The organism is Marinobacter antarcticus (genome assembly GCF_900142385.1).
GTDB classification, from domain to species: domain Bacteria; phylum Pseudomonadota; class Gammaproteobacteria; order Pseudomonadales; family Oleiphilaceae; genus Marinobacter; species Marinobacter antarcticus.
In genome coordinates this window covers 1-57,671 of record NZ_FRAQ01000002.1, presented here as the reverse complement: position 1 = coordinate 57,671, position 57,671 = coordinate 1, and the positions used below count along the sequence as shown (strand labels likewise).

55 protein-coding genes and 2 rRNA genes (1 of these 57 running past the window's edge) are annotated in these 57,671 nt (G+C 55.2%); 23 read left to right on the top strand and 34 right to left on the bottom strand.

What is annotated here, in order from left to right:
- The 3 genes in view from hda to BUA49_RS11640 are tightly spaced (at most 21 nt apart) and all read right to left on the bottom strand, a layout consistent with a single transcriptional unit that may run on beyond the window.
- Nucleotides 1–119, bottom strand: the start of a protein-coding gene (gene hda / locus BUA49_RS11650; RefSeq protein WP_072797944.1) for a DnaA regulatory inactivator Hda. Its footprint begins 598 nt before the window's first position; the window shows 119 of its 717 coding nt (coding positions 1–119); its start codon is at nt 117–119; its stop codon lies off the left edge, out of view.
- Nucleotides 98–658 carry a CDP-alcohol phosphatidyltransferase family protein gene (locus BUA49_RS11645; RefSeq protein ID WP_072797943.1) on the bottom strand — a complete coding sequence of 187 codons (561 nt, stop codon included), beginning with the start codon at nt 656–658 and terminating at the stop codon, nt 98–100. Before BUA49_RS11645 ends, hda begins: the two co-directional genes overlap by 22 nt.
- Before the next feature lie 21 nt (nt 659–679).
- Entirely contained in the window at nt 680–2,005 is a 1,326-nt protein-coding gene (locus BUA49_RS11640; protein WP_228704477.1) for a DUF2066 domain-containing protein, read from the bottom strand.
- Between the two features lie 212 nt (nt 2,006–2,217).
- Between BUA49_RS11640 and purM the strand changes: the two genes are divergently transcribed.
- The 3 genes from purM to BUA49_RS11625 all read left to right on the top strand — a co-directional run bounded on the left by purM (nt 2,218) and on the right by BUA49_RS11625 (nt 4,777).
- On the top strand, nt 2,218–3,282 hold the full coding sequence (purM, locus tag BUA49_RS11635; protein ID WP_072798646.1) for a phosphoribosylformylglycinamidine cyclo-ligase: 1,065 nt from the start codon (nt 2,218–2,220) through the stop codon (nt 3,280–3,282).
- Nucleotides 3,279–3,941, top strand: a complete 663-nt coding sequence (purN, locus tag BUA49_RS11630; RefSeq protein ID WP_072797942.1) for a phosphoribosylglycinamide formyltransferase — start codon at nt 3,279–3,281, stop codon at nt 3,939–3,941. The genes purM and purN overlap by 4 nt, the downstream gene beginning before the upstream one ends.
- Before the next feature lie 83 nt (nt 3,942–4,024).
- Nucleotides 4,025–4,777: a DUF3108 domain-containing protein gene (locus BUA49_RS11625; protein ID WP_072797941.1), complete on the top strand. Its 753-nt coding sequence runs from the start codon at nt 4,025–4,027 to the stop codon at nt 4,775–4,777.
- Here BUA49_RS11625 and BUA49_RS11620 read toward each other — a convergent pair.
- The 4 genes from BUA49_RS11620 to apbC form a co-directional block, all read right to left on the bottom strand.
- Nucleotides 4,774–6,051, bottom strand: coding sequence for a valine--pyruvate transaminase (locus BUA49_RS11620; protein WP_072797939.1), 1,278 nt, complete (start codon nt 6,049–6,051; stop codon nt 4,774–4,776). The genes BUA49_RS11625 and BUA49_RS11620 overlap by 4 nt on opposite strands.
- A gap of 29 nt (nt 6,052–6,080) precedes the next feature.
- Entirely contained in the window at nt 6,081–6,680 is a 600-nt protein-coding gene (locus tag BUA49_RS11615) for a YjaG family protein (protein ID WP_072797938.1), read from the bottom strand.
- On the bottom strand, nt 6,677–7,243 hold the full coding sequence (gene dcd / locus BUA49_RS11610) for a dCTP deaminase (protein ID WP_072797936.1): 567 nt from the start codon (nt 7,241–7,243) through the stop codon (nt 6,677–6,679). Before dcd ends, BUA49_RS11615 begins: the two co-directional genes overlap by 4 nt.
- A gap of 95 nt (nt 7,244–7,338) precedes the next feature.
- The gene (apbC, locus tag BUA49_RS11605) at nt 7,339–8,439 is read right to left on the bottom strand and encodes an iron-sulfur cluster carrier protein ApbC (protein ID WP_072798644.1); all 1,101 of its coding nucleotides are present in this window, start codon (nt 8,437–8,439) and stop codon (nt 7,339–7,341) included.
- A 139-nt stretch (nt 8,440–8,578) separates the two neighbouring features.
- On the opposite strand from apbC, the gene metG reads away from it, so the two are divergent.
- Genes metG through nth form a run of 8 tightly spaced genes read left to right on the top strand, consistent with a single transcriptional unit; the run spans nt 8,579 to nt 16,816 of the window.
- The gene (gene metG, locus BUA49_RS11600) at nt 8,579–10,612 is read left to right on the top strand and encodes a methionine--tRNA ligase (RefSeq protein WP_072798643.1); all 2,034 of its coding nucleotides are present in this window, start codon (nt 8,579–8,581) and stop codon (nt 10,610–10,612) included.
- 25 nt (nt 10,613–10,637) lie between these two features.
- Nucleotides 10,638–11,219 carry an electron transport complex subunit RsxA gene (rsxA, locus tag BUA49_RS11595; RefSeq protein ID WP_072797934.1) on the top strand — a complete coding sequence of 194 codons (582 nt, stop codon included), beginning with the start codon at nt 10,638–10,640 and terminating at the stop codon, nt 11,217–11,219.
- A 15-nt stretch (nt 11,220–11,234) separates the two neighbouring features.
- Nucleotides 11,235–11,813, top strand: a complete 579-nt coding sequence (gene rsxB / locus BUA49_RS11590) for an electron transport complex subunit RsxB (RefSeq protein ID WP_072797933.1) — start codon at nt 11,235–11,237, stop codon at nt 11,811–11,813.
- Nucleotides 11,813–13,654 carry an electron transport complex subunit RsxC gene (gene rsxC / locus BUA49_RS11585; RefSeq protein WP_072797931.1) on the top strand — a complete coding sequence of 614 codons (1,842 nt, stop codon included), beginning with the start codon at nt 11,813–11,815 and terminating at the stop codon, nt 13,652–13,654. The genes rsxB and rsxC overlap by 1 nt, the downstream gene beginning before the upstream one ends.
- 21 nt (nt 13,655–13,675) lie before the next feature.
- Complete coding sequence (gene rsxD / locus BUA49_RS11580; protein WP_072797930.1) at nt 13,676–14,728, top strand: electron transport complex subunit RsxD; 1,053 nt, start codon at nt 13,676–13,678, stop codon at nt 14,726–14,728.
- Nucleotides 14,729–14,731: 3 nt separating this feature from the next.
- Nucleotides 14,732–15,433, top strand: coding sequence for an electron transport complex subunit RsxG (gene rsxG / locus BUA49_RS11575; RefSeq protein WP_072797928.1), 702 nt, complete (start codon nt 14,732–14,734; stop codon nt 15,431–15,433).
- A 2-nt stretch (nt 15,434–15,435) separates the two neighbouring features.
- Complete coding sequence (locus BUA49_RS11570; protein ID WP_072797926.1) at nt 15,436–16,149, top strand: electron transport complex subunit E; 714 nt, start codon at nt 15,436–15,438, stop codon at nt 16,147–16,149.
- A 28-nt stretch (nt 16,150–16,177) separates the two neighbouring features.
- Nucleotides 16,178–16,816 carry an endonuclease III gene (gene nth, locus BUA49_RS11565; RefSeq protein ID WP_072797924.1) on the top strand — a complete coding sequence of 213 codons (639 nt, stop codon included), beginning with the start codon at nt 16,178–16,180 and terminating at the stop codon, nt 16,814–16,816.
- Nucleotides 16,817–16,883: 67 nt separating this feature from the next.
- Here the strand turns inward: nth and BUA49_RS11560 are convergent, their stop codons facing one another.
- From BUA49_RS11560 to BUA49_RS11480, 17 genes are all read right to left on the bottom strand, one after another.
- A complete protein-coding gene (locus BUA49_RS11560) occupies nt 16,884–17,459 on the bottom strand; it encodes a chalcone isomerase family protein (RefSeq protein WP_072798641.1) in 576 nt (191 codons plus the stop codon).
- Between the two features lie 192 nt (nt 17,460–17,651).
- Entirely contained in the window at nt 17,652–18,662 is a 1,011-nt protein-coding gene (gene rpoS / locus BUA49_RS11555) for an RNA polymerase sigma factor RpoS (RefSeq protein WP_072797923.1), read from the bottom strand.
- Nucleotides 18,663–18,819: 157 nt separating this feature from the next.
- A complete protein-coding gene (locus BUA49_RS11550; RefSeq protein ID WP_323807524.1) occupies nt 18,820–19,614 on the bottom strand; it encodes a peptidoglycan DD-metalloendopeptidase family protein in 795 nt (264 codons plus the stop codon).
- Between the two features lie 323 nt (nt 19,615–19,937).
- Entirely contained in the window at nt 19,938–20,858 is a 921-nt protein-coding gene (locus BUA49_RS11545) for a DUF368 domain-containing protein (protein ID WP_323807523.1), read from the bottom strand.
- Between the two features lie 74 nt (nt 20,859–20,932).
- Nucleotides 20,933–21,562 carry a protein-L-isoaspartate(D-aspartate) O-methyltransferase gene (locus BUA49_RS11540; protein WP_407656704.1) on the bottom strand — a complete coding sequence of 210 codons (630 nt, stop codon included), beginning with the start codon at nt 21,560–21,562 and terminating at the stop codon, nt 20,933–20,935.
- A gap of 23 nt (nt 21,563–21,585) precedes the next feature.
- The gene (gene surE / locus BUA49_RS11535) at nt 21,586–22,356 is read right to left on the bottom strand and encodes a 5'/3'-nucleotidase SurE (protein ID WP_072797916.1); all 771 of its coding nucleotides are present in this window, start codon (nt 22,354–22,356) and stop codon (nt 21,586–21,588) included.
- A gap of 57 nt (nt 22,357–22,413) precedes the next feature.
- Complete coding sequence (gene truD / locus BUA49_RS11530; RefSeq protein ID WP_072797915.1) at nt 22,414–23,499, bottom strand: tRNA pseudouridine(13) synthase TruD; 1,086 nt, start codon at nt 23,497–23,499, stop codon at nt 22,414–22,416.
- Nucleotides 23,496–23,975, bottom strand: coding sequence for a 2-C-methyl-D-erythritol 2,4-cyclodiphosphate synthase (ispF, locus tag BUA49_RS11525; RefSeq protein ID WP_072797913.1), 480 nt, complete (start codon nt 23,973–23,975; stop codon nt 23,496–23,498). The genes truD and ispF overlap by 4 nt, the downstream gene beginning before the upstream one ends.
- Before the next feature lie 27 nt (nt 23,976–24,002).
- Complete coding sequence (gene ispD / locus BUA49_RS11520; RefSeq protein ID WP_072797911.1) at nt 24,003–24,704, bottom strand: 2-C-methyl-D-erythritol 4-phosphate cytidylyltransferase; 702 nt, start codon at nt 24,702–24,704, stop codon at nt 24,003–24,005.
- 44 nt (nt 24,705–24,748) lie between these two features.
- Nucleotides 24,749–25,021: a septum formation initiator family protein gene (locus tag BUA49_RS11515; RefSeq protein ID WP_072797909.1), complete on the bottom strand. Its 273-nt coding sequence runs from the start codon at nt 25,019–25,021 to the stop codon at nt 24,749–24,751.
- A 206-nt stretch (nt 25,022–25,227) separates the two neighbouring features.
- Nucleotides 25,228–26,523: a phosphopyruvate hydratase gene (gene eno, locus BUA49_RS11510; RefSeq protein WP_072797907.1), complete on the bottom strand. Its 1,296-nt coding sequence runs from the start codon at nt 26,521–26,523 to the stop codon at nt 25,228–25,230.
- 84 nt (nt 26,524–26,607) lie between these two features.
- On the bottom strand, nt 26,608–27,453 hold the full coding sequence (kdsA, locus tag BUA49_RS11505; RefSeq protein WP_072798639.1) for a 3-deoxy-8-phosphooctulonate synthase: 846 nt from the start codon (nt 27,451–27,453) through the stop codon (nt 26,608–26,610).
- A 2-nt stretch (nt 27,454–27,455) separates the two neighbouring features.
- Complete coding sequence (locus BUA49_RS11500; RefSeq protein ID WP_072797905.1) at nt 27,456–29,084, bottom strand: CTP synthase; 1,629 nt, start codon at nt 29,082–29,084, stop codon at nt 27,456–27,458.
- 87 nt (nt 29,085–29,171) lie between these two features.
- Nucleotides 29,172–30,512: a tRNA lysidine(34) synthetase TilS gene (gene tilS / locus BUA49_RS11495; RefSeq protein WP_072797904.1), complete on the bottom strand. Its 1,341-nt coding sequence runs from the start codon at nt 30,510–30,512 to the stop codon at nt 29,172–29,174.
- Nucleotides 30,496–31,449 carry an acetyl-CoA carboxylase carboxyl transferase subunit alpha gene (gene accA, locus BUA49_RS11490; protein ID WP_072797903.1) on the bottom strand — a complete coding sequence of 318 codons (954 nt, stop codon included), beginning with the start codon at nt 31,447–31,449 and terminating at the stop codon, nt 30,496–30,498. Before accA ends, tilS begins: the two co-directional genes overlap by 17 nt.
- 157 nt (nt 31,450–31,606) lie before the next feature.
- Entirely contained in the window at nt 31,607–35,089 is a 3,483-nt protein-coding gene (dnaE, locus tag BUA49_RS11485) for a DNA polymerase III subunit alpha (RefSeq protein ID WP_072797901.1), read from the bottom strand.
- A 71-nt stretch (nt 35,090–35,160) separates the two neighbouring features.
- A complete protein-coding gene (locus BUA49_RS11480; RefSeq protein ID WP_175547593.1) occupies nt 35,161–35,565 on the bottom strand; it encodes a TlpA family protein disulfide reductase in 405 nt (134 codons plus the stop codon).
- A gap of 137 nt (nt 35,566–35,702) precedes the next feature.
- On the opposite strand from BUA49_RS11480, the gene arsC reads away from it, so the two are divergent.
- From arsC to BUA49_RS11460, 4 genes are read left to right on the top strand one after another with little or no spacing between them, the layout of a single operon-like run.
- Nucleotides 35,703–36,056 (top strand): arsenate reductase (glutaredoxin), encoded by a 354-nt coding sequence (gene arsC / locus BUA49_RS11475; protein WP_072797897.1) that lies wholly within the window; start codon nt 35,703–35,705, stop codon nt 36,054–36,056.
- A gap of 30 nt (nt 36,057–36,086) precedes the next feature.
- Nucleotides 36,087–36,692 (top strand): NAD(P)H:quinone oxidoreductase, encoded by a 606-nt coding sequence (gene wrbA, locus BUA49_RS11470; protein ID WP_072797895.1) that lies wholly within the window; start codon nt 36,087–36,089, stop codon nt 36,690–36,692.
- A gap of 53 nt (nt 36,693–36,745) precedes the next feature.
- Nucleotides 36,746–37,105 carry a DUF2069 domain-containing protein gene (locus tag BUA49_RS11465; RefSeq protein ID WP_072797894.1) on the top strand — a complete coding sequence of 120 codons (360 nt, stop codon included), beginning with the start codon at nt 36,746–36,748 and terminating at the stop codon, nt 37,103–37,105.
- 29 nt (nt 37,106–37,134) lie between these two features.
- Nucleotides 37,135–38,949, top strand: a complete 1,815-nt coding sequence (locus BUA49_RS11460; RefSeq protein WP_072797893.1) for a GspE/PulE family protein — start codon at nt 37,135–37,137, stop codon at nt 38,947–38,949.
- Nucleotides 38,950–38,976: 27 nt separating this feature from the next.
- On the opposite strand, the gene BUA49_RS11455 is transcribed toward BUA49_RS11460, so the two are convergent.
- From BUA49_RS11455 to smrA, 8 genes are all read right to left on the bottom strand, one after another.
- Entirely contained in the window at nt 38,977–40,032 is a 1,056-nt protein-coding gene (locus BUA49_RS11455; RefSeq protein ID WP_072797892.1) for a DUF3080 domain-containing protein, read from the bottom strand.
- 34 nt (nt 40,033–40,066) lie between these two features.
- A complete protein-coding gene (gene mtnC / locus BUA49_RS11450) occupies nt 40,067–40,756 on the bottom strand; it encodes an acireductone synthase (protein ID WP_072797891.1) in 690 nt (229 codons plus the stop codon).
- Nucleotides 40,753–41,313, bottom strand: a complete 561-nt coding sequence (locus BUA49_RS11445) for a 1,2-dihydroxy-3-keto-5-methylthiopentene dioxygenase (RefSeq protein WP_072797890.1) — start codon at nt 41,311–41,313, stop codon at nt 40,753–40,755. The genes mtnC and BUA49_RS11445 overlap by 4 nt, the downstream gene beginning before the upstream one ends.
- Nucleotides 41,310–41,936 carry a methylthioribulose 1-phosphate dehydratase gene (locus BUA49_RS11440; RefSeq protein WP_072797889.1) on the bottom strand — a complete coding sequence of 209 codons (627 nt, stop codon included), beginning with the start codon at nt 41,934–41,936 and terminating at the stop codon, nt 41,310–41,312. The genes BUA49_RS11445 and BUA49_RS11440 overlap by 4 nt, the downstream gene beginning before the upstream one ends.
- Before the next feature lie 75 nt (nt 41,937–42,011).
- Nucleotides 42,012–44,231: a xanthine dehydrogenase family protein molybdopterin-binding subunit gene (locus BUA49_RS11435; protein WP_072797888.1), complete on the bottom strand. Its 2,220-nt coding sequence runs from the start codon at nt 44,229–44,231 to the stop codon at nt 42,012–42,014.
- Nucleotide 44,232: 1 nt separating this feature from the next.
- A complete protein-coding gene (locus BUA49_RS11430; protein WP_072797887.1) occupies nt 44,233–44,727 on the bottom strand; it encodes a (2Fe-2S)-binding protein in 495 nt (164 codons plus the stop codon).
- A gap of 94 nt (nt 44,728–44,821) precedes the next feature.
- On the bottom strand, nt 44,822–45,013 hold the full coding sequence (locus BUA49_RS11425) for a hypothetical protein (protein ID WP_072797886.1): 192 nt from the start codon (nt 45,011–45,013) through the stop codon (nt 44,822–44,824).
- 62 nt (nt 45,014–45,075) lie between these two features.
- A complete protein-coding gene (smrA, locus tag BUA49_RS11420) occupies nt 45,076–45,657 on the bottom strand; it encodes a DNA endonuclease SmrA (protein WP_072797885.1) in 582 nt (193 codons plus the stop codon).
- Nucleotides 45,658–45,857: 200 nt separating this feature from the next.
- Between smrA and BUA49_RS11415 the strand changes: the two genes are divergently transcribed.
- The 8 genes from BUA49_RS11415 (at nt 45,858) to BUA49_RS11380 (ending at nt 57,249) form a co-directional block, all read left to right on the top strand.
- Nucleotides 45,858–47,774, top strand: a complete 1,917-nt coding sequence (locus BUA49_RS11415; protein WP_072797884.1) for a putative nucleotidyltransferase substrate binding domain-containing protein — start codon at nt 45,858–45,860, stop codon at nt 47,772–47,774.
- Between the two features lie 17 nt (nt 47,775–47,791).
- Nucleotides 47,792–48,499: a 3'-5' exonuclease gene (locus BUA49_RS11410; RefSeq protein ID WP_072797882.1), complete on the top strand. Its 708-nt coding sequence runs from the start codon at nt 47,792–47,794 to the stop codon at nt 48,497–48,499.
- Nucleotides 48,500–48,710: 211 nt separating this feature from the next.
- Nucleotides 48,711–48,974, top strand: a complete 264-nt coding sequence (locus BUA49_RS11405) for a DUF4212 domain-containing protein (RefSeq protein ID WP_072797881.1) — start codon at nt 48,711–48,713, stop codon at nt 48,972–48,974.
- A gap of 4 nt (nt 48,975–48,978) precedes the next feature.
- Entirely contained in the window at nt 48,979–50,745 is a 1,767-nt protein-coding gene (locus BUA49_RS11400) for a sodium:solute symporter family protein (RefSeq protein ID WP_072797879.1), read from the top strand.
- Between the two features lie 98 nt (nt 50,746–50,843).
- Nucleotides 50,844–51,350, top strand: a complete 507-nt coding sequence (locus tag BUA49_RS11395) for a hypothetical protein (protein WP_072797877.1) — start codon at nt 50,844–50,846, stop codon at nt 51,348–51,350.
- Nucleotides 51,351–51,401: 51 nt separating this feature from the next.
- Nucleotides 51,402–54,926, top strand: coding sequence for a hybrid sensor histidine kinase/response regulator (locus BUA49_RS11390; RefSeq protein ID WP_072797875.1), 3,525 nt, complete (start codon nt 51,402–51,404; stop codon nt 54,924–54,926).
- Nucleotides 54,923–56,572 (top strand): tetratricopeptide repeat-containing response regulator, encoded by a 1,650-nt coding sequence (locus tag BUA49_RS11385; protein WP_072797874.1) that lies wholly within the window; start codon nt 54,923–54,925, stop codon nt 56,570–56,572. The genes BUA49_RS11390 and BUA49_RS11385 overlap by 4 nt, the downstream gene beginning before the upstream one ends.
- Nucleotides 56,569–57,249 carry a sensor histidine kinase gene (locus BUA49_RS11380; protein WP_072797872.1) on the top strand — a complete coding sequence of 227 codons (681 nt, stop codon included), beginning with the start codon at nt 56,569–56,571 and terminating at the stop codon, nt 57,247–57,249. Before BUA49_RS11385 ends, BUA49_RS11380 begins: the two co-directional genes overlap by 4 nt.
- 101 nt (nt 57,250–57,350) lie before the next feature.
- Here BUA49_RS11380 and rrf read toward each other — a convergent pair.
- Together rrf and BUA49_RS11370 are read right to left on the bottom strand one after the other, a co-directional pair.
- Nucleotides 57,351–57,465 (bottom strand): 5S ribosomal RNA (rrf, locus tag BUA49_RS11375).
- Between the two features lie 100 nt (nt 57,466–57,565).
- Nucleotides 57,566–57,671: ribosomal RNA gene (locus BUA49_RS11370) — 23S ribosomal RNA — on the bottom strand; the annotation flags it as partial.

The following is a 57,671-nucleotide window of genomic DNA, read 5'->3' as shown; positions in this document are numbered from 1 at the left end:
AACAGTCGCAGCGACGCCTCCCTGTTGCGATCACCATGAAAATTGTCAAAGCGTGCATCGTCCCGAAGCCTTACACCAAGGACCAGTTGAGAAGGGCTCACGTCTGTTTGCCCCCCCATGCCCGAGCACCCCAGACCACAAAATAGTGACCCCCACTGAACACAGCTGACACTGCAACCAGCCAGATTCCAGCGTCCAGCCAGGCCGGCGACACTGGCAGTCCGGCTAAAATGATAATAATGCCCAGAACCGCGAAAACCTGAATCAGAGTATTCAACTTGCCGGGAATGCTGGGTTCCATATCAAAACGGCCGATACAGTAATGGTAGACGAGAGCACCACCGACAATCAGAAGATCCCTCCCGAGCACCAGGGCAAAAAGCCATAGCGGCAGAACGGACGTGTACGTAAGTACCAGATATGCCGTGATTAGCAGAGCTTTATCGGCCAGAGGGTCTGCCACAGCACCAAACCGTGAGCGCCAGTTGAAGCGTCTTGCGAGAAAACCATCAAGCCCGTCGGTAACCGACGCGATAGCAAAAATGACCAGTGCAAAGCGATATTCCTGCAGCAGCAATGCCCTGGCGAAAGGAGCAATCAATAAAATGCGCACAAATGTCAGAGCATTAGGAATCCAGCGCCAGGCGTGTGACTTCACCGGAATGCCTCCGATGGTGGCTTACTCCCCGCCATCATTCACGATAACCGGCATAGGCTGCCAGCGATAATAGAGGAGCTGGTAAAGCGATTCAAACGCCTGCTCTGCCTCTTCTTCATCCACCGGAGATGGCTGATAGGTAAACATAGACTGATCGGACGGACCAGTGCCTGTCTCGCCTTCCGGAGCGGGCTCTTCTGGCTGGCTTCCTGTCGCCTGCACCTGAGTTGGCTTTGGCGAGGCAGCGAATTCTCCCGAACGAGCTGGCCGCGCATTCTGCGGCTCACCCTCAACGGGCACAAAACGGGAATCCAGCGCAATGTACTCTCTGAGTTGGTCCAGCTCGCCGGAAAACGCCACCCTTAGGGTTAACTGCTCGCCCTTAACCCGGGACGCACCAACTTCTACAACAGGAGTCAGACCCTCAAGTATCTGGTTGGCTTTTCCATAGTCAGCAACAGACGTTACACCGCGCAAAACAATATCAACCTGGGGTAAATCTCCAACTTCACCGGCAGCAACCGCATAACGATTTGCATACAACTCTGCCCAGCGGTTAACAAGCGCTTCCGCCAGAGCTTCCCGGGTATCGGCACTGACCGATTCCTCACTGCTGTTGAGCTTTGCGCCCTCAAACACCCAGCCTGCGCGCCACTGGCCACCAGAACGGCTCACCCGCACCAGAGCAAGAACATCGTGTTCCACACCTTCAGAAGCCTTGCGTACACGCCCCGTGAATTGTCCCCAGATATCCGAGAGTAACTCCCGGTTTCCACTGAGTTCCGCTGGTGGCAGGGTGACCGGCAGGCCCCTTTCCCGGGCAGAACGGGCAAATGCTGAAGACCAGACACCACTTTCACCGGCATCAGCCTGACCTTCGCCATTGCCTGTAACCAGCCTGCGAACACCGCGATCCTCTACAGCCACCCACGCCAGGGTCAGAGGGCGGTTAGCACCCCAGACTGGAGCCTCAATCGATGCCAGAGCCCGATTCACGCCCACAGCACCGAATGCCATGCTCAGACGATTGTCACCGCCTTCTCCACGAAGCACCTGATAGGACAGCAGCAACGATTCTGCATTCGCCAGCAGGGGCTGCAGGCCTTCCAACTTAAGCACTTCCCGGGTGCCGGAAATCCGTACAAAGACCCGGGCCAGACCGTCTGCATAACCCTGAGCCAGATCGTTCGGCCCGGAGCCGGACACCGGGACTTCAACAGAATAAAGCCCGGATACCGTCACAGCAGCCGCCGGAGCGGGCACCATGGCCAGCATGAGTGCAAAAAAAGCGACAAGCCATAAAGCTGGCACTGGCTTAAAAACCGAGGTCTGGTCTGGTACTGGCATGAAACACCCTGCAGTTCGCATGAATGGCGCATAGGATACACCATGCCCCGGAGCCTGAGTAGCCAACCCGGGTTTCCGAAAAGCAATCTTGACCGACGAAAGACGTCCGACCACAGGAATCCGGGAGGCACTCGCGGCAATTGCACTTGGAGCCCCACACTGCACCTGCTAAAATCCGCCGCCTGACCCACTGGCCAACGGTTAAGAACACCATGAGCGAACAGAAACCTTCCCTGACCTACCGCGATGCCGGCGTTGACATTGACGCCGGCAATGAACTTGTCAGCCGTATCAAGGAAACCGCCGCACGCACCCGGCGCCCCGAGGTTCTGGGAGGACTTGGCGGGTTCGGCGCCATGGTAGCGATTCCAGCCGGGTACAACGAACCGGTTCTGATATCAGGTACCGATGGCGTAGGTACCAAACTTAGGCTGGCGATGCAGCTTGGCAAGCATGACAGCATTGGTATCGATCTCGTGGCCATGTGCGTTAACGACCTTATCGTGGGCGGCGCCGAACCTTTGTTTTTCCTCGATTACTACGCTACCGGCAAGCTCAATGTGGATATAGCTGCAAACGTGATTGCAGGCATCGGCCAGGGCTGCGAACAGGCTGGCTGCGCACTGGTGGGAGGCGAAACCGCAGAGATGCCTGGCATGTACGAGGGCGACGATTATGATCTGGCGGGTTTTTGCGTAGGTGTGGCGGAACGCAGTGAGATCATTGATGGCAGCAAGGTGCAAGCGGGAGATGTACTGCTGGCACTTGGGTCCTCAGGACCTCACTCCAACGGTTACTCGCTGATCCGAAAAATTCTTGAGGTCAGCAAAGTCGATCTCGACCAACCTGTCGGTGATACCACGCTGGCAAACGCCCTGATGGCGCCTACCCGGATCTACGTCAAAAACTTGCTGCAATTGATCCGCGAAGTGGATGTACGCGCTCTATCCCACATAACCGGCGGCGGCTTACCGGAAAATATTCCCAGGGTTCTGCCAAAAGGGATGGTTGCAGCCATCGACACCACGAGCTGGGAACTACCCCCGGTGTTTCAATGGCTCAAGGACGCCGGCGGTGTGGTCAGCGAAGAAATGTATCGCACCTTCAACTGTGGAATTGGCATGATTGTCTGCGTGCCGGCAAACCAGAAAGATCTGGCGCTGGATACTCTTAAAGCCCTGGGCGAGAAAGCGTGGCAAGTCGGGCTGATTGAGCGGGGTGACGACACAGAGAAAGACGCGGTGGTGCGTTACGCACCGGGGCTTCTCTCAGAATGAAGGCAGACAAAGCGACTCTCCCCAGAATTCTGGTTCTGGCTTCCGGAAGCGGAACCAATCTTCAGGCACTGATAGACGCCAGCCGTGAGCGAGACTTTCCCGGGCAGATTATTGCTCTGGGCTGCAACCAGCCCAAAGCTTTTGCACTTGAACGGGCGGCCCAGGCTCACGTTGAGACCTTTGTGGTTAACCACAAAGATTTCGGTTCCAGGGAAGAGTTCGATGCGGCGCTCATGGCCCACATTCTTCGCCACAACCCGGACCTCATCGTACTTGCCGGGTTCATGCGAATCCTGACAACCGATTTCGTTCGGGCATTTCGCGGCAAACTGGTGAACATTCACCCATCGCTGCTGCCGCTGTATACCGGCTTGAACACCCACCAGAGGGCGCTCGATGCAGGCGACCGAACCCACGGGGCCTCGATTCACTTTGTGACCGAAGAGCTCGACGGAGGGCCCGTGATAGCGCAAGCAGAGGTGGCAGTGGCACCGGAGGACACTGCCGAAACCCTCGCGGAAAAGGTTCAGGAAAAAGAGCATCTGCTGTACCCAATCGTGGTGCGCTGGTTCTGTGAAGGGCGGATTCAACTGGGCCGTGAGCACGTGCTGTTCGATGGTGAGGCTGTGGAAAGCCCCATGCGCCTGCCAGTTAATTGAGGCACCTTACCAGACTGTCACCCCATGATGCCCACTGACCCGCTAAACTTTCCAGTACTCATGAAAGATTGGAGGTCGACCAGATGCATTCAGCCCGACTGATCAAGTCAGTCCCCGAAAAGGGTCGGATTATCCTGTTGCCGCTCCTGGCGCTGGCCGCAATGCTCCTGGGCACGACAGCAAAAGCCGAAATCGGCCCCGGCCTGTTTCCCTTTGAAGTGAGCTACGACGCGTCCATAGAAAAGGGCATGTCACTTAATGGCAGTGCGAAACGTATCCTCACGTCACAGGGTAACGGTGTCTGGCTGTATCGCACCGACGTGAATTCTTTCATCGCCGATCTCGATGAATCCCTGATTCTCAAATGGGAAGATGGCCGGGTCATCCCACTCAGATATCGCTACCGTCTGTCGGGATTTCTGATCAAGGACAGAATCCAATCAATTGATTTCGACTGGAAGGCTGGAGTAGCAACCGGAGAGTACCGCGGAAAATCCTTCAGGATAGATCTGGAAGAAGGCATCCTCGACCCTCTGGGCTTCCAGATTCAGCTGCACCAGGATATCCGGAGCGGCAAGCGGGAAATGGAATATCAGGTTCTGGATCGCGCCAAGATAGACAGCGAGCGCTTTGCTGTCGTGAGCGACGATGCTGGCGACTCCGATAGCAATCAGTCGCCCTATCTTAAAGCCGAAAAAATCCGCGAAAACTCCAAACGCGAAACCCTGATGTGGTTTGATCCGGACAACGAATATCTGCTGGTGCGTCTGATTCAGGTTGAGCCTGACGGCAGCCGCTACCAGCTTTCCCTCAAGGCGATGGACCTGGGAGATTAAACTTCCCGGTCCGCCTCGGCCCAAACGGCCTTCACCTCGTCCGCAATAATCCGAAGCCCTTGCGCCACACGCTCGTCGTCCTGTGAATAGGTTACACGCAGGCATTCGTGGCGATGCTTCCAGTCATCCTCCGGCAGCCCCGGAAAGAAGTAATGGCCAGACACCACCAGCACGCCACGGGCTTTTAACCGCTGGTAGAGCTCCAGGCTGGTAATGGGCAAATCCGGGAACCACAACCACAGGAACATCGCGCCTTCGGGTTTGTGAACGTACCAGCGGCAGCTGTCCTCACCCATTGCCTCACGGAAGGCAGTCACTGCGCGCTGCATTTTCCGCTTGTAAAACGGGCAGACCACATCGCGGCTCAGAGACAGAATCTCCCCGGAACGCACCAGCGGCTCGGCGAGCATGGCCCCAAAACTCCCTGTCGCCAGATTCATGATGGCATTAATTCCAGACAACGCTTTGATTACCGGCTCGGCGGCAATCACAATTCCGGTGCGCGCTGCCGGCAAGCCAAGCTTGGACAGGCTCAGACACAGAATGATCTGTTCGTTCCAGGTCGGCTTGGCATCCACGAACAGCAGGCTTGGAAAAGGTGTGCCGTATGCTCCGTCGACGATTAGCGGTACGTCATGCTGGCGCGCCATCTCCTCCAGTCGAGCCAGCTCTTCATCAGTAATTACGTTGCCGGTGGGGTTGGTTGGCCGGGATACGCAGATGGCACCGGTTTCCCCGGTCACTTCTACCGCATCAAAATCCACGCGGTATTTGAACTCATGGGCATCCGTGAATGAGATATCCGGCTGAACGGCACGAAACAAGCCAGGCTCAATGCCGGCGTCCGCGTAGCCGATATACTCCGGTGCCAGTGGCAGCAATATGTGCTTGCGATGACCTTCACCGTAATCACCACCAAACATGTTAAACAGCATGAAGAAGGCGGCCTGACTACCATTGGTGAGCGCGATGTTACCGGGTTTCAGGTTCCAGCCATATTCCCGGCTGAGCAGTTCCGCCAGCGAGGCAATGAACTGCTTTTCACCCTGAGGCGGATCGTAAACACCTACTAGACGGCGAACGTCGCTTTCGTTCCTGCTCATGTCGCCGAGAATTTCCTGGACCCGCTTCTGTATCTCAGGGATATGGCCCGGGTTGCCGCCGCCCATCATGATCATATCGTCGCCGGATGCCATGGCGTTACCCAGGTCATCCATTAACGAGGTTATACCGGCGTCAGCGGTAAACTTGCGACCAAAAGCAGAAAGTTTCATGGGGTTACATCCATCCGATCAATGAGGCCTCAGTCTCCCAGCGAGATACCAAGATTGCTGACACCGTCATTTGCGGCGCCTTCCCGGATCTCGATAATGAACTGCTCTAGTGGCGTTCGCTGGCGTTTAAGTGCCAGTACCAGGTCACGCTGGAAGGTTTTGTCTTCTTTCATCAGGGGATGAGAATCCAGCAAGCGAACCAGCTCGTCTTCTTCCAGCCCCTCACCTTCGGACAGCTCAATAAAGCTCATAACTGTGCCGGTTGCCAATTGCGAGGCTTCTGTGGCCCGGTGCTTCGATGGATTCAGGCGGTTGAGCAGTGCCTGCTCCAGGAGCTGACAAAAGTCGAAAGCCGGGTAGACACCATAGGCGTCATAAGCTTCCACGTCTGGCGACAGGGCTTCCAGTTTCAGCAACAGTTTCGGGATGGCCGTTTCTGTCACGCCCTCCTGGAGCGTGCCCCAGGCAAGATCCAGAATCTGGTGCATTTTGCCACCGGTTTTCAGATCAACCGCGTCGGCAAACAGCGCGTAATTGGGAAATGAGCGCTCGGCAAGAGCCAGCACGAAGGCGCATTCACGCCATCCCTGCAGCTGGGACACAGCTTTAAGAAACTGGTTGGCGTTCATGCTCTTGGGAGGGTCACGCCGGTCTGGCCGAAATATTTTCCGCCCCGGTCTTTGTAGCTGGTTTCGCAGATTTCGTCAGACTCGAAGAAGAGCATCTGGGCAACGCCTTCGTTGGCGTAGATTTTGGCCGGGAGGTTGGTGGTGTTGGAAAACTCCAGGGTAACCTGCCCTTCCCATTCCGGTTCCAGCGGTGTCACGTTAACGATGATGCCGCAGCGCGCGTAGGTAGATTTGCCCAGGCATATGGTTAGTACGCTGCGGGGTATGCGAAAGTACTCTATGGTGCGCGCAAGGGCAAAGGAGTTCGGCGGGATGACGCAGACGTCGCCGGTGTAGTTCACGAAGCTGTTTTCGTCGAAGTTTTTGGGGTCGACGGTGGCCGAGTGTACGTTGGTGAAGATTTTGAATTCGTTGCTGCAACGTACGTCGTAGCCGTAACTGGAAGTGCCGTAGGAGATAACCCGGCCTTTTTCAGTTTCACGGACCTGACCGCTTTCGAAGGGTTCGATCATGCGGTGCTGTTCAGACATCCGGCGAATCCACTTATCGGCTTTGATGCTCATGGGTGAAGTCTCGTATCCACTGGGAAAAATTGAGGCGTAGTTTACCTGTTCGCCTGGGTTCTGTCGAAGCTTCGCTATGTGATCTCAAGCCTCGCCTAGTGCGACTTTACGGACACACTTGAGATAGAGCCGCTGAGGTTGCGCTCCCGTGTCGAAAGCTCTGCACCAACCCGGCGGGCGATGTCGCGGTAGCGGCGGGCCACTTCGGAATCCGGCTCTGCCACCACGGTGGGTTGGCCGCTGTCGGTCTGCTCGCGGATGGTTATGTGCAATGGCAGCTGGCCAAGCAGGGTTGTTTCGTATTCATCGGCAATGCGCTCACCGCCGCCGTGGCCGAACAGGTGTTCTTCGTGGCCGCAGTTACTGCAAATGTGCACGCTCATGTTTTCCACAATGCCGAGAACCGGGATTTCAACTTTGCGGAACATCTCTATGCCTCGCTTGCCGTCAAGCAGGGCAATGTCCTGAGGGGTGGTGACGATAATGGCGCCGGTGACCGGGACTTTCTGGGCCAGGGTCAGCTGGATGTCGCCGGTGCCTGGCGGCATGTCGACAATGAGGTAGTCGAGCTCACCCCACAGGGTTTGTTGCAGGAGCTGCATGACTGCGCCGCTGACCATGGGGCCGCGCCAAATCATGGGGGTTTTGTCGGTGGTCACGAAGGCCATGGACATGGCCTGGATGCCGTGGGCTTCCATGGGCAGGAAGTATTTCTCTTCGTGCACATCCGGGCGCTTATCTTCAGGAACGCCCAGCATCATGCCGATACTGGGGCCATAGATGTCGGCGTCGAGGATGCCTACGCGGGCGCCTTCTGCCTGCAGCGCCAGGGCGAGGTTGACGGCGGTGGTGGATTTGCCTACACCGCCTTTGCCGGAGGCAACAGCTATGATGTTTTTGACGCCGGGAACGGACGGCAGGTCTTTCTGGACTTTGTAGGAGTGGACTTTCTGGCCTACGTGAACATCGGCGGTTGCAACGCCGTCAACGTTTTCCAGCGCGTTGGTGACCAACTGCTTCAGGGCGCCGGCGATACCTTTTGACGGGTATGGCAGCTCTACCATCAGCGTTACTTTTCCTGCTTCGTCCGCCACCAGCGACTTTACGGCACCCAGATCGTAAAGATCCTTTGCCAGGTACGGGTCTCGGTATTCACGAACCGCCGCCTGCAGGGCTTGCTCTGAAATCTTCGTCATCTGGCTCTCCGGAATAAGCTCATGCTGGTTTTTCAGCATGAAAACAGGTGTTTCGGGTGAAAATTATCTGCTTGAAAGGTATCATCTGAGCCCGTTTCTGACCATACAACCCTTACCTGATGAAAGGCTCGGACACACCATGACGCAAGCGAGTTCAAAGCAACAGCGCGATATTCTGGTTACCAGCGCCCTACCCTACGCCAATGGCCCCATTCACCTGGGCCATCTGCTGGAATATATTCAGACGGATATCTGGGTGCGTTATCAGAAAATGCGAGGCCAAAATTGCTACTACGTTTGCGCCGATGATGCCCATGGCACCGCCATAATGCTTCGTGCAGAGCGTGAAGGTATTACGCCTGAGCAACTGATCGACCGGATTCGTGAAGAGCATCAGCAGGATTTCAGCGGTTTCCACATCCGCTTTGATAACTACTACACCACTCATTCGGAAGAGAACCGCTATTTTTCCGAGTATATCTACCGTCAGTTGCAGAACAACGGGCACATTGCCACACGTAAGATTACCCAGTCCTTTGATCCTGAGAAAAACATGTTTCTCGCGGACCGTTTTATCAAGGGCACCTGTCCGAAGTGCAAAACCGAGGATCAGTACGGCGACAACTGTGAAGCCTGCGGCGCAACTTACACGCCTGCAGAACTGATCAACCCGCGCTCTGCGGTATCCGGCGCCACGCCGATCGAGAAGGAGTCGGAGCACTACTTCTTCAAGTTACCTGAGTTTGCGGACTTTCTGACCAAGTGGACTCGCAGCGGTGCGCTGCAGCCACAGGTTGCCAACAAACTGGCCGAGTGGCTCGATGCAGGTCTTCAGGAATGGGATATCAGCCGCGACGCGCCCTACTTCGGTTTTGAAATTCCGGATGCGCCCGGCAAATACTTCTATGTCTGGCTCGATGCCCCTATCGGTTACCTCGCGAGCTTCAAGAACCTGTGTAAACGGGAAGATATCGATTTTGAGCACTTCTGGAAGGCGGATTCCACCGCTGAGGTTTATCACTTTATCGGTAAGGACATCATCAACTTCCACGCCCTGTTCTGGCCGTCGATGCTTTACGATGCCGGCTTCCGCACGCCAACGGCGGTCTGGGCGCACGGTTTCGTTACGGTCAATGGCAAGAAGATGTCCAAGTCCCGGGGCACCTTCATCATGGCCCGCACGTATCTGGATCACCTGAACCCCGAATACCTGCGTTATTACTTTGCCGGCAAGCTAACGGGCGGCGTGGATGACATGGACCTGAATCTGGAAGATTTTGCCGCCAGGGTGAACTCGGATCTGGTTGGCAAGGTGGTCAACATCGCCAGCCGCAGTGCGGGCTTCATTACCAAGCGTTTCGATGGAGAGCTTGGCGAGGTGACCGAACAGGCTAAACTGAAAGAGTTCATTGAAGCCGGTAAAGAGCTAGAAGCTTTCTACGAGGCCCGGGAGTTTGGCCGTGCCATGCGCCGCATCATGGAGCTGGCCGACATCGCCAACCAGTACGTAAACGATGAGCAGCCCTGGGTGATCGCGAAGCAGGAAGGCCAGGACGAAAAACTGCAGGCCATCTGCACCAACGCTCTTAACATGTTCCACCTGTTGATGACGTACCTTGCCCCGGTATTGCCAGAGACTGCAAAAGCGTCAGAAGACTTTCTGAACGCGAAGCTGGACTGGAACAACCGCAGCGAGCGGCTGGAAAACCACAGCATCAAGAAGTTCACGCCATTGATGAGCCGGGTGGACATGGCGCAGATCGAAAAAATGCTGGATGCCTCGAAAGAGGAAATGCCCGCAGCGACCGGCAAACCGTCTCAGCCCGCCAATCCGGAAGCGATTGCAGATGAAATAGAATTTGATGATTTCGCGAAAGTGGATCTCCGAGTCGTTAAGATAGTGAAAGCAGAACATGTTGAAGGGGCAGACAAGCTTCTTCGCCTGACGCTTGATCTGGGGCATGGCGAACGCAACGTGTTTGCTGGTATCAAGTCTGCCTACAATCCTGAAGATCTTGAGGGACGCCTTACCGTAATGGTCGCCAACCTCAAGTCCCGGAAAATGAAATTTGGCATTTCGGAAGGCATGGTTCTGGCAGCCGGCCCGGGGGGCAAGGATATCTTTATTCTGTCTCCGGATTCGGGTGCGACGCCCGGCATGCGGGTGATGTAAACAGACACCGAGGCAGAGCGCTCCAATGACAGAATATTTACTGATATTGGTCAGCACCATTCTGGTGAACAACTTCGTGCTTGTTCAGTTTCTCGGCCTGTGCCCCTTTATGGGGGTTTCAGGCAAGCTGGAAACGGCCATGGGCATGTCCCTGGCCACCACCTTTGTGCTGACCCTGTCATCGGTGTGCAGTTATCTTGCCTACACCTACCTGTTGGCCCCTCTGGACCTGGAGTTTCTGAAAACCATCACCTTCATTCTGGTGATTGCGGTGGTGGTTCAGTTTACAGAGATGGTGGTGCGTAAAACCAGCCCTCTGCTCTACCGCGTGCTGGGCATTTTCCTGCCACTGATTACTACCAACTGCGCCGTACTCGGCGTAGCGCTCCTTAACCTGAACAAAAACAACAACTTCGTTGAATCAGTACTCTACGGCTTTGGCGCCGCTGCCGGCTTTTCGCTGGTGCTGGTGCTGTTTGCCGCGATGCGCGAACGCATTGCCGTGGCCGATGTCCCTGTTTCCTTCCGGGGCGCGGCCATTGGGATGGTCACCGCAGGGTTGATGTCACTGGCGTTTCTGGGCTTTACCGGCCTGGTCAGCGTTTAACGGAGACGCGTTTTTATGTGGACAGGCATTATTATCGCCGTTCTGGTTCTGCTCGGTCTCGCCTTGGTATTTGGCGGTTTGCTGGGCTTCGCCTCAGAACGGTTCCGGGTTGAAGGTAATCCACTGGTGGAACAGATTGACGCGGTGCTGCCACAAACCCAGTGTGGCCAGTGCGGGTTTCCCGGCTGCCGTCCCTATGCCGAATCCATTGCCAACGGCGATGCAATAAACAAGTGTCCTCCCGGCGGCGAGTCCACTATTAAAGCATTGGCAGATCTGCTTGATGTAGAGCCTCAGCCACTGGATGCCGAACACGGCGTGGAACAGGCCCGGCGCGTTGCCGTTATACGGGAAGATGAGTGCATAGGCTGCACCAAGTGCATTCAAGCCTGCCCGGTGGACGCCATTCTGGGCGCCGCAAAACATATGCATACTGTTATCGAAAGTGAATGCACAGGCTGTGATCTGTGCGTGGAGCCCTGCCCTGTTGACTGTATCGACATGATCACCATTGAACCCGATATCCGGGGCTGGACCTGGGCTCAGCCTGCGCCAGGGATTATCGCAACAGACCAGCAGGAGGCCCATTCCTGATGACTCAGCTTTGGAACTTTAGCGGCGGCGTTCATCCGGCAGAGCACAAGCAGCTTTCGACCGCCCGGGCCATTCAAGTTGCGGGCATTCCCGGGCAGCTGGTAATCCCTCTGCAGCAGCACATTGGCGAGCCAGCAGAACCCGTTGTGGCGGTTGGTGACTATGTACTGAAAGGCCAGAAAATCGCCGATGTAATCCACGGCATGGGCGTTCCGGTGCATGCTCCGACATCCGGCGTGATTGAAAGCGTCGGCGACCACCCTGTGCCACATCCTTCGGGCATGACAGACAAATGCATCGTTTTGAAACCGGACGGCAAGGATGAATGGTGCGAGCGTTACCCGATCAGTGATTATCGCAAGCTCGACCGGGATCAGGTTCTGGGTATCATTCACTCTGCCGGTATCTCCGGTATGGGTGGAGCTGGTTTTCCGACGTACATAAAACTGAAACCACGCCGGGATCGCAAGGTCGACACACTGATTCTCAACGGTGCCGAATGTGAGCCCTACATTACCGCCGACGACATGACCATGCGTGAGAGGGCCGATGAGGTCGTTTCGGGGCTCAAGATCATGGCCTGGATTCTGCGTCCTGAGCGTTGTGTTATTGGCATTGAAGACAACAAGCCTGAAGCTGCGGCCGCCCTGCGGGAAGCTACACAGGGCACCAAAATTGAAATCGCCATTGTCCCGACTAAATATCCGTCAGGCGGTGAAAAGCAGTTAATTCAGATTCTGACCGGGATGGAAGTTCCCAGCGGCGGTATTCCTGCCGATATCGGCGTTATGTGCCAGAACATTGGAACAGCCGTCGCGGTTTCCCGGGCCATCTTTGAGGGCACACCACTCATAGCGCGTATTGTTACCCTGACCGGTGAAGCGCTGGAAAAGCCGGGCAATTTTGATGTTTTGCTGGGTACGTCCGTGGATTATCTTCTCGAGCAGGCCGGTCTGCAGCCGGACCGCGCCAGCCGCCTGGTTCTCGGCGGGCCCATGATGGGCTATACGCTGACCACTACGGCGGTACCCATTACCAAAACCAGTAACTGCATCATTGCGGCGACCGCCAGTGAACTGCCTGCACCGCCCCCCGAGCAGGCCTGCATCCGTTGCGGGCAGTGCGCCGAGGTCTGCCCTATGGAACTTCTGCCGCAACAACTGTTCTGGCACGCAAAGGCAACGGAGTTTGAAAAAGCAGAGCATCTGAACCTGTTCGACTGCATCGAATGCGGAGCCTGCTCATACGTGTGCCCAAGCGCTATCCCGCTCGTGCAGTATTACCGCTATGCCAAGGGTGAGATTCGCGTACAGCGCGCAGAACAACTCAAGGCGGATCGTGCCAGGGAGCGCTTTGAGGCGCGCCAGGAAAGACTGGAACGAGAACAGCAGGAGAAGGATCTGCGCCGGAAGGAACGAGCAAAAGCCGCCTCGGAAGCCCAGGCCAAAAAGAAAGCAGAAGCTGAAAAGGCCGCGGCCAACGGAGAGGCCGTGGACGAGCGGGGGGCAAAATCTGCCTTGGTGGAACAGGCTCTGGCGCGGAAAAAGGCCAGTACCGAAGCAGCGCAGCCGGCCCAACAGGCTCAGGTGGACGCACCGGCAGAGCCTGTGCAGGAAATACCCGATATTGAAGCGCTGGAAAAGCAGTTTTCCCAGGCACAGTCCAAGCTGGAAACCATGCAGGCCATGCTCGAAGACGCGAAAACCCAGCAGGCAGACAACGTGGGGAAACTGGAACGTGCGGTCGCCAAGAACCATGATCGAGTAAAACGGGCAGAAGACGCCTTGGCAGACGCTCGCAAAACGCTGGCGGCTCAGTCCGAAACCCAGTCCATCGAATAACCCGAATCAGGCCCAACTTTCATGGCGTTTGTTCAACAGTCCTCACCCCATGCTCATAACGCGCGCCCGACATCGAAGGTGATGCTTTGGGTCATACTTGCGGCTTTGCCAGGCCTGCTGGCACAGACCCTGTTCTTTGGCTGGGGCAACCTGATAAACGTTGTCTGGTGCATTGTCATTGCTCTGGCCTCGGAAGCTGCCATCCTCAAACTGCGCAGCAAGCCGGTCGCGTTTTTTCTCAGGGACAATACTGCTGCTGTAACCGGGCTGTTGCTCGGGCTGTCGTTACCACAGTTTGCCCCCTGGTGGGTATCGGCAGTAGCGGTCATTTCCGCGATTGTGATTGCCAAACAGCTCTATGGCGGACTGGGCTCCAACCCTTTCAACCCGGCCATGGTGGGCTACGCGCTGGTGTTGATTTCGTTCCCGGTAGCTATGACCACCAACTGGGCGGAACCGGCGCTGCTCTGGAACAATGCCCCTGGTTTCGGAGATACTCTGGCGGCAATCGCCTCGGGGCAGCAAACAGCCATCGATGGCTGGACCATGGCCACACCGCTGGACGAATACAAACACAAAATTGCCACCCATACCGCGGCCGAAGTTCTTTCACACCCGACGTTCGGCGAGGGTTTTGCCAAAGGATGGGAGTGGATCAATGCGGCCTTCCTCGCCGGCGGGATTGTGCTGATTGGCCTGCGGATTATCACCTGGCACATTCCGGCCGCCGTTCTGGGGGCGCTGGTTGCGATGAGCCTGGCATTTGGCAGCAACGCGGATCAGTATACTCCGTTATCACTGCACCTCCTGGCCGGAGGCACTATGCTAGGCGCATTTTTTATCGCAACCGATCCGGTATCTGCTGCCACCAGCCATCAGGGAAAACTGATTTACGGGGCTGGTATCGGCGTGTTGATCTATCTGATCCGGAGCTGGGGTAACTATCCGGACGCCGTGGCGTTCAGCGTTTTGCTCATGAACTTTGCCGTGCCCTTTATTGATCACTACACGCCGCCAAGAACCTATGGCCATCACAAAGCCCGTCGTGGGCTGCCTAGCCGGGGCAGGAGCTGAACCATGACACCTATGACTCAATCCATTCGCCGCAGTGCCATCGGGCTTGGACTGTTTGCGGTTATTACTGGCGGCACAATTGCTGTGACCCAAGCACTGACCGAAGAACGAATCACCGAACAGGCTGCCAGAGCAGAAGCCAAGGCACTGTTTGAAATCATCCCTGAAAACGCCCACAACAATGACATGCTCAGGGACACGGTAGTTCTACCTGCAAGCGACCGACTGGCAACAGGCGGGCCGGTGACTGCATGGATAGCACGCCAGGACGGACAACCTGTTGGCATAATCATGCCCGCCATTGCACCAGATGGCTATTCAGGCGCTATAAAGTTGCTTGTAGGTATAGACCTTGAAGGCACGGTTCTCGGTGTAAGGGTTACCAGCCACAGGGAAACTCCCGGGCTGGGCGACCGGATTGAAACCAGGAAGTCCGACTGGGTCAAAGATTTTGAAGGGCGTTCACTCGGTAACCCGGCACCACGGGACTGGAATGTCAAAAAGAACGGCGGCGTTTTCGACCAGTTTACCGGCGCCACCATCACTCCCCGAGCTGTGGTGAAAGCCGTACAGAAATCACTGATTTATTTCCGGCAGAACCAACAGGTTATCCGGGCTCAACTCAATAAACCCCCGTCAGGGCAAGGCCCTGCAGTCACACCCGGGGATCTGACAGACGAATCCCTGAACGTGGAGCAATCCTGATCATGGCGACTAAAACTTCCGGCGAAATCATCCGTGACGGGCTCTGGGACAATAACCCGGCACTGGTTCAGGTGTTGGGGTTATGCCCTCTTCTCGCGGTTACCAGTACTCTGGTCAATGCAATCGGTCTGGGGCTGGCAACCCTGATGGTATTGATGGGCTCTAACCTGGCGGTTTCGCTGATCCGGAACTTTGTCGGCGAATCCGTGCGCCTACCTACCTTCGTGATGATTATTGCCTCCTTTGTAACCTGTGCTGAGTTGCTGATGCAGGCGTATACCTACGAGCTTTATCAGATACTCGGTATTTTCATACCTCTGATCGTTACCAACTGCGCAATTCTGGGTCGTGCCGATGCGTTTGCCTCACGCAACGCACCTGGTCCCGCGCTACTGGATGGTGCAATGATGGGCACCGGTTTCCTGATAGTGCTCATTATTCTCGGTGGCATGCGCGAGTTGATCGGCCAGGGCACCCTGTTTGCGGATATGCACCTGCTGCTAGGCCCCATGGCTGCTAACTGGGTCATAGAGCCCTTTGCCAACTACCCGGACATGCTGTTCATGGTGTTACCGCCCGGCGCCTTCGTTGGCCTCGGCTTGCTGATTGCCCTGAAGAACGGCATCGACAACCACCTTGAGGAACGCCGGAAGGCGTTTCAGACAGCCGCAACGCCTGGTAGCAAGCGCGTGCGAGTCACCGGGAACGTCTCATGATCTGCGCCCAGAGTCGCGATGAAGCACAATGAATAAAGCCAAACGTATTGAAATCTTCTCCCGTTTGCGGGAAGCCAACCCCAATCCGACAACGGAACTGAACTACAGCAGTCCGTTTGAGCTACTCATTGCGGTTATTCTCTCCGCTCAGGCAACGGATGTAGGCGTCAACAAGGCTACTGACAAACTCTATCCGGTCGCCAACACGCCAGAGGCCATACTTGCGCTCGGTGTGGACGGCCTGAAGAGCTACATAAAGACAATCGGGTTATTCAACAGCAAGGCAGAGAACGTCATCAAGACCTGCCGCATACTGATTGAAAAGCACGACAGTATTGTTCCCGATAAACGGGAAGACCTTGAAGCGCTGCCCGGGGTCGGCCGCAAAACCGCTAACGTGGTACTGAACACGGCGTTCGGACACCTGGCCATGGCGGTGGACACTCATATTTTCCGGGTATCCAATCGCACCGGCATCGCTCCGGGCAAAAACGTACTGGAAGTGGAAGACCGCCTGATGCGATTAGTGCCCAAAGAGTTTCTGCAAGACGCCCATCACTGGCTTATCCTGCACGGGCGTTACACCTGCGTAGCACGCAAGCCCAGATGCGGTGCCTGTATTGTTGAGGATCTTTGCGAGTTCAAACAGAAAAGCGATTATCTGTAAGGTACTGACTCAAAGTACAAAAAAGCCGGCAATAGCCGGCTTCTCTGAAACGGGCAGAAGCTCTCTGTCAGCCTTGACCCAGCATTTTCTTCTTCAGACTCTTCTGAGCCGGTTCGTCAGAAAGCCAGATACCAAACAAGGCTTTCTTGAATTCAAGATCACCAACAGTGTCTTTTTGCTCACCGTTTTTTAGCACCTTGACGCCCTCACCCGGCACGTAGACCAGCTCAAATACGTCACCTTCCTTGATTTCCTCTTTGAACACCGACCTGAACTGATCAATGTCTGCCTGAACGGGAGCCATGTCACCACCCGTAGAAGCCTCGAAGCCTTCCATGGTTGCTTCTGTCATACGGCCGCTGGTAATCATGCCGGAAATAATGTGCAGCGTAATTGCCTGAGGCTCATCTGCCTCAATCACGGCATTTCCATCCTGCTGACTCTGAGGCACATAGAGGCTGCCAATGTAGAGATCCATGAAAAACTTGGAGCGAGTGCCTGCACCGTTCAAGGCAAGCTCTGTGCTGTCTGCCTTATAGGTCTCTGGGCCATTAACACCCTCAACAGTCAACGCCAAAGCAGGAGTTGAGAGTGTGGCGGCCAGCATCAGGGATGCAAAGCACGTCAAAAACGCCTTTTTTATAGTCCTTTCCTTTTTAGTCATTATTATGAGAGTTCATTCGTCACCAGGTACGGATCCTTAGCCCCCGGTGACGCTATTCTAACAATGGCCGAAAGGGGCGAAGCGCCACCTGGTTCTCATTTGCAGGGATACTAAAACAGAAAACGCCAGCCATGAGACATGGCCGGCGTTCCGGATGTTACGTCAGAAAGGCTATTTGAACAGAAGGTTTCCAGACAGGCCTTCTTTTTCGAGAATTTCACGTAAACGCCGCAACGCCTCTACCTGAATCTGTCGAACCCGCTCCCGGGTCAGGCAAATTTCCTGCCCGACTTCTTCCAGCGTGCTGACCGGGTAACCTCTGAGGCCGAACCTCCGGGACAGGACTTCTTGCTGCTTCTCGCTGAGCTGGTCTATCCATTTCCCAAGACAGGAACACATGTTGCTTTCCTGCAGTACGTCTGCGGGATCAGAGGCGCCCTCATCGGCCACTGTATCCAGTAGGGACTTTTCGCCACCGGCACCGATTGGCATATCCATGGAGGCAACGCGCTCATTAAGCCCCAGCATACGCTTTACATCATTGACCGGCTTGTCCACCTTCTTTGCAATTTCTTCCGCAGAGGGCTCATGATCAAGCGTCTGCGTCAGTTCGCGAGCAGCTCGCAGATAAAGGTTCAGCTCCTTAACTACGTGAATAGGCAAGCGGATGGTGCGGGTCTGGTTCATGATGGCCCGCTCTATCGTCTGGCGAATCCACCATGTTGCGTAGGTGGAGAAACGGAAGCCCCGCTCCGGGTCAAACTTTTCAACCGCACGGATCAGCCCGAGGTTACCCTCTTCGATCAGATCCAACAGAGTGAGCCCTCGATTCACATAGCGGCGAGCAATCTTAACAACCAGCCTCAGGTTGCTCTCAATCATTCGTTTACGGCCAGAATCCTCACCTTTGCGCGCCAGGCGTGCAAAATAGACTTCCTCTTCCGGTGTCAGAAGTGGTGAGAAACCAATTTCGTTGAGATAAAGCTGAGTGGCATCCAGCTGCTTTGCACTGGCGTAATAACGCCCCTGGGTGGGGAATCCTTCATTGGCTTCGGCAGCCTCCGGGGCGCTCTTATCGGTTTTTTCCTCTGCGAGTAACTGATCCTCAGAGTCATCAACGTTTGAAGAGCCATCAACGCCTGTTATGCGATCAACAATCATACCTTCTTGCTCTGCTGACATATCTCTTGCCCCGCCTTTCAACAATCCTGGATTTCTGCCCGATACTTTTTTTTGTTGCGGGCAATGGTTATTTCTTTTCTCTTCAGGACTTCTTCAATGGCAAGCTTATGTGGGCTGTTGCCATCACTTCTTCTTATTTTAAGCACTGCATCTGTCATTAGCGTGGTGGCAGATAATGAGTTGGATCGACCGGGTTACCATTTTTTCGGATCTCAAAATGCAACATGGGGCGATCTGAACCACTGCCGCCGAGTTCTGCTATAACTTGTCCAGCTTTTACTCCCTCCCCTTCACTAACCAGAATCTTCCGGTTATGAGCGTACGCACTCAGATATTGCTCGTTATGATTCACAATAATCAGATTGCCATAACCCAACAAACCATTGCCAGCGTAGACCACACTTCCATCTGCGGCAGCTCTTACAGCATCCCCGGCTTTTCCGGCAATATCAACGCCTTTGTTGACTTTTCCGGATGATGAATAGCCTGCAATTACGGTGCCAGAGTGAGGCCAGCGCCACGGGATACTGGCTACTGTCTGGGTTCGGGAAGCCAGTGGGGCAGAGTTGTCCGACTGTCGGGTGACAGCGGGTTTCCGGGTAGACGCTGGCGTCGGTACAGGGGATCTGGCTCCGGATGCCCGGGCGGATGTGTTTGCGGATGGCCTGGATGCCTTTGCGGTGGCACGACCACCACTGCCGGATGTAGCAGTGCCGCGACGGTCCAACCGAAGCACCTGCCCGGCCCGGATAGTCCAGGGTGGACTGAGGCCATTGGCATTGCCCAGCTCCCGGTAATCGCGGCCGTAGATCCAGGCGATACCGTACAAAGTCTCACCCTCGCGGACGACATGGCGCCCCCAGTAAACTGGCGGATTATAAATATCATCCCGGTAAAGCGCCTGCGTGTTGCAGCCGCTCAGTGATCCCGAAAGAAAAAGAAATGCAATCAGAAAAAACCAGAACTTACCGGTTTCAGAAGTGCAGGCAGAAGAGTGGGCACCAAAGAGGAACCGCGGGGAGGCCGACAATCCGGCTTGAGCTGACCCACGTAACAATCTCACTGGAATAACACCGGCCCGGTTATGAGGAATCTGTATTGGCTCTGAATCTGTTCAAAGAAGATCCTGAAGTTTCAAAAGCAACTCGCTAATTTATTGCACATTTTGAATTCAAATCCAAGTTACTCAGTACCCATCCCTGTTACCCCTCACCGTCTTTGTTACGGGCGGGAACAATAGTGTGCCTGTAAAGGTAACACGGGGCCCCTCAGGAATTACCCGGCACTATCGGACACCGCCTGCTCCGCTTTCTGGTAGCGCCCACCAAACCACTCGATCAGCAGCACAAGAACAATACCGACGATGACCATTGCCGCGACTGTCGCAATCTGCGGATCCAGACCAGTGAGATCCGCAAATGCCCCAGGGCTGATGCTGACCTCACTCAAAGGTACCTGTTCGCCGGAACTGTTGGTTCGCCAGCTGAGAGTCTCCTTCCACGGCCATACCTTATTCAGTGCACCAATCATGAAGCCGGTAAGCAGCGCCAGCACATGGTCATGATACTTGTGAAAAGCCCAGGTAATCAGCCTTGCTACCGACAGCAGGCCCACCAGACAGCCTGCCATAAACAGCAGCAACACGGCGATATCAAAGGATTTTATGGCCGCCAGAACCGGAGCGTACATACCAACAATAACCAGAATAAAGCTGCCGGAAATACCGGGCAGGATCATCGCGCATATTGCTACAGCTCCGGCGGCGAAAAAGGTCAGAGCGGAGGGGTTAAGCTGGCCTACAGACAGGGTTGTGATCCACCACGCAACGACAATACCAATAACAAGAGGAAAGAGCAGAGATACGCGGTAGTGTCGTGCCTGACGGCCGACGTGCCAGACAGACGCGAGAATCAACCCGAAAAAAAAGCTCCAGATCAGAATCGGGTATTCGGCAAGCAGGAAGCTGATCCCGGATGCCATAGTAACAATGCTGGTAAGAATGCCTGCCAGCAGCGTGCTGAGAAAGGTGCCATCACAGGCCTGCCAGAAAGCACTCAGTTTCCCCCGGAACAGATCCCTGAACACAGCCCTCGGAATGGCGCTAATAGCCTCCAGAAGCCGGAAGTAAATGCCGGTTATAAACGCGATGGTGCCACCGGATACGCCAGGAACAACATCCGCAGCCCCCATCGCCATGCCCCTCAAAAACACTGAGGCGGGATGTTGTCCGCGGACAGCGCTTTGCGTGTTGATTTTCTGCGGCTGATTGGTCAACGGACAACTCCTCCCAACAGGGGTACAAAGCGAACCGGCTCCAGTTCACGGCGTTCAAAACGGTCGCCATTGCGGATCACTTCCACAAGCACCTGGTGCTCTTCACCAACCGGCGCCACCAGAACGCCACCATCTGCTAGCTGGTCCAGCAGCTCCGATGGCACCTCCATCGGAGCTGCTGTAACAATAATGCCGTCAAATGGCCCTCTTTCCGGCCATCCCATGCCACCGTCTGCATGCTTGAGCATGACATTCCGGATATTGAGCTGCCGCAGCCTCTCCCGGGCACGGTCTTGAAGCGGCTTGATCCGTTCAACACTGTAAATCTGATCAAACAGCTGTGACAACACAGCTGTCTGGTAACCTGACCCCGTACCCAGCTCCAGAACTCTGGCGGGTTCATGCCTGAGTAACAGTTCGGTCATTCGGGCGACGATGTAGGGCTGAGACAGCGTCTGACCATAGCCGATAGGCAGTGACGTGTCCTCATAAGCCCGATGCGACAGAGCCTCATCCAGAAAAATGTGGCGCGGCACCTGCCCCATGACTTCCAGAACGCGATCCGACTCGATACCCGATTCTTTGAGGCGTTGAACCAGGCGCATACGCGTGCGCCGGGAAGTCATCCCGATACCCTGAAGCTCACCACTCACGCACCGTCCCCCATGGATGCCTGAAGAGAGTCCACCCAGCTTCTGAGGGAAACAAGCGCTTCGTGGCGGGTCATATCAATATGAACCGGCGTAAGCGAAACATATCCTTGCGAGACAGCGTGGAAGTCCGTTCCCGGCCCGGCATCGCCGCCTTTCCCCGCAGCACCGATCCAATAGCGCTCCTTGCCTCGCGGGCAGGTCATAGGAACAGCGCCCTCGGCGCGCTCCCGGTCACCCAGCCGGGTCACGCGGAACCCGGCGAGTTCTTCCCAGGGCACATCCGGCACATTCACATTCAGTATGGAGCGAGGCCCTAAAACAAAAGGACGCGGACTTTCCAGAAGCATGCGCACAACTCTGGCGGCCGTGTCGTAATGATTACGCCCGTCACTCACCAGAGAGACCGCAATGGCCGGCAACCCGAGATGGCGACCTTCCGTTGCGGCCGCTACAGTGCCGGAATAAATAATGTCATCACCCAGATTGGCGTGGGTATTGATTCCGGAGACCACACGATCGAAGGGCTCACGGAAAAGGCCGTTAACCGCAAGATGCACGCAGTCTGTAGGCGTACCGTCGACAGACCGGAACCCACTGAGATGCTGCTCAACCGTCAAGGGACGGTTGAGCGTCAGAGCGTTACTTGCTCCGCTGTGATCCCTGTCTGGCGCTACTACTTCAAGGTCACCAAGGCCTTTGAGGCCTTCGTAAAGTGCGATAAGCCCCGGTGAATGAACACCGTCATCGTTTGATAACAGAATACGCACAGTGCTCTCCAAAAAAGTGCTTTCCAATAAATTGCTAGCCGAAATTCGCTGGCCGTATTATTTGTTATGGTGGCTGAGGCTCATGTCCTCCAGCTCAAAAATATCACTCAAAATCGTGGTGGCGTACTGTCCTGGCTGCAGGAAAAAGTCCAGTTCCAAACCACCATCATCCAGCCAGGACCAGCTAAGGCCTTCTGGCATGGCAACCAAGGGGCGACGCTCGGGCTTCATTCGAGTCGTCATGAACAGTGATGCCAGTTCCGGGGTCTGTGCCACGGTGTCACGCTCACGCTGCCCGGCCTCGCTACTGGCACTTGTACCGCCATCACCCCATAAGGGGCCGGTTGCAGTCTCAGTTGGCTCGCCCGGCAGCGGTGTCCGCCAACTACCCTCGGCCACCCGTGACGCCAGGACTTCATTGAATAACCAGGAGCGGGCGGCCGAAAAGTACAATACGTTTTTCCGGCCATCTCTGCCACCGCCTGGCTTACCCCGCCCCCTGCGCTTGCCCTGACCTCCACGGCGATTCAGGGCCGAAGGGTCGATATGAATCGCACGATCCAGATTCCCACCCCCAAAACCGAAGCGCTGAGGACCGAAGTAATTCGGAGCACCCTGTATTTTCAGGCGTTCAAGCGCACTTTCGACGACATCACGGTCCGCGCTGATCTGCCGGAGCCTGATGGTAAAATGGTTCCCCTGATGGTCACCACGGCGAAGTTTTCTCACACTGCGACAGGCTGATTTCACCGGCCAACGCTCCGAGATCTGCGCGATCAATGCGGTGTCTTCTTCCATCATGCCGGGCCGATAAAGACTGAACCATTGGCTGGTAACCGCGTGGCGATCCTTTAGCCCGCAAAACCCCACATCAAAAGACCGACAGCCAGCAAGAGTAGCGAGTTCTCCCGCCACAAACTCCGTATTATCACCGGTTTTCTCCAGACGCAAACACAAATGCTCCCCTTCACCGGCAACGCCGGGAACACTGGATGGCTCCGCCTGCTCGGGGAACTCCTCCAGCACCTCACCGACCCGGAAGTCTTCCGGCGCGGTTTTCAGATGAGCGCTGGCTACCCGAGCGCCTGCGGATACAGGCCAGTCCAAACGCCAGTTTCCTGCACTGGCTTCCGCCTCACTCACGATGCCACCTGCTCAAGCAGACACACTGCCTGACAGGCAATGCCCTCACCACGGCCGGTAAAACCCAGTTTTTCGCTGGTGGTCGCCTTTACGCTCACACGGCTGGCCGGGATGCCCAGATCCTCAGCGATATTCAGGCGCATGACCTCGATGTGAGGCGCCATTTTTGGTGCCTGAGCGATGATCGTCGTGTCGACATTGAGAACGCCGAAGCCTTCCTCTGCCACCCGGGCCATGACCCGACGCAACAGATCACGGCTATCCGCACCAGCCCACTCGGCGCTGGTATCCGGGAACAAGTGGCCGATATCACCCAGGGCAACCGCTCCCAAAAGGGCATCCGCCAGAGCATGCAGCAATACATCGCCATCAGAGTGGGCTTTCAGACCCTGGCTATAAGGTATGGAGACACCGCCGAGAATAACGGCATCGCCCTCGCCGAAGGCATGAACATCAAAGCCCTGACCAATTCGCATAATCTACTCCGGGAAAATCCAGAAAACTCAAAACCGGCTGAGAATAAAGCCGGCAAGATCCAGGTCAGCGGGTACGGTAATCTTGATGTTATCCGGTCGACCTTCAACCAGAACGGGCATATTACCGGAAAACTCCATGGCAGAGGACTCATCTGTAACCGGCTGCGCCTCCTTCAGAGCCGTCTCCAGTGCCTCAATCAGCATGGAATAGCGGAACATCTGCGGCGTCAGCGCCCGCCATAACTGGCTTCGATCCACTGTTCCAACAACCTCTGGCAACTGACCCCGGTCTGCTTTTTTAAGCGTATCGGCAACCGGAGTCGCAAGAAGGCCACCCACAGGGTGATCAGACAGGGTCGAAACAAGATTCGCGAGATCGGATGGATGAACACAAGGACGGGCGGCATCATGAACCAATACCCAGTCGTCAGCCGCAACTTGTCCTGTCAGGGCATTTAGCGCTGCCAGAACAGAATCCGCCCTCTCGGCACCACCACTGCAGGTCTGGATACGATCGTCATTACTGGCGTCAGTACCCTGCCACCGATGATCAGCAGCATTCAGTGGAACCATGCAGCCAGTAAAGAGGCCGGAATCCAGCAGTCGTGAAAGCGTGATATCCAGAATAAAGCGGTTTTCGATACGGAGGTACTGCTTCGGACATTCAGCCTGCATGCGATGACCGACGCCGGCGGCGGGGACAATCAACCAGAAGTTAGAATGACTCATGAACGATTCGCACTTAGCTTGGAGAGTGGCGGGGAAGTGTCCGCTCAGTGCTCAACAACAAGAAAAAAGGTCTCATCATCGCGAATCAACCCAAGGTTCATCCGAGCCCGCTCTTCCACCGCGCCCTGCTCGTTACGAAGATTCCGCACCTCCGCGTAAAGGCGCTCATTGCGAGTGGACAGTTCGGAGTTCTCCTCACGCTGCTCAGCAATCGACTTCTCCAGCGTCCAGACCTGCGCAAAGCTGCCTTCCCCGGCCCACAGACGCACCTGCAGCAGGAGAATGAGAACAACCATGAAAGTCCAGAGCAACTTCATTAATACCGATTCCGTTCAGGAGGCAAGCGATCAAAAATCAAACACCGGGTTTTAAGTATAGACCTTAGAGTAGATTAGCAACAAATTCTTCTAACTGATTGGCCAAAAAGGCCATCATGACTGAATTTTCATTCAAAACACGACGGCCTTAACATTCTGTCACCTGAAACCCAGAGGGTTAAAGGCCAAAACGGAAGCTGTTTGTCTCAGCCTTGCCCCTTAATCTCGCTCAGGCCCCGATAAGGAGCCTTGCTGCCCAGCACCTCTTCAATACGCAGCAACTGGTTGTACTTGGCAACGCGGTCGGAGCGGCAAAGAGAGCCTGTCTTGATCTGGCCCGCACAGGTAGCAACGGCAAGATCTGCAATGGTTGTATCTTCAGTTTCACCAGAGCGGTGTGAAATCACCGCCGTAAACCCGGCATCCTGCGCCATCTTGATGGCATCCAGAGTCTCACTAAGGCTGCCAATCTGGTTGAACTTGATCAGAATGGAGTTAGCCACACCCGTGTCGATACCACGCTTGAGGATCTTGGTGTTAGTGACAAAAAGATCATCACCCACCAGCTGTACCTTACTGCCAATCTTGTCGGTCAACACCTTCCAGCCGTCCCAGTCGCTCTCGTCCATGCCGTCTTCAATGGACACAATGGGGTAACGCTCGGCCAGGCCCGCCAGGTAATCGGCAAAACCGGCAGAATCGAAGCTCTTCCCTTCGCCAGCCAATACGTACTGGCCATCTTTGTAGAATTCGGAGGCGGCGCAGTCCAAGGCCAGGGTAATGTCGGTGCCCAACTTGTAACCGGCTTTTTCAACGGCTTCCTTGATAATCGCCAGAGCCGCTTCGTTAGACGGCAGGTTGGGAGCAAAACCGCCCTCATCACCCACTGCAGTGTTCAGACCCTGCGCCTTCAGCACTTTTTTCAGGCTATGGAAGATCTCGGCACCGATGCGCAAAGCTTCCGCAAAACTCTTGGCAGCAACGGGCTGCACCATGAACTCCTGGATATCTACGTTGTTATCCGCGTGCTCACCACCGTTCAGAATGTTCATCATCGGCACAGGCATACTGAACTTACCGGAGGTGCCGTTAATATCGGCAATGTGCTCGTAAAGCGGCTTACCCAAAGATTTCGCTGCGGCTTTCGCGGCGGCCAATGACACGGCCAGAATGGCATTCGCGCCCAGATTGGCTTTGTTCTCGGTACCATCCAGCTCCAGCATGATGTTGTCCAGCCCACGCTGGTCAGCCGCATCTTTGCCTTTCAGTGCATCACAAATCCTGGTGTCAATGGCCTCAACTGCCTTGAGCACGCCCTTACCGAGGTAACGGGAGGCATCACCATCGCGCAGCTCCAGCGCTTCCCGAGAACCTGTAGAGGCGCCGGACGGAGCACAAGCACGGCCAAGAGTTCCATCTTCCAGGATCACGTCCGCTTCTACCGTGGGGTTACCACGAGAATCCAGAACCTCACGGGCTTTAATATTGGCAATCTTGGTCATTCTAAGGAGTCTCCAAGTTTTCAATTACAAAGGTCATTAACAAAAGTCTGATCAAGCGCAGGACTAAAACACGAACACCGCCAATCAGGCGGTGTCGATAGGTTTAAAACTCTTCACAAGGTCGTCAACGGCTTTCACTCGCTGCAGAAAAGGCTCCAACTGGCTTAATCGCAGCGCACAGGGGCCATCGCACTTGGCCTCATCCGGGTTCGGGTGGGCCTCCAGAAACAGCCCCGCCAACCCCTGAGACATGCCGGCCAGTGCCAGATCAGTCACCTGGGCACGGCGGCCACCGGCAGAATCTGAGCGGCCGCCCGGCATCTGCAGCGAATGGGTTACATCAAACATCACCGGCACATTCATGGACTTCATGATGCCAAAGCCGAGCATGTCGACCACAAGGTTGTTGTACCCGAAGCTGTTACCCCGCTCACACAATATCACCCTGTCGTTTCCGGCCTCTGCAAACTTGGTGATGATGTGCTTCATCTCCTGCGGCGCCAGAAACTGGGCTTTCTTGATATTGATCGCCGCGCCGGTTTCCGCCATGGCAACCACCAGATCAGTCTGGCGGCTCAGAAAAGCTGGCAACTGGATGATGTCACAAACCACTGCAGCAGGCGCCGCCTGACCCGGTTCATGAACATCAGCAATAATCGGAACGCCGTACTTGCTTTTGATATCGGCCAGTATCTGCAGGCCTTTATCCAGCCCCGGCCCCCGGAACGAGTGCACCGAAGACCGGTTAGCCTTGTCAAAAGACGCCTTGAACACGTAAGGAATGCCCAGTTTGCGGCAAACTTCAACGTAGCTTTCCGCAACCTCGAACGCCAGCTCCCGGGATTCCAGAACGTTCATACCACCAAACAGCACAAACGGGTTGTGGTTGGCAATATCGATATCAGCAACAGTAACGGTACTCTGAGCCATCATCAGGATTCCTTACGTTTTGCCAATGCCGCTTCCACAAAACCCTTGAACAGCGGGTGACCGTCGCGGGGCGTGGAGGTAAATTCCGGGTGGAATTGGCAAGCCACAAACCAAGGATGGTCGGCAACCTCTACCACTTCTACCAGCTTGCCATCGGTGGAACGACCGGTAACCTGCAGGCCTGCCGCTTCCATTTGCGGCAGGAAGTGGTTGTTCACCTCGTAGCGATGACGATGGCGCTCACGTATGGTTTTTCTGCCGTAGCAGTTAGCGATATTGGAACCCTCTGTCAGCACGCAATCCTGAGCACCCAGGCGCATGGTTCCGCCAAGATCCGATTCGTCTGTGCGCTCTTCGCGCTCTCCGGTCGCATCCAGCCACTCGGTAATCAGGCCAATCACAGGCTCCGGTGTGTGCTCGCGAAATTCGGTGCTGTGAGCATTGACCAGGCCGGCTTTGTTGCGGGCGTATTCAATAACCGCCACTTGCATACCCAGGCAAATACCCAGGTAAGGAACTTTATTTTCACGGGCGTACTGTACGGTGCGGATCTTGCCCTCTACGCCGCGTTCGCCAAAGCCGCCAGGAACCAGGATCGCATCCGCACTCTCAAGCACTTGAGTACCGTCGCGCTCAATGTCTTCTGAATCAATGTAATTCATCTTGACCTTGGTACGGGTCTTGATGCCCGCATGGAGCAGAGATTCGATCAGCGACTTATAGGCCTCGAGGAGTTCCATGTACTTGCCGACCATGGCAATCGTCACTTCGTGCTCCGGGTTCATCAGTGATTCGACGACATTATCCCATTCACTCAGATCCGCCTCGCGTGCATCAAGATTGAAGCGCTCAATAACCAACTGATCCAGACCATGCTCGTGTAGCATGCGAGGAATAGCGTATATGGATTTGGCATCACGCATCGGAATGACAGCACGCTCTTCCACGTTCGTGAACAGCGCGATCTTCCGTCGGGAGCTGACATCCACTTCATGGTCGGAGCGACACAGCAGAATGTCAGGCTGCAAACCGATAGAGCGCATTTCCTTCACGGAATGCTGGGTCGGTTTGGTCTTGATTTCGCCGGCAGTAGCGATGTAGGGCACCAGTGTCAGGTGCATGAACAGCGCGCGGGAGGAACCCACTTCAACCTTCAGCTGGCGACAGGCCTCCAGGAAAGGCAAGGATTCAATATCACCAACGGTACCACCCACTTCAACCAGAGCCACATCCGCACCGGCTGCGCCTTCAACGACACGGCGTTTGATCTCGTCGGTGATGTGGGGAATAACCTGTACGGTCCCACCAAGATAATCACCGCGGCGTTCTTTGCGGATAACCTCTTCGTATACACGACCGGCCGTGAAATTATTACGGCGGCTCATCGGCGTACGGATGAAGCGCTCGTAGTGGCCAAGGTCGAGGTCGGTTTCAGCGCCGTCTTCGGTGACAAAGACTTCACCGTGCTGGAACGGGCTCATGGTACCCGGGTCAACGTTGATGTAAGGGTCCAGCTTGAGGATAGTGACCTTCAGGCCGCGTGCCTCAAGAATCGCTGCCAGTGAAGCCGATGCGATTCCTTTCCCCAGTGAGGACACAACACCGCCGGTGACGAAAATATAACGCGTCATGCAGATTCCATGATTATCAGGTTCTGTGAAGGAGGGAGATTGTCATCTCAAGATGGGACGCCAGACTACCAGAAAGCCCTAAACGACTCAATCACAATCCCGCTCTACAATCAGCCGCCAGCCTGCCGCAGGGGCGCTTCCGCAGTATCGTTCAGAACACCATAAATCGCCAATGGCGATCAGATCTTTCTCACCCTCTACATCCCCGAAAATCAGGGGCAGACGGCCCCTTTGCCAAGGCGGAACAGCCTTTTCCTGAAGCCATTTTTTAAGCAATTTTGAGGGTCCGCTCGCGTAAAAACGGATGCGTTCCCCACCCTGCCTCGTACATATTCGTATTGGCGGCACATCAGTTTTCGCGGTGGATCCTGGTATCAGCCGGATCGTCCACTCGCCCCAGTCTACTGTCTCGCCAGGTTCGAGGGTTACAGGCTCTTCCGGCAAAGCATCCATTTCGGAGACCAGGTGAAGCTCGCCCTGAAAACGCCGCAAGCTAAAGCCGTCTGCCCGCAACTCAGGAGACCGATCCTCTGCAGCCTGCAATAAATCATGCAGTATCTGTGACCAGTTGCTGATTGAAGGGGGCTGATATCCCGAGCGCCGGATCCACCAGCGCAGAAGGTTTTTCTGTTCTGCAAGAGAAAGCGCACTCAGCCCTGCGACCGGCAGACGACGTCTATGTGCCCCCAAGACCTGCCACTGCAATTCCGCCAGCTGCTGGTTCAGAAAATCGCTTTCCGAACAGGCGCCCGCACTGTATCGCAAGCGCTGATTCAGGCCAGGCCAGCGCCCTTTGAGCGCCGGCAGAATACTGAGACGGAGGAAGTTGCGATCAAACCGCTGATCTGAATTGCTGGGATCATCAACCCATGAAAGCCCTGCTCGATGAGCATAGTGCTCAAGCTCCGATCGCTCAAAGCATAGTAATGGCCGGGCAAGGCGGCCAGCACCCAGCGGGCGGCTTTCGGGCATACCGGCAAGGCCGGCAACACCGCTACCACGGAACATGCGGAAAAGAACGGTTTCGGCCTGATCATCACTGTGATGGGCCATCAGCAGAATATCGCCAGACTCAAGAAGCGCTTCAAAGGCCTTATAACGAGCCTTGCGGGCACCTTCCTCAAGGCCTTCACCTGGGCCAGCACCCCGTTTGACCGACACCGGCTGAACCACAAGAGGCACCGCCAACCCGGCACACAATTCGCGGCAGAAGTCTTCCGTCTCGCCGGCATTGGCCTGAAGCTGATGATTGATATGCACCGCCCGCACTCCCGGATGGCAGAGCGCGGCAAGGTGCAGAAGAAGGGTAGAATCCAGACCGCCGCTGAGTGCAACCCAAAGCCGCCGGTAGCCAGAAATGGCCTTCACCGGCGCACTCAAAGCCTCCGGAAAGGCATACCCTGGTGCGGGCTTAGCGCCCGGTATCATAGCGGGTTAACCGCTCATACCGCCGGGATACCAGCTCATCCAGAGGCAGGCGACTGAGCTCTGCCAGACCGTTTGCAAGAGTTTCACGCAAGGCTTCAGACGTTTTTTCGGGGTTGCGGTGGGCACCACCAAGAGACTCGGAAATGACGTTGTCAGCCAGCCCGAGATCCTTCAGACGGTCCGCAGTCACACCCATGGCCTCAGCCGCCAGAGAAGCGTACTCGGCACTTTTCCAGAGAATGGACGCGCAACCTTCCGGCGATATGACCGCATAGGTCGAATACTGCAGCATATTTAACTGGTCGCATACGCCTATGGCCAGTGCACCGCCCGAACCACCTTCACCGATTACGGTAGAAATGATCGGCGTCTTGAGCCGTGACATGACCGCCAGATTGAAGGCAATAGCCTCACTCTGACCGCGTTCTTCTGCACCGATGCCGGGATAGGCGCCCGGGGTGTCTATAAACGTGAGAATGGGCATTCTGAAGCGCTCTGCCATTTCCATCAGACGCAGGGCCTTACGATAACCTTCCGGGCGCGGCATGCCAAAATTGCGCTTGACCTTATCCCGCACTTCGCGGCCTTTCTGGTGGCCGATAATCATCACGGGCCTGTCGTTCAACCGCGCGGTGCCGCCCACAATGGCCTGGTCGTCTGCATATCGACGATCACCGTGAAGCTCATCGAAATCTTCAAAAATCATTTCGATGTAATCCAGCGTATAGGGGCGCCGAGGGTGCCGCGCAAGCCGGGCAACGTCCCAGGGATGCAGATCCGAGAATATACTTTCGGTCAGGCTGACACTTTTCTTTTTCAGCCGGGTAATTTCATCAGAAATGTTGATGTCGGTGTCGTTGCCCACCATACGAAGCTCTTCAATCTTGGCTTCAAGGTCGGCAATCGGCTGTTCGAAATCCAGATAATTAGGGTTCATGATGTTCCATCATTTGTTGCCAGGCGGGACAACACTCCGCCAACACAGAATTTGGGACAAAGATAGCAGCGCCCGGTTCATGGCTAAAGCGGACATTGGTATGAGTCCGTAATCTGACAAATATTTAATCTACCATGCAACACTTTGCCTTCGTCAATTAATCATAGACCAGTTCCACGCACTGGTCGCCCATCAGGTATCTCAACTCCAGCAGCAGATTGTCGTCCGGCTGCACCCGCCAGGCTTCTCCGAGTTCAATCCGGGTGCTGGCTTCCTGGCTGCTGTATTCGATCCATACGGGACTGCCCTCGCAGCGAAACGGCCTTAGCGTGCTGTCGATCTTATCCAGCAGGCCATTCTGCAGCTGGTCAGCGTGCAGGTTCAGTTTCAGGCCTTTGCTGAACTGTTTTCGGGCTCCAGGCACATCCATTACCGAGCTAACACGCATTTTCATTTGCCCGGAGTAATCATCGTGGCTCACTTGGCCTTCAACCACAATTACCTGATCTGATTGCAGTAGCTCCCGGTTCTCGAAGAAAGCTTCGGAAAACAGTGTGGCTTCAATTCGCGCGCTCCGGTCATCCAGTGTAATGAAGCACATGGTGGAACCCGTGCGCGTTTTCATGGTTCGCTGTGCAACCACCAATCCGGCAACCCGTTGCGGTGATTTGCCGGGCTTGAGATCGGAAATGGGTGAGCGTACAAAACGCCGGACTTCCCGCTCGTATTCATCAAACGGGTGCCCTGTCAGATACAACCCCAGGGTGTCTTTTTCACCTTTCAGGCGTTGTTTCTCAGGCCATTCCCGCACATCGGCTACGTCTGCGTAGGGGTCTCCACCGTCACTGGCTTCCAGCATTTCGCCAAACATATCAGTCATGCCCACGGATTCATTACGCGACTGCTGACCTGCCTGCTGAACTGCTTTTGCAATACTTCCCATAAGCTGGGCGCGGCTGGCACCGAGCTTGTCCATGGCGCCGGAACGGATAAGGGCTTCCATGGCCCGCTTGTTGATTTTTTTGAGATCAACTTTGCGGCAGAAGTCGAAAATATCTCGGTAGGGCTCACCGCTGACACGGCCTTCCACGATGGCCTGAATCGGGCCTTCACCCAACCCCTTAATCGCGCCAAGGCCGTACACAACCTGGCCTTCATCGTTAACGGTAAAGGTATATTCCGACCGGCTTACATCTGGCAACACCAGGTCCAGCTTAAGGTTGCGGCACTCCTCCACCAGCGTGACTACTTTGTCCGTGTTCTGCATATCCGCGGTCAGTACCGCAGCCATGAACTCGGCGGTGTAGTGCGCCTTCAGCCACAGAGTCTGATAGGACACCAGTGCGTAAGCGGCAGAGTGGGATTTGTTGAAGCCGTAACCCGCGAACTTCTCCACCAGGTCGAAGATATTTTCCGCAAGCGTTTTGTTGATCCCGTTATTCTCACAGCCATCCAGGAAAAACTGCTTCTGTTTGGCCATTTCTTCAGGTTTTTTCTTACCCATGGCCCGCCGGAGCATGTCCGCATTGCCCAGGGTATAGCCAGCCATCACCTGAGCAATCTTCATAACCTGCTCTTGGTAGAGGATAACCCCATAGGTGGGCCCCAGAACCGGTTTCAGGCCATCGTACTGGTAATCCGGATGCGGGTAGGATATCGGCTGTTTGCCATGCTTCCGATCGATAAAGTCATCAACCATGCCCGACTGCAGGGGCCCGGGGCGAAACAGGGCCACCAGGGCGATCATGTCTTCCAGGGAGTCCGGCTGCAGACGGCGGATCAGGTCTTTCATGCCGCGGGATTCGAGCTGGAATACGGCGGTGGTTTCAGCCTTTTTGAGCATCACGAATGAGGCCGGGTCAGCCAGCGGAATTTCGCTGATGTCCAGCGGCGCCAAGCCGCGACTTTCCCGCCGCGGGTTAATCATTTTCAGCGCCCAGTCGATGATGGTCAGCGTTCGTAGGCCAAGAAAGTCGAACTTCACCAGCCCCGCATCTTCCACATCATTTTTGTCGAACTGGGTAACAAGGCTACCGCCTTCATCATCGCAGTACAGCGGCGAGAAATCGGTTATTTTGGTAGGCGCAATGACCACACCACCAGCGTGTTTACCGGCGTTCCGGCAAACACCCTCAAGCTTTAGAGCCATTTCCCAGATTTCCTGGGCTTCTTCATCCTGCGCCAGGAACTCCTTGAGCGCTGGTTCCTGCTCAATGGCGTTGCTCAGCGTTATCCCCACTTCGAAGGGAATCATTTTGGACAGTTTGTCTGCAAGACCGTAGGACTTGCCCTGGACCCGGGCAACGTCCCGCACCACAGCTTTGGCGGCCATGGTTCCGAAGGTAATGATCTGGGAAACCGCTTCCCGGCCGTACTTTTCGGCGACATATGCAATAACGCGATCCCGCCCTTCCATGCAGAAGTCGACGTCAAAGTCGGGCATGGATACCCGCTCAGGGTTCAGGAAGCGCTCGAACAGAAGATCGTACTCCAGCGGATCCAGATCCGTAATGAGCTGGGAATAGGCTACCAGCGAGCCGGCACCGGAACCACGACCCGGCCCCACCGGCACGCCGTTGTTCTTGGCCCACTTGATGAAGTCCATTACGATCAGGAAGTAGCCGGGGAATCCCATCTGAATGATGATGTCCAGCTCAAAATTCAGCCGCTTATAATAGGCTTCGCGCTTGCTGTCGTAATCGGGATCGTCCTTGGGAAGAGTTTTTGCCAGGCGACCTTCTAACCCTTCCTCCGATACCTGGCGGAAGTAGTCGTCCATGGTCATGCCTTCGGGCACAGGGTAATTGGGCAGGAAGTACTCACCCATACGCACGGTCACCGAGCAGCGCCGCGCTATCTCTACGGTGTTCTGAACAGCTTCAGGAATATCACTGAATAATTCGATCATCTCCTCCGCGCTGCGGAGGTATTGCTGATCGCTGAAACGACGATCACGGCGTGGATCGTCCAGCGCCCGGCTTTCCCCGATGCAGACCCGGGCCTCATGGGCTTCGAAGTCGTCGGCCTCAAGAAAGTGGACGTCATTGGTGGCAACCACGGGGAGCCCGAGACTCTCCGCAAGCTCAACGCTCATGTGCAGGCAGTCCTCATCTCCCGGGCGGCCGGTTCGCTGTAGCTCAAGGTAGTAAGAATCCGGATACAGGTTCATCCAGTACTCGGCCCGGGCTTTTGCCAGCTCAGGCTTGCCCGCCAGCAATGCCTTGCACACGTCGCCCATTTTGGCGCCAGACATGGCAATCAGGCCGCCAGGCCTGCTTTCCAGCCACCGGCGCTGCACAATCGGCTTGCCGTAGCGTTGTCCTTCGGTATACCCAAGGGAAACTATCTCTGTGAGGTTGAGGTAACCGTCATTATCCCGGGCCAGCAGCGTCAGCCGGAACGGGTTTTCCGGTTCGTCCGGGTTCTCCAACCAGAGATCCGCGCCAATGACAGGCTTTACACCTGCGCCGGTTGTCGCCTTATAAAACCGAACCAGCGAGAACATGTTGGACTGCTCTGTAAGGCCCACGGCCGGCATTCCCAGTTCCACAACGCGTTTGACCAGCGGTTTAACACGAACAAGGCCGTCCACCATGGAATATTCGGAGTGCACGCGAAGGTGTACAAAAGTCTGCGACATAACGTCAGGTCGTTCCTGCATGTATATTCGTTAGGGGGCTGAAAGAGAGTGCTTGAAAGAGCCCGCGGCATTCAGCCGCCAATCAATGCCCGTATATCTTCTTCCGTCTGCGGACCAAAGCGAGCCTCCATAAGGTCCCCGTCAGGGTTCACGATGAAGGTAGCTGGCAACGCAACCGGGAGTTGCCAGTCAAATTCCGGCCCCGGGTCCTGAGCAAGCATGGTGTAATCAATGCCCATGCGCTTACCGAGATCCACCAAAGCGTCGCCCCTCACATCGTCAAAATTTACCCCGAGTACAGTAATATCCGGCGCCTTGTCGAGCTCGTTAAGCTCCGGAATTTCCTCGAGGCAGGGTTTGCACCATTCCGCCCAGTAGTTAACCAGCACCCACTGACCGCGCAGGTCATCCCATGCGAGTTTCGGGCCTTCAGCCCGTTCCAGTTCAACCTTCTGACAACCCACCAGTAAAGCCATCAAAACCAACGCACCTGCAATGGCTGCCCTCCGGGGTAACCGAGGGATGACAGGGTTCTGCACGAGAAAACCTCCTGTTAGACTGCGGACCACAACACCAATAGTTGCAGCATCCATTTCAACAAACAGGCACGAAGATGACAGAACCCATCCAGATTTTCCACAACCCCCGTTGTTCAAAATCCCGCCAGACTCTTGAGTTGCTGACAGAGCGGGGTATAGAGCCAGAAATTATACGCTACTTGGAAACGCCGCCAACAGAGCAGGAACTTTCAGACATTCTTGAAACGCTCGGCCGCCAGCCCCGAGAACTGATGCGGATCGGCGAAAATGAATACAAGGAACTTGGCCTGGACAACCCGGACCTGAGTCGCGCGCAGCTGATTGCTGCTATGGTAGCAACCCCGAAACTGATTGAGCGGCCGATTGTGCTCGCCAACGGCAAAGCCGCCCTTGGCCGGCCACCGGAAAACGTTCTGACGATTCTCTGATTTTACGACCGCTGACTGAGAGAAACCGACATGCCCGAGCAACAGCCCTACATTCTGATTCTCTACTACAGCCGCAACGGGCAGACTGCAGAAATGGCCAGCCAGATAGGCCGGGGTGTTGCAAGAGTTACCGGCATTGAAGCAAAATTGCGCTCCGTTCCTGTTGTATCGCCAGATACAGAAGTCTCTCTGCCACAGGTTCCGGATGCGGGCGCTCCCTATGCCAGCAAGTCTGACCTGGCCAACTGTGCCGGCCTGGCCATCGGCAGCCCGACCCGGTTCGGCAATATGGCGGCACCTCTCAAGCACTTTCTGGACACCACCGGTGATCTCTGGCTCAGTGGAGCTCTGGTTGGCAAACCGGCGGGGGCATTTACCTCAACCGGAAGCCTGCATGGAGGCCAGGAAACTACGCTGCTGACCATGATGATGCCACTGTTTCACCACGGCATGGTGTTGTGTGGCCTGCCCTACACAGATCAAAACCTGAGTAAAACCGCAACCGGGGGCACACCTTATGGCCCCTCGCACTGGGCCGGAACCGCTGAACAGCAGCCCCTGAGTAAACATGAAAAGGCGCTCTGTCAGCTCTTTGGCGAACGCCTGGCAAAGCTGGCACTAAGATTGGCAGACTGACACGAACACAGCCGCGCAACGTAAAGCTCTTTATACATTTTTGGAATCCGACCATGCTACATAACCCCAAAGCCCGGCACACCGCACGCGCAACCCAGTTTCTTTACCTGGCCGTTCTGGCTGCCCTACTGATTACAACCTTTTACCCTGCACCGGTCGAAGGGGTTTCGATAGTGCTGATACTTTCAGTCAAACTGATTCCGCTGCTGGCGTTAGCAATACCGGTCTTCCGGGGCAACAATCGTGGCTATATCTGGCTGGCCTTCGTGGTGATCTTTTACTTCACTCAGGGGGTGGTTTCTGCCTGGCTTAGCGAGGGAGCGCCAGGCCCGGTTGTTGTGACGTTACTCACCTTCCTGTTGTTTACCATGGCGATGGTTCACCTTAAGGTGAATCGGCCAGTTACAGGCTGAAATGCTCCAGCACCGGAAAGTGACACCTTATGCCCGAGTCCGATAAAACAGCGCAGCCATCGCGACCACCCGCACCGCCACGGAGCACCCTGACTCTGCGGGACATCTGCACGGCACTGATCAGCGATGGCGAAATCAGCCAGGACAACGCAGAGCGGGTGCTCTCTGCCAACCTCGGGGTTGCCAGCAATCGGGCGGCAAAGCGTCACCCGCTGGAACTGGTGGCGATCGCTGCACTAACCAGTGAAAAAAGCGGAAAAACTCTGGATCTCGACCGGCTGACACAATGGCTGGCAGACTGGGCGGATCAGCCCTATTACCACATTGATCCGTTGAAAATAGATACACCTGCGATTGCCCGGGTCATGTCTTACGCATTCGCCCAGCGTCACGGTATTCTGGCTGTAGAGATCGGGCAGGAAGAAATCCTGGTAGCCAGCGCCGAACCCTTCAAAAAAGACTGGGAGGGCAACCTGCGCCAGGCAGTGCGCAAAGATATCCGCCGGGTAGTAGCGAACCCGGAAGATATCCGCCGCTACTCCGTCGAGTTTTACCAACTCGCAAACTCCGTCAATAAAGCCAGTGGGGGCCAGACATCGGGCAATAGCGCCGGCCACCAGAATCTGGAGCAACTACTGGATTTGGGCGCCAGTGACAGCGCAGATGCCAACGACCAGCATGTTGTGCGCATTGTCGACTGGCTATTGCAGTACGCGTTTGATCAGCGCGCATCCGACATTCATATTGAGCCAAGGCGCACGCTGACACATATCCGTTTCCGGATTGATGGCGTGTTGCACAGTGTTTATGAGTTTCCGGAACACGTGGGCATGGCCATTACCAGCCGACTTAAGATTCTGGGACGGCTGAACGTCGCTGAAAAGCGACGGCCGCAGGATGGTCGCCTGAAAACCCGCAAACCCGACAACCGCGAAGTGGAACTGCGCCTGGCCACCATGCCGACGGCGTTCGGGGAAAAAATGGTGATGCGGATATTTGATCCGGATGTACTGTTGAAATCCTATGAACAGCTGGGGTTCAGCCGCGAAGACCGGGAGCGCTGGCAAGAGGCAACCTCAAAGCCGCACGGAATTGTGCTGGTAACCGGCCCCACTGGCTCCGGCAAGACGACAACCCTGTATTCCACACTGAAACAGATCGCTTCTACCGAGCTGAATGTCTGCACCATCGAAGATCCCATCGAGATGGTTGAGCCAGCGTTCAACCAGATGCAGGTCCAGACAAATATCGACCTGACCTTTGCTACCGGTGTCCGGGCTCTGCTGAGACAGGATCCGGACATCATCATGATTGGCGAAATCCGCGATCGGGAAACCGCCGAAATGGCGGTGCAGGCAGCACTGACCGGGCACCTTGTGCTCTCCACACTGCACACAAACGATGCACCAAGCGCTCTGACCCGGATGATGGAACTGGGCATCCCACCCTACCTGATTCGCGCAACCATACTGGGAGTTATGGCCCAGCGCCTGGTTCGCACTCTGTGCCCACACTGCAAAGCCCCGGCCCCCGTTGACATCCAGGCCTGGCAGACTCTGACCAAGCCCTGGAAAGCTCCGCCGCCAAAACAGTTCCACCAACCTGTAGGCTGCCTGGAATGTCGTAATACCGGTTACCTTGGCCGTGCGGGTGTGTATGAAATCATGACACTTTCAGGCGCGCTAACGAGCCAGATCACCGATCACTGTGAACTGGAACAGCTGCGGTTGGACGCCTACCGGGAGGGCATGAAGTCACTGCGGTTAAGCGGCGCACAGAAAGTAGCCAGCGGCCTGACCACCGTTGAAGAAATCCTCAGGGTAACGCCGGAAAGCCAGCGTTGACGGCGGGGGGAGGGGGCAAATTGAAGCCTATGCGCCGGGCCGCAACCCACACTGCTCAAGCAGCGCCTGCCAGCCTTTGGTATGGGTCTCAATGGCCTTATCCAGGCTCGCCCACACGCTTTTGTTCCCTTCCAGAGCCAGCACTGACTGATACCACCCCTCGAATTGCTCAGGCATTGAGCCAGCCTGCATAACCGCCAACTCGGATAATGGTTCTATCAGATCGGTACGGGCACGCCGCAGGTCAGCCAGATAGGGCTGAATTTTTCCGATGTAGATACTGAAGAACATACCCTGAACAATATCAGACTGGCTATTGGGTTTGCCGTTGAGGCACAGTGGACGACCCTCCAGCCGCTGGCGGATGAGGCGGGCGGCATCACCGAGACGGGTAGTCACAAGCCGGGCACTGTTGATCAGCTGGCCTGCCAGGTATTCCGCCTGCCAGCGCTGATGTACCTTGCCCCAGAAAACCAGGTCCACATCAAGGCTTTGCTCAAGAAGCGCGCCCACTGCTTTGTTTAACTGGCGCACATCCCGGGCAAGATCCGAGAGCGGATCTTTAGCCTCTACCGGATACTCACCCTTAGCCTGCGTGAACAGTGTTTCCACCTCCTCCACGCCCCAGGTTGCGTTCCAGATAGCAATTGGCAGTGATTCACGCTTGCTGGCGATGGCCTCCCGCAGTAAAGCTTTAAGCTTCTCTTCGTCTACCGTTTCCAGGCACTCGCCGGCGGTGCGAATAAAGCGAACTTCATAGCGCAGGCGATTAAGGGGCTGCATCACCTTGCCCATGACGGAGTTTTTCTCGCCAACCACGTATTGCAGCTCACAACCATAGAGCGACAGGAAGTCCAGCATGCCCAGCTCCAGATCAGGCATCTGCAGCACCCGGTTACGACGCCTCGGCATCAGCTCTGCAGCAGGAATCTCCGAAAGCTCTGGCTCTAAGTCCAGCACCCGGCCAACCCGCTCCACGTATTCGTCCATCATTGGGCGGGCATCTGAAAACGGGTTGCAACCCGCCAGCAGAAACACAATCGCGCCGGAGATAAGCAGTCTGGCTAATGAAGTTCCTGACATGATTACCTCCTGGCGCCAGCCGACTGGCGAACGGCTACCGCTTTTGCAGCAGAGCGTCCACTTCTGCAAAATTCCGGGCCACAAAACGCTCGGTTTCCGGCAGTTCCCCGTCCCGGATAAGCCAGGCAGTTTTGATGCCGGCGGCCTCAGCGGCCTCCAACTCGGCTTCAACATCTGACAGGAACAGAAGCGTTCCTGCGTCTACACCAAGCTCACTTAGAATATTGCGATAGGCTTCCGGTTCTTTCTTGCCGCCAATCCGGGTATCAAAATAACCGGAGAAAAACGGCGTGAAATCGCCCTCCGTGGTAAAACCAAAAATCAGCTTCTGAGCTTTAACCGAGCCTGATGAGTAAACATACAAACGCAGGCCACGATCGTGCCAGTACTGCAGATACTGTGCGGCATCTTCGTATATATGACCTTTAAGCTCGCCCTGCTGATAACCCTGCTCCCAGACCATTCCCTGAAGCGCTTTGAGCGGCGTCGCCTTGCGGTCTTCACGAATCCAGGCCTGGAGCGTTTTAATCAGCGCTTCGACATCCCCGCGGTCTGTCCCGGACTCTTCTGCCACCAGGTCAAGCTGCTCTGAAACCTCAGGGGTTTCCTGCTGTTCGCGGACAAACGCCGGCAGGTGCTCAGCTGCGTAGGGAAACAATACATCGTGCACAAAGGATATGGAGCTGGTTGTGCCCTCAATATCTGTAAGAATCACGCGGATCATACGGCCGCACCTTCCAGCTCCTCAAAACGCGGCAAGCGCCCGGCAATATCCTCTCCGGTAAAATCCGCTACCCAGCCTTCGGGATTGGTAAACAGGCGAATGCAGGTAAACTCCGGTTCGGGGCCCATATCAAACCAGTGCCGGGTGCCTTCGGGCACGCTGATCAGGTCGTTTTTCTGACACTGAACCGCAAAGACCTGGTCGCCAAGATGCAGATAGAATATGCCCTGCCCGCGCACGAAAAAGCGCACCTCGTCTTCGCTGTGGGTGTGCTCATCCAGAAACTTCTGGCGGAAAACGTCTTTCTGGGGGTTATCCGGATTGAGACTCACCACATCGGCAGTCTGAAAACCGTTCTCGGCCTTCAGCTTCGCAATCTCGCTGCTGTAGGCTTCCAGAATCTGTTCCGGAGCCGCATCCGCCGGCAGCTCCTGCGTTGACCAACGCTCAAAGCGGATACCTTTGCTTTCCAGCAACCGGCCGATTTCTGCGGCGTCATCCGTTACCGTCCTGGCTGCGTCCGGATTATGTGCGTCAAAAATACTCAGAGTCGTCATGGGCGAACCCTCATGGTTGCAAGTTCACATTCAAACAAAAATTCAAAGGCTTCCACATGCCGCAGGCAATCAGCCATGGTTTTGCCCCAGGTATACAGCCCGTGCCCGCGGATCAGGTAGCCAGGCTGCGCCGGGTGCTCGAGGAACCATTCCCGGGTTTCCCGGGCGAGCGCTTCAATGTCCTGGGTGTTTTCGAAAACCGGAACCGTCGTAGTTGAATCGTGGGTCTCAGTGCCGTCGAACGCTTTTTGCAGTTCATAGCCTTCAAACTCCAAGCGTTCACCCGCCGGCAAAAGCCGGCTTAACACCGTCGCGTTAACTGAATGTGTATGAAGAATGGCACCAACATCAGGAAAAACCTGATACAACGCCGTGTGTAACAAGGTTTCCGCAGAGGCGCGGCAGTCACTTTGCACCGGCTTACCCTGAAGATCGACCACCATGACATCACCCACACCCAGCTGTCCCTTATGGCGGCCGGATACCGTAATAGCAACGTGTTCATTGTCTATACGGGCAGAATAGTTGCTGCTTGTGGCCGGAGACCAGCCGCGTCCGTAAAGAAAACGCCCTGCATCCACAATATCTTCGGCAACAACAGCATATCGGCTTACATCAAACACGGTTTATCTTCCAACAGGTGAGGAGCATGGCTCAAGGGCTGTTCGTAAATGATGCCAATCGGAGCAGGTGCTGCGTCAGGCATCGGCTTTCAGGGGCAAGCTACGCTGACGCTTGCCCGTCAAGGCAAACAGCGCGTTGCCCAGGGCCGGGATAACCGGGGGCACACCTGGCTCTCCGACACCTGTTGGAGCTTCAGTGCTCTCCACGATTTCCACCGTCACCTCAGGCAGCTCATACTGCCGCATCAGCTGGTAATCGTGGAAGTTACTCTGATTCACCTGGCCATTATCAAAGGTAATCTCACCGTAAAGCGCTGCAGTCAGACCAAAGATGATCCCGCCTTCAATTTGGTCTTCCACAATGCGCGGGTTGACCACCTGGCCGCAATCCACGGCACACGCCACCTTGTACACCCGGATGACCCCGTTCTCCAAGCCGGCTTCCACTACTTGCGCCACAAAGGTTCCGAAGCTCTTGCACAGCGCTATGCCTCGACCACGCCCTTCCACAACAGGCTTGTCCCAGCCGGCTAGCTGCACGACTCTGTCGAGAACCTCGAGATGGCGGGGCTGGCCCGTCAGCAGCTTACGGCGGAAATAATAGGGATCTTCTCCGGCTTCGTAAGCCAGCTCGTCCATAAAGGTTTCGACAGCAAAGCCATTATGCGAGTAACCCACTGATCGCCAGAAGGTAACCGGGACACCAGGATCAGCATGTGTGTGGCGGATATCAATATTATCTACATTGTAGGGGTACTCAATCGCCCCTTCGATGGCCGACATATCCTTGGGCGTTGCAATACCTTCAGCAAGCAAACCGACTTTACCCAGGGTGTCGTACATGAACTTCGGCGCCCAGGGGAACTGAGCTGGAGCCGCATTGCGCACATACCAGTCCAGCAGCTTAGGGCCGACGATCTGGTGATGCCAACCAGTCAGCTGATCACCATCAAGACCGGCCTGCATCCGGTGCAGCATGGCCGGACGATACAAGTCGTGCTGCGTATCTTCTTCACGGGACCAGATCACCTTAACCGGTTTTTTCACCCGGTAAGCGACCGCCGCAGCTTCTTCGATGTAGTCCTGAGTCAGTCGGCGTCCAAACCCGCCGCCGAGAAAGGTGGTATTGATCGTAATATCACCCGGGGAAAGATCGGTTACCCGAGCCGCGGCAATGCGGCCCAGATCCGGAGCCTGGGTCGGCGCCCAGACTTCGATGCTGTTGTTCCGGTACCACGCCGTGGCGTTCATGGGCTCCAGGGTTGAATGGGCCAGATAGGGCTGACTGTATTCCGCCTCAACTATCTTCCCGACCCCACTTTTCACTGTTTCGCGGGCCGCAGCCTCATAATCACCTTCGTTACGTTCAGACTCTCCGGGATCTTCATCGGCCGCGCGCCTGTAAAAAGCAAAAACCTCATCGGTGGAAATCGACAGGGCATCCGCGTTGTCCCACTCTGCTTTCAGTGCTTCCTGAGCCTTGCGGGCACGCCAGTATTTGTCGGCTACAATCGCGACACCGCGCTCAATTTCAAACACGTCAAAAACACCCGGCATGGCAAGGACTTCACCCTCATTGAAGGCCCTGACTCGCGCACCGTATCGAGGCGGTCGGCTCACCACGCCGTAAACCATACCGGGGAGCTCAACATCTATTCCGTAAACAGCCGTGCCTGTGGATTTGGCCCGAGCATCAAGTCTGCCCCGGCGCTTGCCGATGTAATTCCATTCACTGGCCGGCTTCAGTGCAACCTCACCACGTATGACTTCTTTGGACGCCAACTCCACCAGCTGACCGTAGCGCATGGAGTCCAGCCTGTTGGGGTGAACCACCCGGCCCTGCTGCGCCGAGCACTCTGCTGCGCCAACCTGCCAGACTCTCGCAGCCGCCATAATGAGCATCTGCCGTGCCGAGGCACCCGCCGTCCGCAGTGGCTCCCAGCTGGTTGCTATACTGGTACTGCCGCCGGTGAGCTGCAGCTTGTACAAGGGGTTACGGTATTCCGGCGCCACAGGCGCAAACCTGGGGGTGATCGTTTCCGGATCGACTTCCAACTCTTCCGCAATCAGGGTGGTAAGCCCGGTATAAGTACCCTGCCCCATCTCGACACGGGCCAGCGTAAAATGAATCTCGTCGTTATCCGTTATCTCAAGCCAGGCATCGGGCTTCCACTCGCCTGTTTCCTGCGTGTAGCCAGTTGGCATTCCCGAGCAGCCGGGAAGCGAGAGAGACAGCATCAGAGAGCCGGAGGTGCCGGCACTTACTTTGAGAAAGTCGCGTCGGTTCATCACCATGTCAGCTCCCCTCCCCGGCCACGGCCGCATTGTAAGCCAATGAGCTTCCGGCCACTGACTCCACTGCTGCAATGATTCGCGAGTAGGTACCACACCGGCAAAGATTACCGGTCATGGCTGCCACAATATCGTCCCGGGCGGGTGCAGGGTTATTTGCCAGAAGATGGGCAGCACTCATTATCTGGCCCGATTGGCAATAGCCGCACTGCGGCACACCCTGTGCAATCCACGCTTCCTGCAGGGCGTGCAACTGCTCGCCCTCAGCCAGACCTTCTATCGTGGTAACCTCGCCGCCAGACGCAGACACTACAGGTGTTGAGCAGGAACGCACCGGCTGCCCGTTCAGATGCACCGTGCAGGCACCGCAAAGGCCTACACCACAACCAAATTTGGTGCCCTTCAGCCCCAGTTCGTCACGCAACACCCACAACAGGGGGGTATCACCCTCAATATCCAGCGAGCGCTGCTCGCCGTTAACTGTAAGGCTCAGTGCCATTAATGCTCTCTCCCGTTCTGTTGTCCTGGCTCTGTGTGCCGGGCTTGTTGTTCTATCTGTCTGGAGACTTTTCTGTCAGCCTTCTGACCAGGCTTTACTTCACGACGTCCTCTCCGTCCTTGTTAACCCAGATCTTGCGCTCTCCGGTTTCCATTTGCCCGTTGGAATTCCAGACTTCCCGGTTCTCCGTCGCATTTTCTACTTTGCCTTTATCATCCCAGATTACCCGGTCCTGACAACCGGCCAGAACCAGAACCGTGAACACCATCAGTGCAGTTTTCTTCATGAAAAACTCCTCATTTCACAATAAATTATTGCTTAAGTTATGGTTCCCGGCATCCTGAAACCCTAGCGCGCCCCATGGATCTCCCGGTTGTGCTGCTTTTCCCGCTCGCTTTTTCGCACCATGACATAGACAGCTCCGGTTCCACCATGGTGTTTTTGGGCCGAATGGAACGCCAGCACATCGGAGAGCTCCGGCAGCCATTTCGCGAGGTAGCTCTTGAGCTGAGCCACGCCGTCAGGATTACGCTCTCCCTTACCGTGAAGGATAATAACGGACCGCAGCCCGTACCGGACACAATCACCGATAAACCGGAATACATCCATGCGCGCCTGCTCAACGGTCAAGCGATGCAGATCCAGTCTGGCTTCAATGGGGTATTGCCCAAGCCTGAACCTGCGGAAAACCCCGTGCTGAATTCCGGGGCGTTGCCAGCAAAGTATGTCGTGCGCTGTCAGGGGGTCGACAATGTCGGAGGTCAGCGGATTAGCGTCTCTGAACGGCGTTTCTACGGCAGCACGCTGACGCTCCAGGTGGCCGGGAGTCAGTTCACGGGGCGTGGTTATCTCGGCGCGATTCGGTTTTCGAATACGCCGGACGTCTTTCATTTCCTCAAGAAAACTGAGGCGATCATTTTTGGTAGTCATGGCCGTGCTTTCAATAACCTGTTGAATGGAAGAACTTTACCACCCGGCACGCTCCCCATAAAGAAAGCGGGAGGATTGTACAAACTTGTAATCAAAAGCTCTGCGACCGAATAAAGTTGCGACCAAAATCTTAGAGTGAAAACCCACTAGGGTGTTCTACACTGTTAACTTACAACAATAACGAGCGACTGGAACCGGCTATGGCAGCAACAAATCAGGACAGCACACGCCCCCAGAACACCCGCTCCATTATGGGCTTCCTGCAGGCACATGCCCCCTTCTCTAGCATGGACGATGACCACCTCGCCCACTTTGCTGAACACGCCACGCTGAGATTTTATGCCGACGGTGACGTTGTCCTGTCGCCAGACGACGGTATCGTTCGGAAGTTCTACGTTGTTAAACAGGGACGGATCCGTGGCGAGCGTCATAACGAGAAAGCTGACAAAACTGAAACCACGTTTGAGATAAGCCAGGGCGAGTGTTTTCCGTTAGCCGCCATTATAGGAGAACGCCCCACCCGGACACTGCACCGTGCCGCCGGCGACACCTTCTGCCTGAGCATCGAACAGGATGCCTTTATTACCCTGTTTTCAGATAGCGAGCCCTTCCGTGACTTCTGCTTGCGCGGAGTCAGCAGCCTGCTGGATCGGGTTAACCAGCGCATACAGTCCGGAGCCATGGCGTCCATGGGCTCAAGTATATCCCTGAGCACACCGCTTGAACGCTACGCCCTCCGCAACCCCATTGTCTGCTCTCCGGACCTGCCAGTACGTAAAGCAGTAGCCCGCATGCACGAAAACAATGTTGGCAGCATTGTGATAACCGATGACAGCCGGCACCCGACCGGTATTTTCACCCTTCGCGACCTCCGCACGATGATTGCAGAAGATACCTGCACCCTGGATGCACCGGTCCGCCAGATAATGACGAAAGACCCCTGTTGCCTGTCAGCACAAGCCGACGCCTTTGAAGCCGCAATGCTGATGGCAGAACACCATTTTGCACACCTTTGCGTAGTTGATGAGGATAAACAACTGATCGGAATGGTGTCGGAACGGGATCTGTTCTCGCTGCAGCGCGTTGATCTGGTCAACCTCGCCCGCACCATCGGTACCGCTACACATTTGCGGACGCTGGTCAGTCTGCGCTCAGACGTATCCCGCCTGGTGGATGCAATGCTGGCCCATGGCGCAGATTCAGGACAGGTCGTGAAGATCATCACAACGCTTAACGATGTTACCGTCAGGCGCGTTCTGGAACTCAACATCAAGAAAAATGACCCGGGCATTCCGTTTACCTGGCTCACTTTTGGCAGCGAAGGACGGCAGGAACAGACTCTGTTGACTGATCAGGATAACGGCATACTGTTCCAGACACCGGAAGGCATGACGGATGATCAGGTACGGGAAAAACTGCTGCCATTCGCCCGAACAGTCAACGATGAACTTGCCGAGTGCGGCTTTACCTTGTGTAAAGGCAACATCATGGCCAGCAATCCGAAGCTGTGCCTGAGCGATCGCGAGTGGGATGACTGGTTTATTCGCTTCATTGACGCATCCACCCCGCAAAATCTTGTTTACTCATCCATCTTTCTGGATATGAGAGCGGTGTTCGGCCCGACAGAATCTTTACACGAACTCCTTGAAAAAGTGCTTACAAGAATCCGAAAGAACGCGCTATTCCAGAAGATGCTTGCGGGCAACGCACTTCAAAGAAAACCACCGCTCACCATGTTCCGCAACTTCCGCTATGTCTCTGATGGCAAAAAACGAAGCCTGGACCTTAAGCGCCAGGGCCTCGCACCTTTTGTGGAAGCCGTGCGCGTGTTTGCGCTTGCCAACGGAGTTGAAAATGCAAATACGCTTGAGAGGATGGACGAGCTTGTCAAAAAAGATGTTTTTGATGCCAAAGATGCCAACGCCTGGAAAGATGCTTACAGCCTGATTCAGGCCATTCGTATGCGGTCACACCAGGAAATGCTTGATCGGGACGAAGAGCTCACCAATTACATAGATCCGGACGACCTGAACCCATTGGACAGGCGCATTCTCCGTGAGTCGTTCCGGCAGGCTCAACGCCTGCAACAAAAACTTGAACTTACCTACCAACTCTGAATCCAGGCCGTCGCCCCATGTTGGAACAGATCAGACAATGGATTGAACGCCGCCGCGCGGGCCTGACTGGCAACATAGCGCCAGAAAACATGCCCACCCCAAAAACCCCGGGGGATCAACTGCTCTCCGAATGTCGCTTGATTGTTCTGGATCTCGAGACCACCGGGCTGCATTCAAACAAGGATGAAGTCATCGCTGTTGGTGCAGTTGCTATCAACAGAGGGGCAATTGACCTCAGCGATCAGTTCGACCTGATTCTGAGACGTCCTGAACTGGATATCACCAAGACCGTACTGATTCACGGTATAGGACCGGAAGCGCTTACCCAGGGATATGAGACCGAAGACGCTTTGCTCTTTCTTCTGGAGTGGATGAATGGCGACCCGGTGCTCGCCTACCACTCTGCATTCGATCAAAAGTTTCTTGAAAAAACTCTGAAGGCTGAACTCAACTATACCCAAAACCATACCTGGATGGACGTAGCGGATCTGCTACCTGCTTTCTTTCCAGACACCCTTCCCAGAGGTAAAGGCCTGGATCACTGGGCAGACCATTTCGGCCTGGAAGTAAGTGCAAGACACCATGCAGCTTCTGACGCTCTGGCGACCGCCGAACTGACCCTTATTGCGCTGAACAAAGCCAACAAAAATGGCTTGAAAACACTCAGGGAATTACACGAAAAATTGCGATATCACCGCCGACTGAAAAGCATACACGGCACCTAACCCAGCACCGGAAACCTCTAAAAAAACAGACGCCTGTCACAGCAAAAAACTCAAAATAAGACCTTTTGCCAATATCTATAAATCGGTTCACAGGTAAAGTCACAAAGGAGAACAAGTAGGGGAAGTACTAATATGAATAATAAACTCTCTGGCTCGCTCAGCTCACCGAAAAACCACCACAGATCAACAACAAAAAGACAGGAGTAATCCTATGCCAGGTCATAGCTACGACGCTGAAAAGTACTGGAAGGCGAATCTTCGCCTTATATTCGGGAGCCTGATTGTCTGGGCTCTGGTTTCTTATGGTTTCGCGATCTTCCTGCGACCAATGCTCTCCGGCATTGCTGTCGGCGGAACAGATCTGGGCTTCTGGTTCGCCCAGCAGGGCTCCATTCTCACGTTCATTGCACTTATTTTCCACTACGCGTGGCGCATGAACAGAATCGATAAACAATTCGGCGTGGAAGAGGAGTAAGCGGATGAGCCAATTTGCCATTAACATCATGTTTGTAGGTGGGTCATTCCTCATCTACATCCTTATCGCTGTCTGGGCCAAGGCCGGAAGCACGAAAGACTTCTACGTCGCTGGCGGCGGGATCCACCCAATCACCAACGGTATGGCGATTGGTGCCGACTGGATGTCCGCAGCGTCCTTTATTTCCATGGCAGGCATTATTGCTGCCAGCGGCTATGCAAGCTCAGCCTACCTTATGGGCTGGACTGGCGGCTACGTTCTGCTGGCCATGCTCCTGGCGCCTTACCTGCGCAAGTTCGGCAAGTTTACGGTTCCAGAGTTTATCGGCGACCGTTTCTACAGCAAGAACGCCCGCCTGGTTGCAGTTATCTGCTTGATTGTAGCGTCTGTCACCTACGTTATCGGCCAGATGGCCGGTGCCGGTGTAGCCTTCTCTCGCTTCCTGGAGGTAGATTCCACAACAGGTCTGATCATTGCCGCTGTGGTTATTTTCATCTACTCCGTACTTGGCGGTATGAAAGGCATCACCTACACACAGGTTGCTCAGTACTGTGTGCTGATCGTTGCCTATACCATTCCGGCTGTATTCATTTCTCTGCAGCTGACCGGCAACCCGATCCCGGGACTGGGTCTGTTCTCAACTCACATAGATTCCGGAATGCCGATTCTCGACAAGCTGAACCAGGTTATTACTGATCTAGGTTTCACCGAGTATACCGCAGACCTCGACAGCCACCTGAATATGGCGCTGTTTACTCTGACGCTGATGATCGGTACTGCTGGCCTGCCCCACGTTATCATCCGCTTCTTCACGGTTCCAAAGGTTGCAGATGCTCGCTGGTCTGCTGGCTGGGCCCTGGTGTTCATAGCGCTGCTGTATCTCACAGCTCCGGCTGTTGCGTCCATGGCTCGTCTGAACCTGATGAACACCATTTATCCGGATGGCACAGCTGCTGAGCCAATTCAGTACGATGATCGCCCGAACTGGGTCAAAGAATGGGAAATCACAGGTCTGATCAAGTTCGTTGACAAAAACGAAGACGGGCGCATCCAGCTTTACAACGATGCTCCGTCCTTCCAGGCTGAAGCTGACGCACGCGGCTGGAAAGGCAATGAGCTGGACGTAAACCGGGATATCCTGGTGCTCGCCAACCCGGAAATTGCCAATCTGCCTGGCTGGGTTATCGGCCTGATAGCCGCAGGTGGCCTGGCGGCTGCACTGTCGACGGCAGCAGGCTTGCTGCTCGCTATATCTTCGGCAATCAGCCACGACCTGATTAAAGGCTCGATCAATCCGGGTATTTCGGAGAAAGGCGAGTTAAGGGCAGCCCGTATATCGATGGCCGTTGCGATCGTTGTCGCGACCTATCTTGGTGCCAATCCTCCGGGGTTCGCAGCGCAGGTGGTTGCTCTGGCATTCGGTATTGCTGCGGCATCTCTGTTCCCAACGCTGATGATGGGTATCTTCTCCAAGCGCGTTAACAATACCGGCGCCATTGCGGGTATGTTGTGCGGCCTGGCGTTTACCCTGACGTACATCTTCGTGTACAAGGGATGGTTCTTTATTCCGGGCACTGCAAATCTTGCAGACATTCCGGCGAACTGGGTATTCGGTATCTCTCCTTTGTCTATCGGTGCGATTGGTGCCGTCGTCAACTTTGCGGTAGCCTTCGCTGTATCCAACGCAACTGATGAACCGCCCGTTGAGATTCAGGAGCTGGTTGAAAGCGTTCGTTACCCTCGCGGTGCGGCACAAGCTCAAGACCACTAAGTACCAACCCGGCCTGGTTTACTCATTGAGTTGACAGGTTGTTACTGAACGGGCTTCCTCTTTGAGGGAGCCCGTTCTTTTTTTAAGGATACGTTTTTATGTTCTGGACTCTTGTCGCCACTATATTTTGTGGGCTGGGTGCCGCCGGTATCGCTCTCGGAATCCGGGCCGTCACCCGCAATATGGCGCCTAAATGGATTATTCCGGTATTTGCCGGCGCGGGTATGCTTGGCTATCTGATCTATGGAGAATACATCTGGTACGACCATAAACAGTCGCGCCTGCCGGATGAAGCTGTCGTCGTGAGTACAGAGAGCAAAGGGATTTTCTGGCGTCCCTGGTCTCTGGTTTACCCTTACGTAACCGCATTCTCCACTGTAGATACAGATAGCATTGCACGGGACACCGGCAACCCGGATATAATTCGGTTTACGCTCTACCGTTTTGAACAAAAGATAACGGACACCGTCTCCCACCGGGTTCATATTATTAACTGCGCGACTCGCGAGGTCGTTCCTCTAGGCTCTGATGGAACGCCCCGGGTAGACAACCTGAAAGTTCTGGGCCGGGACGACCCGCTTTTCTCCACCGTATGTACTGGCTGATATTCCGGTAACGGGCCTGGTAACCCGATCACCTGACGGATATGCATAAATATGATTAGTGCCTGGCTGCTGGTTTTAATTTCCATCACCTACATCTCAATCCTGTTTATCATCGCCTGGGCCGGCGATAAGCATCCCGGGCTCTATCGCCGGCGCCTGGCGCGAACGCAGGTTTATTCACTGTCACTGGCGGTTTACTTCACCTCCTGGACATTCTACGGCGCCGTTGGCCGGGCTACACAGGAAGGGCTGGGCTTTTTGCCGATCTACCTGGGGCCCTTGCTCGTTTTCGTCTTCGGCGCGCCGTTGCTGCGCCGGATTATTCGCATAAGCAAGCGTAATAACAGCACTTCCATTGCGGACTTCATTGCATCCCGGTACGGCAAATCCCAGGTACTGGCAGCCATGATCGCAGCCTTCGCGCTGATTGGCAGCGTGCCTTACATCGCACTGCAACTGAAAGCCATCGCCATGGGCTTCAGCGTGTTATCCGACACGGGCACCGGTGTGGGCGCAGGAGTACTCAGTACCGCAGCGTGGAACGATGCTGCATGGTACATAACCCTTGCATTGGCCATATTCACCGTGCTTTTTGGTACTCGCCACCTGGAATCTACCGAACACCATCGCGGCATGATTCAGGCCGTGGCCTTTGAATCGCTGATCAAACTTGTTGCTTTTGTCGCCGTCGGACTTTTTGTCGGATATGGGCTTTACAATGGCTTTGGTGACCTGCTTGATAATGTTCAACGGGCGGATTTGACCGGCGTCCTGACAACAGATTCCATTGAAGCTCCGGCATTCATCACGCAGACCCTCGTTGCCATGCTCGCCATCATCTGCCTGCCACGACAGTTTCACGTTATGGTGGTCGAGAATGCCGACCCCCGGGACTTTGAGGTTGCGCGCTGGGCTATGCCGGCTTATCTGGTGGTGGCCAGTGCCTTCGTGCTACCCATTGCAGCCGCTGGCCTGCTGGCACCTGAAACCATAGCCGGCAACCCGGATATTCTGATCCTCCAGTTACCCATTATGGCTGGCAAAGAATGGCTGGCTATCCTCGCATTCCTCGGCGGTGGATCCGCAGCTGCAGCCATGGTTATTGTCTGCTCCGTCGCTATTGCCACGATGGTGAGCAATGAAATCATCATGCCTGCACTGCTCAGGTTTTTCCGGCCACGGATGAACCGCCAGGCAGATCTGAGTTCTTTGTTGCTTGGCATTCGGAGGGTTGCGATTTTTGTCGTTCTATTGACGGCCTATGGCTTTTACCGAATGGCGGGTGAAGACTACAGCCTGACGTCGTTCGGGCTGTTGTCTTTTGCCGCCGCCGCGCAATTCGGGCCGGCGTTGGTGGGCGGCATCCTCTGGCGTCGCGGGAATGCCACAGGCGCAACATGGGGACTCGGACTTGGCTTTCTCATGTGGTGTTACACACTGCTGCTTCCTGCGCTGGCTTCAACAGGCTGGCTTACCGATTCCCTGATCGACAAAGGCATCTGGGGTTTGAGCTGGACACGGCCGACCGCCCTATTCGGGCTGGAACTCGACCAGACCAGCCATGGCATTATCTGGAGCCTCGGCATCAATACGCTGGTTTACATAACACTCTCGCTGGTCACTCGCCAACGGGTACGCGAGAAAATCCAGATTGCCTCGTTCTTTCAGGACCCCCACCAAAAAGGCGATACGGTTCAGCATCAAAGCTGGCAGGGAGAAATTCTCACATCAGACCTGCAAGCTCTTACTGACAGGTTCATGGGCGAGGAACGCTCCGAAACCATTTTCCGTAATTACGGTCGGCGTAACGCCATAAGACTTCACCCGCATCGCCCGGCTTCGTCTCATCTAATGAAATACATAGAGCGCCAGCTAGCGTCTGTAATTGGCGCTTCCACTGCCCGAGTGGTTCTGGAATCGACCCTCACAGGTCGCGACATGCAGATCGAAGATGTGGTCAGCATTGTTGACGAAGCATCTCAAGCCATGACGTTCAGCCGGGAGCTGCTGCAATCAGCCATCGAGAATATAAGCCTTGGTGTCTCTGTGGTGAACCAGCAGCAGCAATTGGTAGTGTGGAACCATCGTTACCTGGAACTCTTCACCTATCCAAAAGGCTTTGTAAGAGTTGGCCGCCCTGCAGAAGACCTGATGCGCTACAACCTTACCAACGCAAATCTACCAGCTCGGCGTATTGATGAAATTATTACCAATCACTATGGCAGCATGCGCGAAGGCCAGCCTATTTCTTACGAACGCCAACGTCCAGACGGGACCGTCGTTCGGGTAGACGGCAGCCCGATCCCCGGTGGCGGCTATGTGACCACATTCCAGGACATTACGGCGATGCGCCGTACCGAACAAGCGCTCAAAGAAACCAATATCTACCTTGAACAACGGGTTAAAGAGCGCACGCAGGAACTGCAAGTTATCAACGAGCAAATGCTCAAAGCAAAGTCAGTCGCTGAGCAGGCAAACCAGAGTAAAACCCGTTTCCTTGCGTCAGCCAGTCACGATCTGCTGCAGCCACTGAATGCAGCGCGACTGTTTACCTCGGCGCTTGCGGGGAAGGCCAATAATGCCGAGACCAAAGAACTCGTAAATCATATCGACAGCTCACTCGGTGCAGCAGAAGAAATTATCAGTACCCTGCTCGACATTTCCAAGCTTGATGCAGGGGCTCTGGAGCCGGACATCGGAGTGTTCCCGGTCAACGACATCATGCGCCACCTGGCCACCGACTTTACGGCCATTGCGGAAGACCAGGGTCTGAAACTTCACGTCGTGCCCAGCAGTGCCTGGATCCGCTCAGACTCAAAACTATTGCGCCGCGTGGTGCAAAACTTCCTGTCTAACGCGATACGCTATACCCCGGAAGGAAAAATCCTGCTTGGTTGCCGGCGCCTCAAAGGATATCTGCGCATAGAAGTATGGGATACCGGGCCAGGCATCCCGGATGACCAACTGACCTTTATCTTTGAGGAATTCCGGCGCTTTCAGCACGGCCGGGACAAAAAAGGGCTTGGACTCGGCCTGGCAATCGTCGACCGGATCAGCGGCATGCTGAACCATCCCGTAAGTGTCCAGTCTGTTCAGGGCAAAGGGAGTGTATTTGGCATAACAGTTCCCCTTGCACCGGCGGATCTGGCGTATCAGACCTCTGAGACAGCTGCCACAAGTTCCCGGCGGGTCTCCAGTCTTGGAGGCTTAAGCGTACTCTGCATCGACAACGACCCAGCAATTCTGCAGGGAATGGTGGCGCTTCTGGGGAACTGGAAGTGCGACGTTACCGCCGCTGAGAGTCTCGAAGACGCACTGGAACAGCAGCGCGATGAACAGCCCGATATTATACTTGCGGATTATCAGCTCGATGATGACAAGAACGGTCTGGACGCAATGGATGCCATACGCAGTGCAGTTGGGCAAGACATACCCGGCATACTGATAACCGGATATATGGCTACGGACGTTCGCGAGGACGCGATTGAGCGAGGTTATCAAATCCTCTATAAACCCGTTAAACCCGCAGCCCTGAGAGCCATGGTGAATAAATTGCTGAAACAGAAACGCTCATGAGCGCTCCTGATAACAAGTCCGCCTCCGACACAAGCGCATTCGGGAAGCTCGCCTATCTGGTAATCGATGACTTTGAAAACTTCCGGCTTTCTATGCGTCATATGCTTCGCAGCTGCGGCGCCGATAATATAGAGCTGGTTGCACACGCCAGACCCGCCGTGCAGTATTGTACTTATAATCACGTTGATGTAGTGCTCTGCGACCACAACCTTGGGGAAGGCAAGAACGGTCAGCATATTCTGGAAGAGCTTCGCCACAAGAAGCTTCTCAAGCGATCGTCACTGTTTCTTATGGTGACATCAGAGACGTCAAGGGAAATGGTTATGGGCGCTCGTGAGTACCAGCCCGATGCCTACCTGACAAAGCCCATCAATCGCGCCATGCTGGAGCAGCGCTTGGGGAGCCTGATCAGCCAGCGCAGTGCTTTGCTTCCGATAAACCGCGAAATAGACCGGGAAAACTATCCCGAAGCCATCTCACTCTGTATGCAGGCTCTTCCCCGACTGCCACGCTATAAAACCTGGCTCATGAAAACACTCGGGGAGCTCTATTTCCTGCTGGGTGACCTTTCCCATGCCATCAAGGTTTACGACGAGATACTCTCCCAGCGCGAGCTATCCTGGGCACGACTCGGACACAGCAAAATACTGCTGGCCAATCATCACTACGATGAGGCCGTCAAGAGTCTACGACAGCTAATCGATAGCCATCCGGACTATATGGAAGCCTATGACCTTCTGGCAGAAGGCCTTGAGCGTATGAACAAGCCTGCACAGGCTCAGAAAATCCTCGAGCGGGCGACTGACTATTCGCCCAATGCTCTACTCCGTCAGAAACACCTTGCTGAGCTGGCAGAGTCAAATCAGGACATGGACACTGCCGCAGAGGCATGGCGACGCACTGTGACCCTGGGGGCTCACTCCATTCACGATAGTCCAAGCCACTATCTTGCTCTCAGCCACAACCTCTGCGACATCAGTGAAGGCGATACCGGGAAGGAGGGAGTAGCGCTTGCTGACGAAGCCTTTTCGATGCTTTGCAACATGGAAAAGCGATTTCCGGACGACAACACCCTAGCCCTTCGCAGTAAGATTATCCAATGCCGGCTCTACGCTGGCCAAGAGCAAGTGCAAAAAGCCGAAGAAATACTGAAAAGTATCCGGGCGGAACTGACAAACACACACTCTGTGGGCCTGGAGACCAGCCTGGACTATGCAAAAACACTATTCCGCCTCGGCTACGGAGATGAAGCCAAGGCGCTGCTGGGAGAACTGGCAGAGCAGTTTGGGGAAGACCCTGCCACCCTCAGGAAAATCGAGAGTCTGCTGGATGAGCCGGTGAGCTTTCGCATGAAGATCAGAGCCCGTCGTTTGAACCGGGATGGAATAGCGGCCTTTGAGTCAGGCGACCTCAAGAAGGCCGCGAGCATCTTCACAAAAGCACTGGAGATGATACCGGACCACCCCGCCCTTAACCTTAATCAGGTTCAGATCCTGATAAAGGAGTATGAAGGCAACACTTCCAACAAAGACCTGCTGGAACGCTGCCAGCATCACCTGAACCACTTGGCTGACCTGCCAGTGCAGCATGGACAATACCGCCGATATCTTGCTCTGCAACGCAAACTGAAGGCACTGAACCTATGAAAAACCGGAATATCGACTTCTCCATGGTTCTGGCTCTGGCCGTACACGACATGAAAAACTCATTGGGGATGTTGCTCAACTCCCTGGATGAACTGAGAGCAGAGAACGAGGACAAACTTAACGACTCTTCCAAGTTCAACACCCTGCAGTACGAAGCTGAGCGGATACACAATGATCTCGTGCAGCTCTTGGGGATTTACAGGCTGGGTGAAAACAATCTTTCTGCGCACATTGAAGAGCACTTTATTCCTGACTTTCTGTCTGAGCATCTTGCCAGGCACACACCACTCTTGAAAGGACTGGGTATCGAGTGCTCCATTGATGCCGAAGCCATAAACGGTTTTTTTGATGCTGATCTGCTTACCGGCGCTCTGAACAACACGATCAACAATGCGATCCGCTATACCAAGAGCAGAATCAGGCTAACAGCCTATGAGCATGATGGTTATCTTGTTATCGGGGTGGAAGATGATGGCGAGGGGTACCCGGAGAGTATGCAGCATACAGGAACGCTGAGTTTCAAATCCTTGAATTTCAACACCGGTAGCACAAGCCTTGGCCTGTTCTTTGTTTCTGCGGTAGCAGATCTTCACAGCGAGGGAGAACGGACTGGCTACATCAAGCTTCGCAATGGCGGGCATCTTGGTGGCGGTGTTTTTGAAATCTGGCTGCCATAACAGAGTCGACGATGACTGCAGTGCTCCCCTACATGCTGAGGCAATTTTAAGGCATAAAAAAACCCCCAACGGTACTCCGCTGGGGGTTTTCGGTATTAAGAGTCTGACGATGACCTACTCTCACATGGGCAATGCCACACTACCATCGGCGCAGGCCTGTTTCACTTCTGAGTTCGGGATGGGATCAGGTGGTTCCAAGCCGCTATAGTCGTCAGACAAAACGGTTGATCACTGGGGGATGAGACAGAACACTGGCTTTTCAAGGCCGTGATTTCGATTCTTTCGTTGCGATATCCGCAATTGTCTTGGGTGTTATATAGTCAAGCCGCACGAGCAATTAGTATCGGTTAGCTCAACGCCTCGCAGCGCTTACACACCCGACCTATCAACGTCCTGGTCTTGAACGGCTCTTCAGGGGCCTC

Excerpts from the sequence above, each read along its gene's own strand:
- BUA49_RS11640 (WP_228704477.1), bottom strand. The coding sequence starts at position 2,005 with ATGCCAGTACCAGACCAGACCTCGGTTTTTAAGCCAGTGCCAGCTTTA.
- purM (WP_072798646.1), top strand. The coding sequence starts at position 2,218 with ATGAGCGAACAGAAACCTTCCCTGACCTACCGCGATGCCGGCGTTGAC.
- purN (WP_072797942.1), top strand. The coding sequence starts at position 3,279 with ATGAAGGCAGACAAAGCGACTCTCCCCAGAATTCTGGTTCTGGCTTCC.
- BUA49_RS11625 (WP_072797941.1), top strand. The coding sequence starts at position 4,025 with ATGCATTCAGCCCGACTGATCAAGTCAGTCCCCGAAAAGGGTCGGATT.
- BUA49_RS11620 (WP_072797939.1), bottom strand. The coding sequence starts at position 6,051 with ATGAAACTTTCTGCTTTTGGTCGCAAGTTTACCGCTGACGCCGGTATA.
- BUA49_RS11615 (WP_072797938.1), bottom strand. The coding sequence starts at position 6,680 with ATGAACGCCAACCAGTTTCTTAAAGCTGTGTCCCAGCTGCAGGGATGG.
- dcd (WP_072797936.1), bottom strand. The coding sequence starts at position 7,243 with ATGAGCATCAAAGCCGATAAGTGGATTCGCCGGATGTCTGAACAGCAC.
- apbC (WP_072798644.1), bottom strand. The coding sequence starts at position 8,439 with ATGACGAAGATTTCAGAGCAAGCCCTGCAGGCGGCGGTTCGTGAATAC.
- metG (WP_072798643.1), top strand. The coding sequence starts at position 8,579 with ATGACGCAAGCGAGTTCAAAGCAACAGCGCGATATTCTGGTTACCAGC.
- rsxA (WP_072797934.1), top strand. The coding sequence starts at position 10,638 with ATGACAGAATATTTACTGATATTGGTCAGCACCATTCTGGTGAACAAC.
- rsxB (WP_072797933.1), top strand. The coding sequence starts at position 11,235 with ATGTGGACAGGCATTATTATCGCCGTTCTGGTTCTGCTCGGTCTCGCC.
- rsxC (WP_072797931.1), top strand. The coding sequence starts at position 11,813 with ATGACTCAGCTTTGGAACTTTAGCGGCGGCGTTCATCCGGCAGAGCAC.
- rsxD (WP_072797930.1), top strand. The coding sequence starts at position 13,676 with ATGGCGTTTGTTCAACAGTCCTCACCCCATGCTCATAACGCGCGCCCG.
- rsxG (WP_072797928.1), top strand. The coding sequence starts at position 14,732 with ATGACACCTATGACTCAATCCATTCGCCGCAGTGCCATCGGGCTTGGA.
- BUA49_RS11570 (WP_072797926.1), top strand. The coding sequence starts at position 15,436 with ATGGCGACTAAAACTTCCGGCGAAATCATCCGTGACGGGCTCTGGGAC.
- nth (WP_072797924.1), top strand. The coding sequence starts at position 16,178 with ATGAATAAAGCCAAACGTATTGAAATCTTCTCCCGTTTGCGGGAAGCC.
- rpoS (WP_072797923.1), bottom strand. The coding sequence starts at position 18,662 with ATGTCAGCAGAGCAAGAAGGTATGATTGTTGATCGCATAACAGGCGTT.
- BUA49_RS11545 (WP_323807523.1), bottom strand. The coding sequence starts at position 20,858 with ATGGCGATGGGGGCTGCGGATGTTGTTCCTGGCGTATCCGGTGGCACC.
- BUA49_RS11540 (WP_407656704.1), bottom strand. The coding sequence starts at position 21,562 with ATGACTTCCCGGCGCACGCGTATGCGCCTGGTTCAACGCCTCAAAGAA.
- ispF (WP_072797913.1), bottom strand. The coding sequence starts at position 23,975 with ATGCGAATTGGTCAGGGCTTTGATGTTCATGCCTTCGGCGAGGGCGAT.
- ispD (WP_072797911.1), bottom strand. The coding sequence starts at position 24,704 with ATGAGTCATTCTAACTTCTGGTTGATTGTCCCCGCCGCCGGCGTCGGT.
- BUA49_RS11515 (WP_072797909.1), bottom strand. The coding sequence starts at position 25,021 with ATGAAGTTGCTCTGGACTTTCATGGTTGTTCTCATTCTCCTGCTGCAG.
- eno (WP_072797907.1), bottom strand. The coding sequence starts at position 26,523 with ATGACCAAGATTGCCAATATTAAAGCCCGTGAGGTTCTGGATTCTCGT.
- kdsA (WP_072798639.1), bottom strand. The coding sequence starts at position 27,453 with ATGGCTCAGAGTACCGTTACTGTTGCTGATATCGATATTGCCAACCAC.
- BUA49_RS11500 (WP_072797905.1), bottom strand. The coding sequence starts at position 29,084 with ATGACGCGTTATATTTTCGTCACCGGCGGTGTTGTGTCCTCACTGGGG.
- tilS (WP_072797904.1), bottom strand. The coding sequence starts at position 30,512 with ATGATACCGGGCGCTAAGCCCGCACCAGGGTATGCCTTTCCGGAGGCT.
- accA (WP_072797903.1), bottom strand. The coding sequence starts at position 31,449 with ATGAACCCTAATTATCTGGATTTCGAACAGCCGATTGCCGACCTTGAA.
- dnaE (WP_072797901.1), bottom strand. The coding sequence starts at position 35,089 with ATGTCGCAGACTTTTGTACACCTTCGCGTGCACTCCGAATATTCCATG.
- BUA49_RS11480 (WP_175547593.1), bottom strand. The coding sequence starts at position 35,565 with ATGGCTTTACTGGTGGGTTGTCAGAAGGTTGAACTGGAACGGGCTGAA.
- arsC (WP_072797897.1), top strand. The coding sequence starts at position 35,703 with ATGACAGAACCCATCCAGATTTTCCACAACCCCCGTTGTTCAAAATCC.
- wrbA (WP_072797895.1), top strand. The coding sequence starts at position 36,087 with ATGCCCGAGCAACAGCCCTACATTCTGATTCTCTACTACAGCCGCAAC.
- BUA49_RS11465 (WP_072797894.1), top strand. The coding sequence starts at position 36,746 with ATGCTACATAACCCCAAAGCCCGGCACACCGCACGCGCAACCCAGTTT.
- BUA49_RS11460 (WP_072797893.1), top strand. The coding sequence starts at position 37,135 with ATGCCCGAGTCCGATAAAACAGCGCAGCCATCGCGACCACCCGCACCG.
- BUA49_RS11455 (WP_072797892.1), bottom strand. The coding sequence starts at position 40,032 with ATGTCAGGAACTTCATTAGCCAGACTGCTTATCTCCGGCGCGATTGTG.
- mtnC (WP_072797891.1), bottom strand. The coding sequence starts at position 40,756 with ATGATCCGCGTGATTCTTACAGATATTGAGGGCACAACCAGCTCCATA.
- BUA49_RS11445 (WP_072797890.1), bottom strand. The coding sequence starts at position 41,313 with ATGACGACTCTGAGTATTTTTGACGCACATAATCCGGACGCAGCCAGG.
- BUA49_RS11435 (WP_072797888.1), bottom strand. The coding sequence starts at position 44,231 with ATGGTGATGAACCGACGCGACTTTCTCAAAGTAAGTGCCGGCACCTCC.
- BUA49_RS11430 (WP_072797887.1), bottom strand. The coding sequence starts at position 44,727 with ATGGCACTGAGCCTTACAGTTAACGGCGAGCAGCGCTCGCTGGATATT.
- BUA49_RS11425 (WP_072797886.1), bottom strand. The coding sequence starts at position 45,013 with ATGAAGAAAACTGCACTGATGGTGTTCACGGTTCTGGTTCTGGCCGGT.
- smrA (WP_072797885.1), bottom strand. The coding sequence starts at position 45,657 with ATGACTACCAAAAATGATCGCCTCAGTTTTCTTGAGGAAATGAAAGAC.
- BUA49_RS11415 (WP_072797884.1), top strand. The coding sequence starts at position 45,858 with ATGGCAGCAACAAATCAGGACAGCACACGCCCCCAGAACACCCGCTCC.
- BUA49_RS11410 (WP_072797882.1), top strand. The coding sequence starts at position 47,792 with ATGTTGGAACAGATCAGACAATGGATTGAACGCCGCCGCGCGGGCCTG.
- BUA49_RS11405 (WP_072797881.1), top strand. The coding sequence starts at position 48,711 with ATGCCAGGTCATAGCTACGACGCTGAAAAGTACTGGAAGGCGAATCTT.
- BUA49_RS11400 (WP_072797879.1), top strand. The coding sequence starts at position 48,979 with ATGAGCCAATTTGCCATTAACATCATGTTTGTAGGTGGGTCATTCCTC.
- BUA49_RS11395 (WP_072797877.1), top strand. The coding sequence starts at position 50,844 with ATGTTCTGGACTCTTGTCGCCACTATATTTTGTGGGCTGGGTGCCGCC.
- BUA49_RS11390 (WP_072797875.1), top strand. The coding sequence starts at position 51,402 with ATGATTAGTGCCTGGCTGCTGGTTTTAATTTCCATCACCTACATCTCA.
- BUA49_RS11385 (WP_072797874.1), top strand. The coding sequence starts at position 54,923 with ATGAGCGCTCCTGATAACAAGTCCGCCTCCGACACAAGCGCATTCGGG.
- BUA49_RS11380 (WP_072797872.1), top strand. The coding sequence starts at position 56,569 with ATGAAAAACCGGAATATCGACTTCTCCATGGTTCTGGCTCTGGCCGTA.